Genomic DNA, 57,671 nt, shown 5'->3' on the forward strand with positions numbered 1-57,671 from the left:
ATTTGTTTGTTTTGTCTTGGTATAATTTATATAATAAATAATAGTTAATTTTTATATTTTAAAAATCCTCAAGGATAATCAATGATTCAACGAGTTATAGCATACGTTTATAAGAGAACCTTATTTAGAGTTTATCGATCTTATGTGAATGATAAACATAAGAAAAAACTAACGAATAAAAATTTTAGTATTATTTCCAATAACTGTATTGGTGGTATTACTTGCAGCGATTTAGATCAACCATTTAACTCACCTACAGTTGATTGTTTCTTTTATTCTAGTTGTTATGTTAAATTTTGTCAGGATCTAAAATACTATTTTTTACAAGAACTTGTTGAAGTTCCTGAATCAAAGTATGCCGGTAAATGTGACTATGTTGTTGCGCATCTAGATGATGTTGAAATTCACTTTATTCATGATCAAAATTTTTCATTAGCAAAAGAAAAGTGGGATCGCCGTAAGCAGCGTGTTAACTTTGATAACTTATTCTTTACTATGTCTGATCGTGATCTATGCGATGAGAGCGATGTTGATACTTTTTTGAATATAGATAAAGATCGTGCAATTTTCTTCTCGGCACAAAACCGTTCAAATGCGAATAACTTTATTTATTGCTATGATGAAAAAGGTGAAATTACAACACCTCTTTTTGCTATGTATCGTACTTTTGAAAAATATTTCAATATGGTTGAATGGCTTAATACGGGAAGTGTTAAAGCCAGTGAAAAATAAGATAATATATATAATAAGTACTAAATCTATTATTGGATTTAGTACTTAAATTTGAAAATACTATTTATTATTTCCATTTTATTAGTTGTTCATTATTCCAATTATCATCAATTGTTGCGTAATGTTGCTCTAGTACATGACGTTTAATTTTTAATGTTGGTGTTAATATATCATTTTCAATAGTCCACGGTTCTTTAACCATCAATACACCTTTGATTTTTTGATGGGACTCTAGTTCGTTATTTATTTTAACTAAAATGGCGAGTAGTTTTTTTTCATAGCGAGCCCGATTAAGATTTGGGTAATTATGAGCAACGGCTAACAATATTGGTGCTGACATCCCTGAACCGACTAAGCACACCATCTCAAAGTTACCGAGTTCCATGAAGCGTTTTTCAATCGGTACTGGAGATACAAATTTACCTTTGGCTGTTTTGAAAGTATCTTTTTTACGCCCTTGGATAGTTAAATAGCCGTCATCGTCTAAATCACCGATATCACCAGTATATAACCAGCCATCGTTATCAAAGCTTTCTTGCGTTGCTTGAGGATTATTGTAATAGCCACTAAATAGACCTTTACTACGAACAAGAATTTCTTTATCTGCTGCTATTTTTAATTCAATTCCAGGGCCTGCATTACCGACGGTACCTATTTTATCACTGCGATAGGGGTGGTTGAGGGTACTGTAAGCAAATGACTCCGTCATGCCCCATGCTTCGGTAATATTGAGGCCAATACTTTCATACCAATGTAATAAGCCTGCAGATACTGGTGCAGATCCACAGCCAAGTACACGCGCTTGGTCTAATCCTAATCCTTGAGCTAATTTACTTTTAATAAATGTTGATACTAAAGGAACCTTTAGCAGGATATTTAATTTAGCTTGGGGAAGTTTATCTTGTATCCGTTGTTGGAATAAGGTCCATAAACGTGGCACCGAAACAAAAACGGTTGGACGATGCATTTTCACATCATCAATAAAAGTATCGAGAGATTCAGGAAATGCGACTTGTAGTCCTGACATAATCGAAGCGCCAAAAATATAAACCCGTTCGGTAATATGTGCGAGCGGTAAATATGAAAATAAACGTTCGTTGTCTTCTAAACCAATATGTTCAATGATTTTTTGTGATGACCAGACAAATGCACCATAGGTTAGCATTGCGCCTTTTGGCATGCCAGATGTACCCGATGTATACACAATTGACATTAAATCGGTGTCATGGTGCGAGCGACGTTCTGACGTTGGTAAATACTGTTCAAGCAGATCGTTTAATTGGAACTGACATGCAGGTGTACCTGGATAAGAAAAAGCGATAGTAGGTAACTGTGAATGAGTGCTTACCACCTCATTGATAGCTGTTGGACTGTCGAGTTTTCCAATAATGATCAATTTTGCATCACTATGGTCAATACAATGAGCAATGGTGTCAGCACTGGCAGTCGGAAATATTGGCACACTCACATAGCCACCGAGCATCATGGCTAAATCACAAATAAACCATTCAGCACAATTTTTAGAGATTAATGCTATACGATCGCCTGGTTGAATTCCTAATTTTTGAAGTGCTGTTACTAGACGTTGGGCTTTATCCGCAACACTAGCGAAGGTGTAATTAACAAATTCACGATTGATAATTTGCTTTAAATAAATATCGTTAGGGCGTTCATTGGCCCATTTGATGATCATGTCAGCAGGTGTTTGTAGTTGAGCCATAAGTACTCCGTTTACAAATTGGCCGTGAATTATTTATGTTGCTAATATGTTAAATCTAAGTCGTTATATAAACGATAGTCAAGAATTATTATGCTAATTGTTTAGTAATGACCATAAGTGCCTGACGTGTGTTTCTTTTTATTGTATTGAATTTTATGGATTTTTATTTAAACGGATGTATGAAAGTCAGCTTATTAACTTACTCAATTTATGTTAAGTGTATAAATTGAGTAAGGGGGAAATGGTTAAATAATGATAATTAAGCCGCAATATAAGAGTGGGCTAGGGCATGTAATTGGTGATATAGCGTTGTGTGTTGATCTTCAATTTGGCAAACCGACAGCAAATCTTCGATAAAATATCCTACTGCTCGCCACTCAATAGCGGCTATTTTTTGTTGTTGTTCTGGTGACAGATCATCATAAATTGAAGCTGCGCCAAAATCGCCAACTAAAATGTTAGCATTGTCGTCGACTAATACGTTATGCGCATAAATATCACCATGGGCAACTCCTTGGGCTTGCATATGGTTAATGACAGCTTCCATTTGTTCAACAATTTTTGATATGGCTTCAATTGACAGTGTAAATTGGGCTGGAAATGTATCTCGAGTACAGGTCGTGAATGTTGGTGGTAAGCCGAGGTTATGATAATGCGGTGGAATTAAAGCCATTATCAAGGCGAGATAATTAGGTTCATTTACTTGTGCCAATGATGCGACTAAATTCGTATGAGACCCTGTTTTTAAGCAAGCATTTAATTCATCCTGTGGGTAACCATCTGAGGTTACTTGTCCTTTAAAAACTTTAACCGCGATATTTTTATCAAGTTGATGAGGGTTTGATAGCCACTGAGCTAATGAAATTACCCCAGAAGCGCCTTGACCCAATATTTTATCTAGTTGGTAATCTGTTGAAGCAACCGTCGGCAGTGGATTATCAACATGTTGATGGCGGTTGAAATCATTACCCGAAAAAGCCAACCAAGCTAGCTTAGGGAGGTTAAGTAATTGGTTTGGAAATGTAGTGAGTGCATTAGCTGACAATCGTATTAGCTGTAAGTTAACTAATTTATTCATAGTTAGCGGTAGTGCTGTCAGTGCATTACCTGCTAAGGCTAACTTTTGTAAACGGATGCAGTCGCCAATCGCTTCAGGAAGAGCGGTTATTTTATTGTCAGTTAAGATTAGCCAGCGTAATTTTTTAGGCAGTGCGTTTGCTGCAACGGTGGCGATTTGATTTGATTTGAAGCCTATCATTTCCAGATTGGGACACGCGCCTAAAATAGTGGGTAGTTCTGTAAAGTTGTTGTTTGAAATAAAAATAATACGCAATTTAGTCAATTGACTGAAACTATCAGGCAAATGCGTTAATTGGTTATTGGTCAGATCTAATATTTCTAAGCTGTTTGCAAGCGTTAGAATCTCTTCTGGAAATTGGGTCAGCTGTTCACTTAATGTTAAATGAGTAATGCCTTTAAGCTGGCCTAAGCGTAATTGTTCTAACGTATGCAAAATCGTCTCATTTTTGAATGATTATAATTGGTGGTAGCTATTGTAAAGATTTTAGACGGTTAGATCACTGCTGCTGTACAAGTTTACGATTTATCCACAATGTGAATATAAAGTGATGGTTATTTAATCAGGAGTTCAGGTAAACTAGCGCGATTCAGGTTGGTTATTACGTAAATTACCGTAATGTTATGCGTGTAGAAAATTATCATTGAGGGTAGTGTGCTAAAGAAAGTTATTTGTCCATTAATGCTAGTGCTATTACCAATAGAGTACGTACAGGCAGAGTCGTTATATATACCATCACCATCATCAACATATGCTCTATACCCACCCGCAGGTAGTCGTACTGTTACTGATGTTATGAATCGTTATACACCTTTTGTTGAACCAAGATTAAAACGCTATTTTGAAAATGTTGGATTAACCTACCCACCTCAAAATATCGCTCTATTTGCCATGAAACAAGAACGCAATGTTGAGTTGTGGGCGAAAGAAAATGGTAAGTGGTTATACGTTAAACGTTATGATATCAAAAAAATGAGTGGTCATACGGGGCCTAAAATGCGCGAAGGTGATAAGCAGGTGCCTGAAGGTGTTTATCAAGTATCGTTGCTAAATCCTAATAGCCGTTATCATTTATCAATGAAGCTTAATTACCCTAATGCATTTGATCGCAAGTACGCACAATTAGAGGGGCGTCATGCGCCGGGCAGTAATATTTTTATTCATGGTAAACAAGCCTCAGTCGGATGTTTAGCGATGGGGGATTATGCGATTGAAGAACTGTTTTTATTAGCCGAACGAACAGGCATTGATAATATCGAAGTATTAATTAGTCCACATGATCCTAGAAAAGGTAAATTGTTAGCCGCTAACTCCCAACCTTATTGGACTAAAATTTTATATCGTGATATTGAACAACATGCGAGAAAATTTAATCGTTAATTATGTGGTTAAACCCTAGTTAACCGAAAAGCATTTTGTAATACTACAGCGAACCAATATTCTTGACGTTATTATTAAGCGTCAAGGGTATTACCGTTGCATAAAATGATTAGAACAGAGTCAACGCATTATGCCAAAGCGTAGTAAAGAAGACACCGAAATCACCATTCAGACTATTATGGATGCAGTAATAGAGCAAATACTGACGTTAGGTTACGATAAAATGTCGTACACAACCTTGAGTAACCAAACTGGAATATCAAGAACAGGTATTAGCCACCACTTCCCTAAAAAGCAAGATTTTGCTCACGCACTTGATGAGCGTATCTACCATCTCTTTGTTGATAAATTGGATCTAACAGGCGATTTGCAGGCATTTGCAATAAGTTGGTCTGCTGCATTAGAAGATGAAAATTTTCGGGCTATTTTACGATTATTGTTTCACCATATTTCTTCAGCTGAAACATCTCATGAATTTGCTCATCGCGGTATCGAACGGTTGTTTACACTGTGTGAACAACGTTATGGCAAGCAAAGTATTGTCGAATTAGAGTGTCTATTAGGACGTTCATTAATTCGTCTAGCCCGTTAAGTATTATTGATTTGATGACGATTAGTTTTATGACTAAATATAAATAGCCCACATTGATTGTGGGCTATTTTATTTATAAGCCATTATGAAATTAGTATCTATGTCAGTTAGATAAGTAATTAAAATGGAGTAATATTATAAAGAAGCTGCTAAAATTTACTGTTTTAGAGTATATGCTCTATATTTGTGGTGGCGCATTGGCTAGGAAAGAACGTAAGGGTTAGTACATGAAAATAAGGCCATTGATGGTGAAGCAATTGACAATTGTACTGTTGGCAATCGTACCGACAGCGTATGCAGCGCCAGTGAGTTTTAATGATGCTTGGCATACTGTTGTAACAACAAATGATGGTTTAGCAGCAGATCGCGCCAGTGTTGAACAAGCGCAATACATGCAAGATGCTGCTAAAGATTTGTATTTACCCAAAGTAACTGTGGGAGCGAATTACACCCACTTAGATCATGATATTAAATTGTCGCCTTCAGATGTTTTTAGCAGTATGCCTGCCTCAAATACTGAGATCGGTAAAATTATTAATAATATTGTTTCTAATTCACAATTAAATTCTGCTTTTACGTCAACTATTTCTGATCGGGATGTATTTACTAGTTCGATTCGGGCGATATGGCCAATCTTTACCGGTGGGCGAATTAACGCCGCTCAAGATATTGCGCAAGGTAAAACCGACCAAGCTAAATATATGTTAGCGATGCAACAACAGGCAAAGTTTGAAGATTTATCACGTTTTTATTTTGGTGTGGTACTCGCTAAAAATGTATTACAAACACGTACTGAAGTTGAAAACGGTTTAAAACGTCATTATCAACATGCAGTAAAGCTTGAACAACAAGGTCAAATTGCCCGTGTTGAGCGCCTACAAGCACAAGTTGCTTATGATAAAGCCAAAGTTGAACGTCAGAGCTCACTTCGTGACTTAGAAATAGCGCAAGTGGCGTTAACTCAGCTCTTAAAGCAATCGACACCTGTGACGCCATCTACTGGATTATTTATTAATAATTCGTTGCCACCGATGTCTGCTTTTGTCGATAAAACCTTAGCCACCTATCCAGGTTTGCATATTTTAGATGCCAAACGTAAACAAGCTGGTGGGCTGATTGATGTCGAAAAAGGTAAGTATTACCCTGAAGTGTACTTATACGGTGATTATAACTTACATGATAGCGGTAGTTTAGCTGCCACGATGGCACCTGATTGGGCTGTGGGTGTGGGGGTGAGTGTGCCACTGATTGATAATTCTGGTCGTTCAGGAAAATTAAGTGCTGCCCATTCAATGGTAACGCAAGTGAATCATTTACAAGCACAAGCTCAGCAAGATTTAACGGTCTTGGTTGAAAAAACCTATCGTGAAGCTAAACAAGCCTTAGAAGAATATAACGGTTTAGCGTCTAGCTTGGCACTGGCGAATGAAAATAGTGCATTGCGTGAAAAAGCATTTGGGCAGGGGTTGTCAACGTCATTAGATGTGGTTGATGCTGAGTTATTTGTGGCCAGTATTAAAACCCAACGCTTAGCGGCAGCTTATCAATATGTAGCGTGTTTAACCCGTTTACTTGCCATTAGTGGTGAGATGAATACATTTAAAAATTATCAGCAATATCAAGGGATAGAGGTCAAATTATAATGAGTAAGTTAAAAGCAATTGCTGTCGCTATTCCTGTTATCGCTGTGGTTGGATGGATCGGCTATACCTTCTGGCATGCTTACCAACCTCAACCTGAACGTATGCAAGGTCAAATTGAAGCTCAACAATATAATATCGCCTCAAAAGTGCCAGGCCGTATTGATAAAGTATTAGTTCGCAAAGGTGATGAAGTACAACCTGGACAATTGATTTTTACACTTTTAAGCCCTGAAATTGATGCTAAATTAGAACAAGCCCAAGCTGGTGAGCAAGCCGCAGGTGCATTAGCACAAGAAGCGGAAAAAGGTGCGCGTATCCAACAAATCGCTGCCGCTAAAGATCAATGGGGAAAAGCGAAAGCTGCTGCTGCCTTAATGCAAAAAACGTATGTCAGAATCAATAATCTTTATAACGATGGTGTGTTAGCAGAACAAAAGCGTGATGAAGTATACACCCAGTGGCGAGCTGCTCAATTTACTGAAAGTGCGGCTTATCAAATGTATCAAATGGCCAAAGAAGGTGCACGGGTTGAGACTAAACGTGCTGCTCAAGAAAAAGTTAAAATGGCAGCAGGTGCAGTGGCAGAGGTTCAAGCTTATGTCGCGGATACTAAAGTCAGTAGTTGGCATAAAGGCGAAGTGTCACAAGTCTTATTACATGATGGAGAGTTAGCGCCACAAGGTTTCCCTGTGGTTAATATTATCGATATTAGCGATGCGTGGGCAGTATTTAATGTTCGAGAAGATAAACTTAAAGATTACCAAGAAGGTAAAACGTTTAAGGTTACTATTCCCGCTTTAGGTAATAAAAGTTATCAGCTGAAAGTCACGCATGTGGCGGTCATGGGGGATTTCGCAACTTGGCGTGCAACCGATACAGCCAAAGGTTTTGATATGCGAACGTTTGAAGTTGAAGCTCGCCCAACTCAGCCTATTGAGGGTTTACGAGTTGGTATGAGTGTGATTGTTGAGTAATGATATGGTTGTATATTCAGCAATAAAAACTGAGTGGCGCACTATCTGGCAAGATAAATGGTTGCGAGCATTGGTGGTATGGCTACCTGCAATACTGTTTCTTACTATGTGGGCGATTTTTGCCACGGGTATTGCGCGGAACTTACCTGTTGGGGTGGTTGATCTTGATCACAGCCAAATGTCACGTCAATTAACGCGTTATATTGACGCGAGTCCAAGCATGGCAGTAACAAGGCAGTTCACTGATGATCACACTGCTAGTGCTGCTATGCGCGCTAATGATATTTATGCAATGGTGGTGATCCCCGATAATTACGAGAAAGACGTTAAACTTGGCGAGACACCACAAATTACAACATTTTATAATGGTCAATTTATCTTAATTGGTAAATTAATTAATGCTGCAATGTTGCAAGTTGAAGGGACATATAACGCGGGTGTTGAAGCGATGAGGAATATGAGTTCCGGATCACCAGTACCGCTGCAAGCATTAGGACAGGCTGTGCCTATTCAAGCGCAGATAACGCCATTATTTAATAGCAATAGTCATTATGGCCAATTTTTGGTTTCGGCGATTATTCCCTCCATTTGGCAAATTTTAATTGTAGCAACCACAGTGTTGGCAATCGCGCATGAAGCCCGTGGGCAAGGATTATGGCGTTGGTTAGCGCAGACACCATGCCAAAAGTTATTGGGAAAATTACTCGCTTATTCGGGGTTGTTTTTAATTCAGGGCATTTTGTTTTTATGGTGGATGTATGTCGTGCTTGATTGGCCAATGCATGGCCATTGGGGATTATTAATTTTTGCTCAAGTGCTAATGGTTTTTGCTTGTCAAAGTATGGGGAGTTTGATTTATTTTGTCGCAATGGAAATTCCACGAGCGATGAGTTTTGTTGCTGCTTATACCGCACCAGCATTTGCTTTTATGGGGATTACCTTTCCTGCTGCTGATATGCCTATTATTGCTAAAGTATGGCGTGGATTATTACCTGTTAGCCATTATATTGACGTGCAATTACAGCAAGTTGATTATGGTACTGGCTGGTATCAAGCATCGCATCAACTATTGGTGTTAAGTAGTTTTATGTGTGCTTTATTACTTGCGATGGGAGTAATGTTAGTACATCGAAATAAAGCATTAGCGAAGATATCGACACAGCAGGGAGATCGCCATGAGCTGGGGTGATTTATTTAAGCATGAACTAAAAGCTATCTTCAGTAATTTCTCGCTGGTGTTTACTGTTTTTGGTGGAGTAGTGTTTTATTCATTTTTATATCCATTACCTTACCTTAATGAATTACCGCGAGAACAACGAGTCGCAGTGGTTAATCTTGACCATAGTCAAATGAGTCGTGAATTAATTCGTATGGCTGATGCGACCCCACAAGTTCAAATTACTGAGCATCTTGGTAGTCTGAATGCTGCTAAAATCGCGTTGGAAGATCGTCAAGTTGACGGTATTTTAGTGATTCCTGAGCATTTTTATCGTGATGTGATGATGGGGACCAGTCCAACTTTGGCTTATGCTGGCAATGCGGCACTATTTTTAGTTTATGGAACCGTAGTTGAAGGTTTAAATGGTGCAGGTAATGCGTTAGCGATTAAAGCGAAAGTAAATCGTATGATGTTGACTGGTGATGGTGCCGTCGAGGCAACACAGCATGCGACAGCAATGAAGCTTAATATGCGACCAGTATTTAATGTCACGATGGGCTATATCAATTATGTGGTACCCGCCGTGTTTGTGTTAATTCTTCATCAAACTTTATTGATAGGGGTTGGCATGATGGGGGCTGCTGAAACTGAAGCACGTGCCGCGGGGAAAACCGGCTATTGGGCGCAATATCCAGTTTGGATGGTAATGATAGTACGTGCACTATTGTTTACCTTAATCTATCTACCATTAGTGATGTATTACTTTGGCTTCAGCTATGTCTACTACGGTGTGAATCGGTTAGCGTCGATTAATGATCTGCTTATGATGACTATTCCGTTTTTATTAGCGGTGATCATGTTAGGTATGGTACTAGGACAATTATTACCTCGTTGTGAATTAGTGACACTCGTGGTGTTATTGAGCTCATTACCCTTAGTGTTTAGTGCTGGATTTATTTGGCCTCCCTCTGCCATACCGACTGAGATTAATGTGATAGCGCAACTTGCACCTTCTACTGCCGCAATTAATGGTTTTCTTGGCCTCAATCAGCTTGGAGCGACTTTTGCGCAAGAGATTGATCGCTGGGGACAGTTGTGGTTGCAGTTTATTAGTTTTACTGCAATCAGCTATTGGTTGATGCGTCGATCACGACAATAAAGTAATAATGTTAATAAAAAGAGCATATTGATGCTCTTTTTTTTGCAATTAAATGTACGCTGTTTTATATTGACAGCCATTAGGTAAATAAGATGTGGTAAATGTTAAATTAACAGCCACACTTAATAAGCAAAGTTACGTTTAACTAGTAGGAGGTTGTCTTGAGTCATAAATCAATGGCGAATAAAAAAGTAATGGTCGCTGTGGCGATGATGTTGTCATTAGGTGTCGTCGGCTGTGCTCAAAACCCTTATGGTGATGCTTACAATGTTGGTGAAGCTCGCACTATGCAAACGGTTTTGACTGGGACAATTACTAAACTTGATGCTGTAACAATGAGCTCTGATGGTGAAAGTACTATTGGTACACTTGCTGGTGCTGCTATTGGTGGCATTTTAGGGTCGAAAGTTGGTGGCGGTTCAGGCTCTGATATTGCTGCAATTGGTGGTGCCCTTGCGGGTGGTGCTTTAGGTAATAGTGCTGGTGGTGCGATCAGTAAACGTCAGGGCGTCAATATTGTTATTAAGTTAGATAGTGGTCGTACTGTTGCGGTTGTACAGCAGGTTGATCCTAATATGATCTTCCGTGTGGGTCAGCGAGTTGATATTTATCAACAAGGCCGTACCACGCGTGTTGTACCTGCAAATTAACTTGAAAGACTGATACATAAATAAGGCAGTGAATACTGCCTTATTTATTGTAAATCGTATTGAGCTGTAATAGTGCTCGAGCTTAGTAATTAATGGTGTCACAATCAGTACATGACGGCTCACTATCATAAGTTTCGAATTGGTATTTATGCATAGAGGAGTAAGCTTCTATAGTACGAGGTAATTAATGTAACTAATTTTGTTATAATTTTGTGGTAAACCATATTGTGGCCACTAATACCAATAATGATAGAATCACAAATAAGGTGATTATAGGTGTGCGTTTAAATATCCCAAACCCAGGCCACATTTTCTCATTACATACTTTGAATTTATAATAATCAAAGGCTCCCAAATAAGAATATATTCCTACCGCAAACGCTCCAAAGACATAAAAGCGAGCCATTGATTCAATATGCAAGGTGTAAGTTGTAATAATAAATAGGCTCTTGATGAGCATTACTAAGCCAGTTAAAACAAAGCCTTTCCCCCACATTTTCTTAGCAAAGTACCAGAACCCACCAAATATCAGTGGCCAGAGTAAACAGACTAATGACGATTGATCCCACCACGATAACGCTGAATATTTCTTATTATGAATGGTTAAGGTTATTATTGATTTAGCTTCTGAGCCACCGATACTATTAAATAATTGGAAACGTTTTTTCCATCCATTACTAACCTTTAATTCTTCAATTTTATTTACCATTATAATTGTCTCTTTTTTATTGTAGATTGAGTTAAAACGCACTCGATATTTATTCGTTATAGTCTCTAACATAAGGAGAAGAGTAAGTTTTGGAATGAAAAAGCCATGAAATGAATTTTTTCATATTAAATCCTGTATGTAGTTAAAACTTTTAATCAATAAAACTTAATTAAGGATCTAATAGGAGAGAGAATTCTAGTATTTATTTTAAATATGACTTTACTTATTGGAGATAAGTGTCAATTAATACTCTTATAAATAAATTATAAACTGATTATCTATATTAATAATATGGATTAATATTTAATTAAACTAATCGTAATAATCTATTATTTTCATTACTATAAGCTATCGGATTCTATTAATATGGCTAGTAATAAGCGAAATAAAATAAATTTTTATATTTAGAGCAGGCTGTCAGGAGTTAAACTTTGGCCATTTATAACTGGTATTCAGAGATGCTCTATCTGCATATGCTATAACATTAAGGGATGCTTACTACGTTGTACAGTTTAATTTAACATTAAATAAATTTTACTTTTTACAGACTATATTTTTATTCGTTGTTGTTTAAGAAAATAATATCACGTTTGTTTTTTATTGCTATTTTGATGCCAATGTTGATCTTTTTGATGTTTGTTGTGTGCTCGGTGGTTATATTTTTAACCTAGATAGAAGGCTTTTTTAGCAAACTATTATTCTGTCAGTGATCAATTGATGATCTTGAGATGCTGTTATTTTTAATTATTTAGGTTTTTATTCTGAATGATGGTTTTTTATAGGTTTTTTATCTGGTCTGATAAGTTTATGCATATTGCTTGTGAATGAATATTCCAAAGTATAGAAAATGAGCGAATAATTAATTTGTAACTAATTGTGTCAAAGAGTACGCTGTGCGCTTTCTAAAAAACCTCTTTGAACGACTCATATTTGATGAACAATTCTAAACTAGATGCGACTTATAAACGCCTTCGTTGGCAAATAATTATTACTACTTTCTTGACCTATACAGTGATGTATATCTCAAGAAAAGCGTTTGCTGCCGCTGCGCCATTATTAATGAAAGATCTAGGCATGACCATGGTTCAATTTGGTTTAGCCTCATCGATTTATTATATTTTATACGGCCTTTCAAAATTTAGTTCTGGTCTTTTAGCTGATAAAATTAACCCTCGTTTGTTTCTAGCGCCAGTGTTAGTCATTATTGCGATTATTAACGTTGGTATTGGTATGACTAATAGCGTTACGATGCTGTTAGTGCTGTATTGTTTGACCGCTGTTGTTCAAGGCTGTGGTTTTCCACCGATTGCTAAAGCGATCAGTCAGTGGTATTCAAAGTCTGAGCGTGGTGGTTGGTATTCATTATGGAATACATCCCACAATGTCGGTGGCGCATTGGCACCGTTAATTGCTTCTGCTGTTATTGCTTATACAGGTAACTGGCGTTATGCGTTTTATGTACCAGCAGCGATTACTGCAGTACAGGCCTTGATCGCGGCTATTTTGATGCGTGGTAAACCTGAAAATTACGGTCTACCTAATGTCGGTGAATGGCGTAATGATACCAAGCAATTAGAGATCAATAAGCGCTCTGAAGCTGGTCTATCAATGTGGGTTATGTTTCAACGCTACATTTTGACTAACCCGATTATTTGGTTAGCGATCGGTGGTGATTTATGTATTTATGTGATTCGTACTGTTTCAAGTGACTGGGTGAGTGTTTACTTCGTTGATGTCCTACATTGGGACTTAATTAGATCGAACTCATTAGTTGCTTGGTTTGAAGCTGGTGGTATTTTAGGCGGTCTGACATCAGGTATTATTTCTGATAAGTTCTTTGGCGCCGATCGTTGGAAAACAATTTTAATTTACTGCTTTGTATTAATTGCTGGTATGGTCGGTGTTGCTTTAACTATCCATATGAGCTACTTACTTGTTGCGCTGTGTTTCTTTGTTATTGGTGCCGGTATTTACGCGCCACAGATGTTGTTTGCATTAGGTATCATTGAAGCATCTCACGCTGATGGTGCGGGTGCTGCAACGGGTCTTAAAGGTGGTGTAACTTACATTGGTGCTGCACTTGCTGGTGCGCCAATAGCAATGATTGAAACAGCCTATTCTTGGAATGGTGTGTTTGTATTGCTAGCCGGTATTGCCGTTACGTTAGTTATTTTAACTTGTGTTATTATTCGCGTTGATAGTAAACGCTTACCTATGTAATTCGTTGATACTATTAATAATAAAAAAGCGACCGCTATGGTCGCTTTTTTAGTGTTAGTTACAATAGAAAATCGCTATTGATAACCAAATATTAACGAATTGAATTCAGCATAAAGTCCATTACTGGATCGATTTCTGCTTCAATCGAAAGTGCTTTTGGCATAAAACTTGGTGTTTTAAGAATTCCGCGTTCAATTAATTCATCGAGCAATGGTTTAAATTCAAACCCTGTTTTACCAATGAATAATGAGGTTAAGTCTTCCGTTTTATAAGCCTGGATTGCGTCTTTTAAGCCACGTAGATACAGGAAGTCTTTAGTAAAACCACCGCCACGATAAGCGCGTGCAGTAATGGTAAATGCTTCATCATCACACACATCATAATCATGACGTAGACTATTAAAGCAGTCATTAAAGCTATCGCCATTGACCATCATTTCTACTGCAACTACACGTAACGCCAATGTTTTTAGACGATGCAGTGGGAAGCTACCCGATAAATGCTCACATAAAATCGCTAAGCCTTCTTGGGTATGGGTGTTACCCGGTAAGCCTAATTGTAGAATTTTAAGTGGCTGTCTTTCAGCGTTGACTGATGTAACAAGGTGAACGCCTAACTCATGGTGGATTAAGGCATCTAAGTCACCTTGAGTAAAGCGACTATTTGGGTTGACCTTGATAACCTTGCCACTCACCATTGCACGAGCAATTAACTGCTTAGATGATACGACTTTACAAGGGATATCATATTCAGCAGCCGCTATTTTAAACGCTTCGATTGCTTCTTTAGCACTGATGTTTGCTGGTTGCTGTTCTTTATATTCGCAGGCATGCAAAATAAATTTAGCATTAGCAATATCACGCTCATCTGGCTGGCCGTAGTAACGCAGTGAGTTATATAAAAACTCATCAGTGCCAATACTGCATAGAAGATCAATACGAACAGCTAACTGATCGATGACTTTACGATACATTTTTTGTACGTCAGCATCACGGATTGTCTCAACCGGTAAACGGTAAAGCTGCTCACGGAATTTATACGGATCCAAATCCAATTGACGATAAGTAAATTGTGGTTGGTAGCTGTATGGTTTACTTAAAAAGCGTCTTTTTTCTTGTTTTAAGTTAGTTGGGTTAATATAGCTTAAGGTATTAATTCCTTTTGCTATTTTATACAACTGACGATCAAGATTAATCACTTCTTTAGATAGATTCGATGCAAGCACATCACTACCCGTTAGCCCTTTGGCTTTGGTACGTTTAGTGATAGTGAACGCTGCATGTTCAGTGATCACTGTCTTCATCGATTCTTTTAGCTTTTCAATAACGAGTGGGTAAGCTTCACCCCCTTCTTCGTTCATGAAAATCTTTTTCACTTCAATTGGCATAATTAAAGTGTTTTTGAAGTGTTGCTTAATAAAAGTCGCTTGGTAGCCTAGGCCTTTAAAAATATCATTTTCAAGCGCAATAACATCAATGTTAGGCAATTCAACAGTATTAAGCCCTTCAAGTAACACATCAATTTCTTTGCGCCATCGACGACGGTTAACCTGCATCGTACCAAGATTAAATGTTGGTGTTACAGTATCAATGCGTTGGTAGTTATACGAATGAATATCGTAAATTAGGCATAAACCAAATTGCAGCTCTAACGTCTCAACTAAGCATTGTAGAATGCGGTAGTAACTTTGGTGTTTGGCCAAAGTTATTTCACGTTCAGCATCGCTTAGAGGTGCTAACCAGACATTTTTTCCCCATGCGTCGTCGTAGATACAGTTTTCAGGTGCACGATTGAGATCATACTCATAACGTGAATCCTTACCTTGCAATACTATCGGCAATGAGGAAATGAAGTCACCAGTAAAGGGATCTTCTTCAAAATAACGTTCTTCTTCTGTCAACGCACACTGTGATTGCAGTGATTGACGCAGTTGGTGACCGTTATGGATCGCAGTTGCAATATAAGGTTGATATTCACTAATGCGAATCATCAAGCTACCATCGTCAAGATGCGCCTCAAATGGCGTAAGACTACGTATTTTTTCTAAAATCTCTAACTCAGTAAGCTGCATCTGCAATTACCTTCCGAAAATCATTTTTGCGAGTGATTCCAACTTCTTTTGCAATCACAACGCTTTCCACAAAATCAAGCACATTGCGTTGTAACTTCACGCGATTTAGGCGGTTAATACGAGTAATGCCGCCTGGGCTTAGTACATTAACTTCAACTAATTTACCGTTAATAACATCTAGACCGACGAAATAAAGGCCGTCGCGGACTAATTTAGGGCCAATATGTTTACATAGCGCTAATTCTTGCTTGGTTAAAACGTGTTTTACTTCGCGACCGCCAGCATGAATATTTGAGCGTACATCGCCTTCTGCTGGGATACGACGCATAGCACCAATAGGCTCACCATTTAATAACATGATGCGCACATCGCCTTGCTCAGCGCCTTCAATGTAGTCTTGTAGGATAACGTAGTTCTGATCATCCCCAATATAGAAATCTAATAATGATTTCACACTTGATTTAGCACTTTTCTCGATCAAGATCACGCCTTTACCACCGTAGCCATTTAATGGCTTCAGGATCATGCGATCTTGTGGTGATTCATCAAGTACACGCTCAAGGTAATCACGGTTTTTAGATACATGAGTAACAGGAATAAATTCCTTGTTTGGATCTGGCAATGAAGCGGTATAAAGTTTGTTATTCGCTACACGCAGGCCGTCAATATCATTAACGATAAAAGTGTGATCACGCACTGAATCAAGAAAATTCAGCGCCATGGTGTCTAATGGTGGGTTAGCACGCATAAAAATAACGTCAAAGCCTGCTAATGGTAGCTCGGCGTTATTAAATTCAGCTTTACGGTAGAAGCTTGGAATATTGTTTGAGACTTCACCTTTTTTTAATACGTTACAGAATGCAATTGCCATACTGTCGCGCATGGTTAAGTTACTCGGTGTTGTAATGGCAACCGTGTGACCGCGGCTTGCGGCTTCGTGAATCAAACGTAAAGTAGAGTCGTTTTCTGCTTCAACGCGTTCCCACGGATACATAACAAAACAAATTTTCATAGCTATACCAAAAAGTGGCCTGTTAAATTAAACACAGGCTAATATAAAGAAATAAGCCATCACACAGAGTGGGATGGCTTCATTTTGTTGGCGATTTTTTTGAAAATCCGTTTCTAAAAGTGTTGTCTAATAATCGAGATCGTTATCAGTACCACTGTCGCTGTCATCATCGTCACCGTATGAGCCTGTCGTATGAGCTCGTTGTGACACACATAATGTATAACTACGTGTTTTATGACTGGTGTGGTTTAGGTATTTAATCCAGCATTTGCCAAACTCAGACACGGCTTGTTGTTGACCATGTACTTCAGCTAAAAACTGAACCTCAGAGTCATCAATTGGTTGTGTCGTTCCGTCAAAGAGCGCACGCATAGAACGTCCATAGTTTTCTAACACGCTGGTTTCACTAATAGTAAAAACCCCTGAGCGATTAAAGCCGCGTGGGAAGTTTTTATCGTCGTAAAATTTACCTTCACTTCTCATTCATAAAGTCCTTGATGTGATTTGCGCTGATATTTATCCAGACTTGCGATGTTGTAAATCAATTATTTTTTATTGTTAAGATGAAAATATTTGATTAATATGCAGCGATAATAGGTTGTACTATCCCGCAAGATATTAATATTGAATCTATTCGCGATATAATAACTTATATATACCGTTGTTTTTCTATTTAACCTACTCTTATTATTGAGAATTTTGCCGTGGATACTGAATTACTTAAAACGTTCTTGGAAGTTACCAAAACACGTCACTTTGGTCGTGCTGCAGATAACTTATATTTGACCCAATCTGCAGTCAGCTTTCGTATCCGTCAGCTTGAGTCACAATTAGGTAATCCGCTATTTTCTCGTCAACGTGGAAATGTGCACCTTACTGCTGCTGGTGAACGTTTGCAGCCTTATGCTGAAGCTATTTTGCAAACTTGGGGGCGAGCTAAACAAGACGTTGCTTTAACTGATAGTTTAAATACCCAATTGACGATTGGTGCGTCACCTTTATTTTGGGAGTTTGATGGTATATCTGCTTGGATCAATCGTATCTATGCCACAGTGCCAGGTCTGGCGTTACGTTTAGAATCAGTGAAGCGAGAAGGAATGGCGAAACGGTTGTTTGATAAAAGTATTGATTTGTTTATTACTAGTGAACCGCCAAAAATTGAAAATTTGCATGTTCAAAAAGTACGTGATTATCAATTACAGTTAGTGACTAATGTGCCTAATTGTGATGTACATAGTGTACGTGATATGTCGCTTATTTATCTTGATTGGGGAACTCGATTCTCAGTTGAACACAGCCGCATACCTGAATTACAACGTACGCCTGTGTTACATACTCATTCATGTAAGATGGCGTTAGATTATATTTTAGCAAATGGTGGTGTTGGTTACTTCCCATCCCCCGTTGTTGCTAATAGCGCAGCTTTAGGTGAATTGTATGTTGTTGAAGATGCGCCAATTATGGAACAAAGCTTATATTTAGTTTGGCGTGAAGCTAATGATAAAGAAGCATTAATTAATGCAATTGTAGATGTGCCATTCAAGAATGTGATCGAAAGCATTTGATTTAAATTGTTTGTTATTACCAGTAAAATAACTTGTTGTACGGGAGTGAATTCCTGAATTAGTCTAAGAAAAACGTTGCTAAGGTAAGAAACAATGAAACATGGACCGGATTGTCTATCATGTTTTTTACGTTAACTTAGTACTGTTTTTTCACAATAGAACATTACAATTGCCTGTGTTCTATTCTAATAATTATCTACTCTGGATGTAGTTCAGGAAACGCAAATGGCTAAGTTAAACCAAAAATTTCACAAAGGCAGCAAATCAAAATTCAATTCTGAGTTTGCAGATGATTTTCAGGATTTAGATCTGCAATCTCGTGGTAAGAAGAAACGTCGTGTGACACGTTCGCGTTTCGATAGTCCGGAGTACAGTGATTTCGATTATTAATAGTGATGTGTAATTCACAATAAAAGATCGACAATTAATTATTAAAAAAGGCGTACCTAGAAGGGTACGCCTTTTTGTTATTAAAACTGTTATTTGTATAGCTAATAGTTACTATGAACTTTTTTGTTCACTTAATGAGGCATAGCGGTGCAGTAATTCAGTTAAGACACTCACCCAGCCAAAGGCATTATCTGGTGCGTTGGTTAAAATCTGCTCTACTTCAGCACAATGTTGTTCTAATGTTACTGCTTCTTCAAGCTGAAAAGATATTGCATAAAAATGCCATAGTAGTAAGCGGATCATACGCTCACTGTTTTGTTGGGCATTGTCAGAATCAGAAAATGCAATATTAACTTCCCCTAATGCAATTGCAGTCATTCGTAGCATCGCATCAAACTGGGTTGATTTTAGACGTTCGTCGCTGTCAATTTCTTCTTGATCGAAGGTAAATATTTCCTGCATCACATCTTCTGGTACCATACGACCTATTACGCGAAGGCTAAATTCTTCTAATTCATGTCGAGGCATGGTTAAAAGGCAGTTTAAGGTGTAATCACGTTGCATATAATTTCTCGCAGATACCACGACGCCGATCAGGATTGATCATATGGCGAATTATCAAAGGTACGTATTTTGGAGCATTTGTGCCCAAAAGGCTAATAAAACCCAAACTGATAGATTGATGTAAGAATATCTGACAACGTGATGACAACCTGATTAGCATATTTGGTTATGTTAATCATATTAAAGTCAGTGCGTAGGCACTGATCTCATTTAGCGAAGGCTTCACCAATATACGTTGATCACTTAATTATCGAATTTATGGTGACGACGAATTTATTACATTGAACAGGCTTATGACGTCAAATAATCAACAATCTACCCCTCAAGCACCTCAAATGAAGAAAAAACGTAGTGTGATTGTACGTGCCTTAATTGGTGCAACATTAATTGGTACTGCGGGTATGGCTTATTTAGGTTATGACTTGAACCAACAAATTAGTGCTAAGTTTGCTGGTCAATTATGGCAATTACCTTCAGTTGTCTATGCACGTGAGATGGCATTACAGCCCGGGGCGCCAATAACCTATAATACTTTAGTTAATGAGCTTAAAGTATTAGGATATCAAAAAGTTGCAAAGCCTGATCAAAGCGGTGAATATGCAGCAAATGGTTGGAAAGTTGATTTTGTACGTCGGCCATTTAACTTTAAAGAAGGGCCTGAAGGGGCGCGTCATGTTTCAGTGTCATTTAATAATGACAGTATAACTCGCATCATGGATTTAGATTCTAATAAAGAATTAGGATTTTTGCATATCGATCCAAAGATGTTAGGAATGTTAGAAGCACATTCAGACGAACAGCGTATTTATTTGCCTGAAGATAAAATGCCCAAACTACTTGTCGCAGGTTTAATCGATACTGAAGATCGCCATTTTTATGAGCATGATGGTATTTCCTTGGTAGGTATTGCGCGGGCGTTTATTGCCAATATTAAAGCAGGTCATACGGTACAAGGTGGCAGTACGCTGACGCAGCAGTTAGCTAAAAATATGTTTTTAAGCAGCCAGCGTACATTTTGGCGTAAATTTAAAGAAGCTTATATGGCGATCATCATTGATACTCGCTACGGTAAACAAGAAGTACTTGATGCTTACATGAACCAAGTGTACCTAGCTCAGTTTGGTGGGCATGGTATTCATGGTTTTGCTTTAGCGTCACGTTATTATTTTGATCGGCCGTTATCAGAGTTACGAGTTGATCAATTAGCACTGTTAATTGGTATGGTGAAAGGGCCAACATATTATAATCCTTGGCGTCATCCTGAACGTGCTAAAGAACGCCGTAATATCGTTTTAGACTTAATGAACAAAGACGGTGAAATCAGTGATACAGCTTATCAAGCGGCGATCAAACTACCACTTGATATTCAGGCAAAAGGTCAATTAGCTAAACGTCAACCTGCATATTTTGATCAAATTAAAGCTGAGCTAGAGCAAAAAGCTGGTGCAGCGTTTGAGGCTGGTAAAGGATTACGTATTTTTACCTCGCTAGATCCTCAATCACAAAAGCTGGCAGAAGCTGCGGTTGCTAAAGTGATGCCTGAAGTACAAAAACGAGCAGGCAAAGATTTACAAACAGCAGTGGTTATTGTTGATCGCACTACAGGTGAAATCCGCGCTATGATTGGCGGTGATCAACCTGGGTTTGCGGGTTATAACCGCGCTATTTATGCACAACGCCAAGTTGGCTCAGTGATTAAGCCGGCGTTATATCTTACTGCGCTAGAAAATCCAGCGAGATTTAGCCTGGCAAGCTCATTAAAAGATCAACCGTTATCAATTAAGATGCATGACGGTGCAACATGGAGCCCACGTAATTACGATCGTAAATACCGTGGTGAAGTGCCATTATTTGTTGCACTTGCCAAATCTTATAATGTTCCAACTGTTAATCTAGGTATGGCTGTTGGCGTTGATAAGATGTCTGAGACATTGACGAAATTAGGTATTGCTGAGCAAGATATTCCTCAAGTACCATCTTTGTTTCTGGGTTCAATTACCTTGTCGCCATTACAGGTTGCTCAAATGTATCAAGCGATTGGTAATGAAGGGTATTTAGCACCATTAACAGCCTTAAATGCCGTGGTTGATGAAAATGGCAAAGTGTTATATCAAAACTGGCCAAAAGCCGCTGAAGTGGTACCGCCACAAGCTGCATGGCTAACGATGTTTGCATTGCAAGATACGGTGAAATTTGGTACTGCTCATTCGCTGAATAAATTATTTCCTAATACCCATTTAGCGGGTAAAACAGGTACGACTAATAATGGCCGTGATAGTTGGTATGTTGGTATTGATGGTCGTGAGGTCGTGACTGTTTGGATGGGGCGTGATGATAATAAGAGCACCCATTTAACAGGAGCAAGTGGCGCATTGCGTCTTTACACTGATTATATTCAACATCGTAAACCTGAGCCATTATTGTTACGACAGCCTGCAAATATTGAAGCTGAAAATTATCAGATTGCAGCTGATGGTGAATATATTCCAAGCTGTAGCGGTCAAACGCGAATGCCTATTTGGGATCCGCATGGCGATCTTAAGCAGCATTGCCAAGCTGAGAAAGTGAAGCATAAAGTGGAAGGATTCTTCAATAAATTATTTAATTGGTAATTAGTACTTACTATCTTTAAGCCTCCTGCTATGGAGGCTTTTTTATGGGTGTTATTCGTGTTTTAAGAACTAATTCGGTAGAATATTGGCTTGCAATGTAGAATGAGTAAATATTGATGCGTTTTTTAAAATCGTCAGTTCACGCTGATTTAGTCAATTTAGATCTTCAATCACCAACATTGACGATATATCACCGCCAAGCAACACGTGCGATTGTCCTTAATGGCGACAATATTTTGATGTTATACACTGCTCGTTATCATGATTATACCTTACCTGGTGGCGGCATTGATGTTGGAGAAGATCAGATTCAAGGCTTAATTCGAGAGTTAGAAGAAGAAACTGGCGCTACCAATATCCATGATATTGAACCGTTTGGAATGTATGAAGAGTTTCGACCTTGGTATAAACCAGAACATGATATTGTACATATGGAATCATTTTGTTATGTATGTAAAATCGATGCGCAATTAGGGGAAACACGGCTCGAGGATTATGAGAAGAAAAATGGCATGAAGCCAGTATGGATCAATATTTTTGATGCGATTACACACAATGAACATACGATGAGACATTCCGATAAGAAAGGGATGTCTATTGAGCGAGAAACGTTTTTATTAAAGCGCATTGTCGCTGAATTATTAGTAGCACCAATTACGCAATAAATTGTATAAAAATAAAATCCACAATAATTAAGCATTATTGTGGATATTAATCTCTAGTTATTTCTTTTCAACGCGCTTAAATGTTACGGTATGGTTATCTGAACTTAAGATCAATGTATTACTATTGACTAAAAATTTAGAGGGCCCTGTTAACATCTGCTTTACAAACCCGTCGACAGTAGCTTGCTCATTTTGAGGGCACATTTTTTGGGTTGAGATTAAATTTTTAGTCGTAAGATCTTGAGTTGTGATGCGCATTTTACCTGTTAACGTATTACAGCCTGAATAGCTAACGTTAAGGTTTTTATTAATCTGTAGTTGTGGCTTGATGGTCAAAGCATCTACAGGTTGGGTATAGCCATCGATTGAGCTTACTGTCCATGTATTAGCAAGGCCAACCGCATTTTGGGGTGAGCTTGCGCAACCAGTTAATATTGTTGCAATGAATAGCGTTGTTAATAGCGTTTTTCTCATGGATATTCTCTTAATCTTATGTGTAAGGTGTTGAGATGTAAATTATCTTTGATACTGGCAATTACTAAATAAGGGGCACAAAAAGTGTTGATTGATTACCGATCATATCCGTTTACTATCAATGAAAAAAACGGACGCTAAGTGTGACAAAGATCGCTAAAAATGTAAATGTTCAGTTGTTAAATAATAGGATATTAATCGAGTAAATTCCTGCATGGTATATATTGTTTTTAATATGGTAAGTTATGCCATGAAGGGATCTGTTCTGGGCGTGTCATTTATCGTCACGGCTGCCATAATAAGTTATTAATTTCGTTGGTGTGTATCTATGTTTCAAAAACAACATCTTATTCAATTAGCTAATATGAAAATGCCATTTGGTAAATATGCAGGTCGAGTACTGATCGATTTACCTGAAGAATATTTATTGTGGTTTCAAAAGCAAGGTTTTCCTGAAGGACAATTAGGAACACTGATGGCGTTAGCGCTTGAGTTTAAAATAGAAGGGCTAGAATCTGTAATTCGTCCCTTGAGACAAGATTAATAAAGGTATTAATAGTGAATAATAGCCGTATATGGTCGAGTATCATTGCCATTATCATCGGGTCTATAGTGACTGGGTGTGCGCAGCAGGTGCAACCATCGTTAACATCATTAACGTTTATTGATCCCAATTTTAAACGTTGCGTATTTGCACAAGGTGAAAAAAATATAAAGCAGATCACAACCTTAAAGTGTAGTCATTTTAATATACGAGATGCACGAGAAGTTCGCTATTTAAGCCACCTAAAAACATTGGATCTCTCATCAAACCAATTAACATATCTTGATGTAAGCCATAATCCACAGCTACAAGTTCTTAGTGTTGAACACAATAAATTAGCTAATTTAAATTTGACTCATAATCCACAATTGCAGATTGTTAATGTAAGTTTTAATCGTTTAAAAGCATTAAATGTCAGTCATAATCCGTTACTGACGTACTTAAATTATGATGATACGTCGATTGATCATGTTGATATTAGTCGTAATCCTCGTTTACTTACCCCTTTTCACACAATAGATGTGCCAAACGGCCCAACGATAATGGCGGAATAATAATGTTAAAAGCAATTCATCATGTAGCGATTATTTGTAGTGATTATTCTCGTTCAAAAGCGTTTTACACACAGTTATTACAACTAGAAATTATATCTGAAACTTACCGTGAAGATCGCGACTCATATAAATTAGATTTAAAACTACCAGATAATAGTCAAATAGAGTTGTTTTCATTTAATGGTGCTCCAAAACGTCAGAGTTACCCTGAAGCTCAGGGGTTACGTCATTTAGCTTTTGCTGTCGATGATGTAGCTGTTACAGTCGGCTATTTAGAAAAGAATGGAGTTGAGGTTGAGCCTATTCGTATTGATGAGTTAACGAATAAGGCATTTACTTTTTTTAGTGATCCTGATGGATTACCCCTAGAACTTTATCAGATTTAACAAACTGTAACTAATTATTGCGTATATAATATTAATTCAAATGATATGTTTAACTAACAACTATATGCATGAGTGTGTATAGTTGTTAATAGTTATCGATGATCAGGGATGAAGTTAATGCGTAGGATTATTTTTAATCAAAAAGGTGGTGTGGGAAAATCAAGTATAACTGTCAATTTAGCCGCAATCAGCGCAGCTAAAGGCTATAAAACATTAGTGATAGATCTTGATATACAAGGTAACAGTAGTGCTTATTTAGGGATTGATATTAATCAACCGAATGATAAAACAATTGCAGAGCTTCTAAATCAAACTGCATCTTGGTTTGCGGTGTCGACGCCGATCAGTGCTTATCCTCAAGCAACAGCATATGATAATTTATTTATTATTCCTTCCAGCCCAAAACTTGATAAGTTAGAAGTTGAACTTGAACGACGTTATAAAATTTATAAGCTTCGTGAAGTGCTCGATGTATTAGCGGCTGATTTTGACCGTATCTATATTGATACGCCACCGAATTTAAATTTTTATACTAAGTCGGGTTTAATCGCAGCGCATAAGTTATTAATTCCTTTTGACTGCGATAGTTTCTCTCAGCAAGCTTTAATTAAAGTGATGGATAATCTCGCAGAGTTACGTGATGATCATAACCGTGATTTAGAGTTAGAAGGCATCGTGGTGAATATGTTTAATACTCAAGCAAAGTTTCCTCGTCAAATTATTGAGGAGATCAAAACATTGGGTTTTCCTATTTTAGAGCCGTATTTACCCCAATCGATAAAAATGAAAGAATCGCATTACCAGCAGTGCCCAATGCTATATTTTGATCCTAAGCATAAGTTAACTCAGCAATTTATCGGATTGTATGATGGTATTGAAACTGCAGTAACACTGGAGAATAAAGCATAGATGGAATTTGAATTAATGGTAATTCATGGTTGAATTACCATTAACTGATTATGCGGTAGTCGCTGGAAAAGCGCGTTCATATTCTTCCATGAAATCACGACGAATCTCTTGTTCAAGGTGTGTTGCTCGTTCTGTTGGACAAAAGAGCATAAAATGAACGATTTGTTCACCAGTCGTTGAACTACTGATATGTATATGAGGTTCAGAACCAGGTAGATCGAGCCCTGCATGTTTTTCTATTATGCTGTTATAGCGGCGGGCAACCTCAATAAAGTCTTCACTGTGGTGATCAATTTTAGTGATGATTGTAGGTAGTAAAGGGTAAAGATTAACAAAATCTCTGACTACGATGGAAAAGTTATGATAAACATAGCGTTTCATGAAATTGAGATTTTTTACCGGATAAGTGAAAAACATGCTGTTTGGTAACGTTGCCGTTTTTCCGGTGTAATGATACTGGCCATGGTGAAGATCTATTTCTTGAATGACTGTCGCCATCATATTGTGCTCAATAACCTCACCACAAATTTTTCCAACTTCTATCCAGTCACCTATTCGAAATGATCGTGAACTTGCGCGTTGTATAGAGCCCGTAAAGCAAAGAATGATTTCTTTTGAAGCAACAACAATAGCGACAGCAATGGCTGTTACTGATAAAGCGAATTCATTTATTTCTGAACGCCATAATATAAATAGTATAACGAGCGTAAAAATAAACGTACCGTTCTTAGTACGAGACATCCATTTTCGCTGGGTTTCAGTCACAAAAAATTCGTCACCCCGTACTTGTGACAGTACAATACGTCGAGCGATTGTGATAATCACAATAATTAGTGCGGTAAAAAGAAGTTTATTGGTTAATAAATAGGTGAATGTTTCAGTTATTATACCCATGAATTCCTTTATCTTGACGGTATTAGAGGATTAATATAACAAAAATCCCATATTTTTACGCTTAAATCTAGTAATAAATTTTACATTCTATTTCTTGGTAATTATCTATTGTAGTCATGACAAGTAGTTATATAAATACAATAGATTTATAAAATTATGTGGTTGTTTTTTGTAGAATTTAGTTTTCACCTCAAATAATTAATATTACTGTTTAAGTTATTCATGTTATCAATATAATGCGCCCTAAATATACTATCAAGTTATTGATATTACTTATTATAGAGCACACAATGAGTTCAACTTTACTTTCATTTCTAATTGTTTCATCTGTATTAAACCCTACCGCTAATAACAATAATACGCATAGTTTTACTGGTGAAAATAACTTATCTGTAGTTATTCCAAAGCAAAGTAACAAGGTATTAACTAATCCAGGTATTGGTTTTACAGAGTTACAACGCGTTGTTAGTAATGATCCTGAGAATCCTTTTTATGAAGGTAAACCAGTCATCTCTTATCCTGATACTAGTACGATATATTACCGTTGGTACTGGGATCAATTAACAACAGCAACAGATCCTAATCTTAATGAAAGGATGCTTGAGAAAAAAATTGATAACGTATTAGAAGAGGCCGCTGCTGTAAATAAAAAGGTTGTGATTCGTTTCATGGCATTACGGGGTAAAAATGATCCTATATATGATGCTGATGTAAATAAAGATAGTAGTGGTATTCCATGCTGGTTAGTACAAGAGTTATATGGTCATGGTCTTAATGGTAGTAGTTGTCACCTATCAGATAAGGAAGCGGTGAGTATGTTTAAAAATCCTTTGTTTATTCATCGCATGCAGCAATTTCTTGATGCACTCGGTAAGCGTTATGATAACAATAAGACGTTATTACGTATTGATATGGGTATGGTGGGGACTTGGGGTGAATGGAATCTTTCTGGGTATGCGGCAAAGACGAGCAATAGCGTAGGATTAGTTGATAATGGCTATACTTTACATAATCTAGAGCCGTATATTGCAGCACTGGTTCATGCTTTTCCACATACTCCTAAAACGATGCTAGGAACGGATAAAGGAGACTTTCTTAGTTATGCTACGAATCGTGGTTTTGGGTGGCGAGTTGATTGTCTTGGTGATTGGAGTAAAGGCTGGAGTGAAATGGAAGATGGTTATCCTGGATTAATCGCCCATGCTTCAGATATACAGACAAATACAGCTCCTGATGTTTTGTTTGATCAGCGTTGGAAGAAATCCGCCGTTGATTTTGAAATTTGCCAAGACTCACTTCAGGATTGGAGTAATATTAAAAATCCATTACATCTTACCTATGATCAAGTTCAGCAAACATTTGATTTTGCATTAAAAGAGCATGCCTCATTGATTGATGCAAAATCACATCAAATTCCTAATATATATCAACCTTTGCTTACTGCATTTTTAAATAAATTAGGATATAGATATCAACTTAATGAGGTTGATTATAGTCGTAATATTCCAAAAAATGGAACATTGATAATTAATAGTCAGTGGCAAAATTTAGGCGTAGCGCCTAGTTATATTAATTATCCTGTGACATGGCGATTACGTACCGCTAATGGCAGTATAATCGCTTATCATACCTCCAACGCAAAAATAGAAAATTGGTTTCCTGCGGCAGATTATGAGGATCAATCGCCAATATATAAAGTGTCAGATCATTTCCAGCTTGGTAATCAAATATCAAAAGGGCAATATTTTCTTGATGTAGGATTGGTTGAAAAAGGTACATATAATGCCAAGGTTTTATTAGCAAATGATACTAAAATGACAACGGATACAGGTCAATCTTATACCATAAATAATAATGTAATTAAAAACAATAATAGTATTGTTAGTTATGTTGATAATAATCATTATTTATATAATGGTAATGTTAAATATCCATCATCATTTTTTTTTGATAAGCATAGTGAACAATATATTAAGCAACAAAATAATATTGGACGTTGGAATGAAATAGCAACAATTAATGTTATTTAATTTATTATGAAAATAATAGCCTTGATATGGTTATATTTAACAATATTGTTTTATTTAAATAGACTAAGCGTTAAAATTAGTAGAATGTAGTTATTATAAAATATAATAGGGATGTAATAATGCACATATTTACCGATCGTAAACATATTATTATTGATACTCGTTCAGAGAAAGAGTTTATTGATCATCATGTTGAAAATAGTGTTTTTGTAGGTTTCCATGGTGTAGGGTTTAAATATTGGTTGGAATTATTATTACCTGATAAGAGTATTGATATTGAAGTGATTACAGATCGTAGTTGTCAGCAAGTGATTGATACTATAAAAAGTTTGGGTTATGAGCATGTTAGTGTGTTTACTGATATAACAGAGAGTACTTCATTAGCAACAATTCAGTCGTTGCCGGATTCTGACGTTAAAGTATTAGATGTATGTCAAAGTGATTTATCTCAAACTGATGCTGAATACTTACCTGTCTCTGAAATTATTCAAGGAAAGTTTCAACATAGTGAATCTCCATATATTGTACATTGTGATAAAAGTTATCGTTCATTAATTGCAGTTTCATTATTGAAATTATTGGGGCTTTGTAAACTGATATATGTAGATAAAGATGAATTGGATAAACAACAAAAACTTAAATAAATATGGTTTAGTTTGATGAAGTAAAGCAGAAGTCTGTAGAAAGACTTCTGCTTTTTTATTATTTAGTACGTTAATTAACGACCAAGAAATGCATAACCTGTTGTAAATGCGGCTTCTTGGAATTGGCGTAAACCCGTTGCACGGAAATCAATCGCCATAGGATTGCGTTTTAATTTCTCTTTAATGTCTGCATTTGACATAAAGTTAACATCAAGACCATCAATTAATTGAATAGCGGATTCAAGTTTAAAGCCTACAGAACTTCCTGCAAATTTTCCGCGTGTTTCACGTGTACGGATAACTACTTTTTCTATTTTGTAGTCATCAAGTAGTTTTTTAAATGCAAATTGGAAATCTCTCATTTTTTGGTTATCAAGAGAATTATCCATAATGAACTTCTGAGTGCGACACTCTGGAATACCGATCATTCCACCTTCTAATGTTAGTAGGCAAATAATAGCTTCGTTACTACGTAGTTCAACTGAACAAATTTTCATGTTTATACCTGAATCATAATATTTTGGTCGTTATTGTAGGCTAAAAAGCGATTAGCTGTTAGTGATGGAGTGGTTTTTTATCAATATTGTTGTTGAAACTGACATCCTTGCCTTCATCAGAAAATATTTGCAGAAAGGGACGTTAATTAGTGGCTGAAATTTCCTCAATTACCACATTAGCTTACATAATCGTACAATGAAAAAGCCAAAACAGGAAAAGAGATAAAAAAGATGTTCTGTTTTTAGCTTGGGCTAGCTGGGTCACAATGATGGGGTACTTAAAGGAGAGAATACTATGAATAATGAATTATTTAGCAGTGAAAATACAACAATGTTAACTTTTTTTAAACATCAGTTATCAGTGGCTCAAACAAACGATGAATACGCTGCTATCATAGCAATGATTAGATTATGTAACTGGGATCCTAAGCATTTCCAACAAGATGACGTTCACGTAAGCCACTATTAATTGGTCATATAAGTTATGTATATAGATTACAATGCCAACGACGAACCGTCGTTGGCAGTAATTATTGCCGTTTAGTTGCGCTTAGCTGGAGTGTATGAGCGACCTGCAGCTTGGTATGTTTCTTTATCGTTAATTTCAAATGTCGTGTAGAAGAACCAAGCAATAAAACGCATTAATTCATCATTAGCATTCATTACCCACTCGGCAAACTCTTCTTCTTCACCTTGGTCGTTTTCTTGAGTGAAAACGTGGTAAATACGCTGTTGCCCGTCGATTTCAGCAAGACTAAAGTGACCAATCATTGCTGCTGCTGTTTCTGCAATTTCAGGCTCTTCATTATCTTTTAATGCATTTAAGATCGCTGAAACGCTATCGAGCTCTGCCAATTCTTTTACTAAAATCTCAAATTCTTCTTGTTGCATGATGTTGTCTCTTCATTTTACATATAATGGCTATGATAACCTCATTTGTAAATAGAACCAAAATGTTCGACTTGTGTTAGATACATGCGCATATCAAATTCAAGTTGATGGTATTGGGGCTCCATGTGGCAGCAAAGTTGATAGAATGCTTTATTGTGATCTTTTTCTCTTAAGTGAGCTAATTCATGCACTACAATCATACGTAAAAAAGGTAAAGGGGCTTGCTTAAATATTGTCGCAATTCTAATTTCATGCTTTGCTTTAAGCTTATTACCATGGACACGAGAAATAAACGTATGTAGCCCTAGTGCATGATTGATAACATTAATTTTGTTGTCGTAGCCAACTTTACTAATTGGGGCTGACTTTTTTAAATATTGATTTTTTAGTTCAATCACATAATCGTATAAAGCTTTTTCAGTTTTAATCGTATGTGGTGTTGGATAACGGTTAAGTAATAAGGTTTTTAGTTGATCTTTTTCAATTAATTGCTGAACTTGATCAACGAGGTGAGGGGGGTAACCTTGAATATATTTGAGTTGTTGCATGACCGCTATTACTCTTAACCAAAAGCTTTATGCTATAAGGTGGCAACTGTCGAGGCAACCTTATTATTGGGTAAAATGAAATTAATATATATTATATTCGATGAATAATATGATTATCAGTTGTAAGGATGAGTAACTGTGTCTTTGAAAATACCCCCTCCAATATTAACCGTTGTGGCATTACTTACCATGTATGGCTGTACGATTTTTATTCCATTATGGCAATTTAAGACGCTTTGGCTTGTGGCTATTCCATTAATCATTGTTGCGGTAATCATTGGCTTGTTGTCGGTATTAGCGTTAGCAAAAGCGGATACAACGGTTAGCCCTTTTACACCAGAAAAAACAGCTCGGTTGGTTACGCGAGGTATATATCAATATAGTCGTAACCCAATGTATTTAAGTTTGTTATTTTTACTTATTGCAGCAGTGTTTATTAGTGGTGAGTTATCTACAAGCTTGGTAGTAATCGTCTTTGTGTTAGTCATTAATCGCTATCAGATTGGGCCAGAAGAAAAGATACTTATGCATTTGTTTGGGGATGAGTATCGTCACTATTGTCAACGCGTCAGGCGCTGGTGCTAGATACTTATATTATTTATGCTTTACCAGCTTACTGATTTGCATACACTATAGAGCAATTGATAATGATAGGGATGTTACTATTAACTGTAATATTGAGTTTAAATGAATGAGGCAGTATATGAGTAAAGCAAAAATAGGTATCGTAACCGTTAGTGATCGAGCCAGTGCTGGTGTTTATGAAGACATCTCAGGGCAAGCAATCATTGATACACTGAATGACTACCTTACTTCAGCGTGGGAGCCTGTTTATCAAGTGATTCCTGATGAGCAGGATGTGATTGAGAGCACTTTGATTGATCTCGCTGATAATCATAATTGTAGTTTAATTGTCACTACTGGTGGTACTGGGCCGGCTAAACGTGATGTTACTCCAGAAGCAACGGAAGCGGTATGTGATCGTATGATGCCTGGTTTTGGTGAGTTAATGCGTGCAGAATCGCTAAAATTTGTACCAACGGCTATTTTGTCACGTCAAACGGCAGGCCTTCGAGGCGATAGTTTGATCATTAATTTACCAGGAAAGCCTAAATCTATCCGCGAATGTTTAGATGCTGTATTTCCTGCGGTGCCTTACTGTATTGATCTGATGGATGGCCCATTTCTTGTGTGTGATGAAAGTGTGATTAAACCTTTTCGTCCAAAACAGAAATAAGCGAATAGTACATAGCGGCACAAGGTGTCGCTTTGTTATCTAAATATAAATAGAACCAAGATCACAAAATTAAAATATAAATATCACTGATATATTAATAATACACGGTTCAATATTTTATTTTCTAATGTGATTTTATATTTTGTTATTTTTCAATTGGTTAATGAGAACTTTCTGATATTTTAAATCATTTAAGATTATTTTTCTTACTTATTATATCCATATTGTGAATTGTTTTTATTCGTTATTTATAATATTCTCATGCAAAGTTTTACTGTTAGCTGCAGATAAGTGCTATTGCGTGGGTTTGAATATGGATGTTAAGCAAAGTTGGGGTTTTATTTCTATCTCTCTAGGGGTTGTGTCTCTTTTATGGGGCGTTATTTCATTGAGTGGAATGGTTGGTCAAGAGCATGTATTTACTGAAATGGGATCATTTCTAACCATGACAGGATCTGATTTGTATAATAGCACTTATGCTGAAAATATCTTGGCAGCTGAACGTCATAAAAATTTTGTTGTGTTATTAGCTGGTATTGTAATGGCAACTATTGGTTCGTTATTAATGAAAATGCGCTTGTTCAAGTTGTAAGAAGTATTTCAGCCATGTTTATTAATTAATAAGTATGGCTGATACTCTTAAATAGTTAATGTCACTTCATTCTTTGAATGTGTTCACAGTATAAATACTTTTCGTGTTTGTTATCGTGCAGTAATAGGCTGCCTATGTAATATTGATTAAGTTTGGCCACTCTGGATAAATGACAATGTTATTTTTTAGAGTACTATTATTACTGTTCTCTCGTCATTTCTTTCTTTCTTCATAAAAAAATCTAAATTTTATAATGATATTTTTGTTTTAATTTTATTTAATCACTATTGCAATTGTATAGTATTTTATATTTGATTTTAAAACTAAACTCTTAACCTATTGTTTTTAATGTCTTTTTTGTTTTTCTTATTCATAGTGTCAAATTTTCAGCGATTAAATATTTCTGATAGGTATTATTTCATAATAAAAGCGACAAATAGTTGACGGTCTGCTGATTTTTTACAGTATAATTATAGAGTGAGTATATGTTTTTATAAGTAGTTATTACTATGGACTATGTCGATCTATAACGTGGAATTATTAGAAAGCAGTGAAAATGACATTGCTCATTATATATTAGTAGTGCTAGGGGCTAGTTTAAGCGATGAAGATACAAGCTATAAAAATAGCAGATGATGGTTATGCTGTATTAATCAAAGCCAGTGATTTTTTGCTGATCAATTTGACATTAACCTTTCTTATTTCTTTACGTGGTGTAAGTGAAACAGCTGTTGGTTTAGCAGCTAGTTTTCTCTTTGCTGTTATTTTCTTACTTATTGGAGAATATTGTGGATTGTATAAGCAATATGTCCGTAAAGATTATTATCACACAATAATAAAAACATTATTAACTTTCTTTTTATCATTTATAGTGTGGAATATTTTATGTCAGCAATTGAACTCATTTGAAGGTGTTAATGATACTCATTTAAATCATGTTGTTGTTTGGCAATGGATTCTATTTTCCATTAGTTGCGTGGTTATTGTTAAATTTTTAGTTATTTTTGCTATTCGCGAGTTTTTGAAGCGAAATTCTAATATTAGACGAATAGCTATATTAGGAATGACTAAAGGTGGTATTGCAATTGAACATGCATTAAGAAAAGATATTCGTTATCAGAAATTTGAAATATCTTATTTTGATGATCGTGATGAAAGTCGATTTGGCTATTTATCAAAATCACAGCTTCATGGGAATATCGCTCAATTAGTGCAGTTAGCTAAAAATGGTGAAATTGATGAAGTTTATATCGCTTTGCCTATGGCCGCTAAAGATCGTATTCAGAAATTTTTGAGATTGTTATCAGATACGATTGTTGAAACTTACATTGTTCCTGATTTATATACTTATGATCTAAATGTAAGCCAGATTCGTACTATTGGTAATGTTCAAACATTTAGTGTTTTTGGCTCTCCGTTTGAAGGAATGGGCGCGGTATTAAAGCGCATCGAAGACATTATTATTAGTAGCGTTATTATTCTATTGATTTCACCTGTATTGGTTGCTGTTGCTATTGGTGTTAAACGCAGCTCTCCTGGTCCGGTACTATTTAAACAAGATCGCTATGGTTTAGGCGGTAAAAAAATTCGAGTATGGAAATTTCGCTCTATGGGCGTGATGGAAAACGATTCTGTGGTTACTCAGGCAACCAAGAATGATCCGCGAGTAACTAAATTTGGTGGATTTATTCGCCGTACATCATTAGATGAATTACCACAGTTTTTTAATGTGCTACAGGGGAGTATGTCAATTGTTGGCCCTCGGCCACATGCTGTCGCTCATAATGAAGAATATCGAGTTCTCGTTAATAAATACATGTTACGCCATAAGGTTAAGCCTGGTATTACCGGTTTGGCACAGATTAAGGGTTTCCGTGGTGAGACTGACACACTAGATAAAATGGAAATGCGTATAAAGTACGACCTACAATATATTCAGAACTGGAGTCTTTCAAAAGACTTGAAGATTATTTTTCTTACTATATTTAAAGGTTTTGTCAGCGAGACAGCGTACTAGATTATGTATTTATTTAAGGCGAAGAAAGTTCAGTTATTGCTAGTAGGTTGTATCTGTGCAGCCTCCAGTTTTGCAGTAAATGCTGATAGTACTTTTCAAGACTCTAAACATATAGATCCTTTTTTAGGTTTAGAATTTTCTTCATCCGTCAGTAGCGGTTATGGTTTTGATGATAATGTCCTTCATCAGCGTAATAGTCATATTATTAGTTCTGATTATTATACGTTAAAACCAACTTTTAGTGTTTTTGGTCAGCGTAATACTAAAAACTTTGGGCTTTATTATTTAGGTAATTATCGACATTATAATAATAATGTTGTTAAAAGTGATAGTTATGATGACCATCAGCTCAATGGCGTTTTCAACTGGGAATTAGGTATTCGTCATCATTTAGAATTGACGGGTAGCTATAGTAAAAATCATGAAGCGTTAGGTACGGGTGTTACTCAAGGCTTTTTCTTTGATAGTGATACCTCGCTGAAGAATATCGCTACTTTTAATGCATTTAATATTAGCCATGACATTGGTCGAACAGATAAAAAAGTTGATGCTAAATATACCTATGGTGCGAAAGGAGCCAAAGGTAATATTATTGTTGATTTATCACAAGCGCATACTAATTATGACATTCTTAATAGTTATCAATCGGCATTTAAAAATTATTTAGAAAATGAGAATGTTACAGAGAATGATGCAAGGATAGTTTTTAGACACCAATATACAGACAGAACACGTTTTGATTATACTTTGATGTATAAAGACTTTAATTATATTAATAGTGAACGTGATAATAACGAGCTGATTGGTGCTTTTTCTGTATTCAGCCAAGTCACGGGGAAGTCTAAACTAGAAGCTACCGTGTCTAAAGTACAAAAGAAAATGCAAAGCACACATTTTTCGGGTGTGAATTGGGATGTTTCTTATAAATGGCAACCTGTTGATTACTCGACAATAATATTAAAAACTTCAAGTGAAGCAAAAGAGTCAGATAATACGGGCGATTTTGTCCAATCTTTTCAAAATGGCATTACTTGGAAGCATCAATTTTTAGGGCATATAACGAGTTTGTTGTCTTATAAGCATACCTCGAATAAGTATCATATTCGAAAGCGGACTGATCGGTATGATGACTTAGCATTAAGTTTACACTACTTATTCAGACCTAAAATAGAGTTTGTATTTGATTATCAATATATATTATTTCATACAGATAATAGTACGGATCCGGTATTTATTGATGGTAATTCTTATGGGAGACAATTAGGTTATGAGCAAAATCAATTTGGTTTATCAGTCAAAGTGGCGATTTAAAATGAAAAAAATAGTAGCTTTTATTTGGATCTTAACCGTGAGTTTATTTATGAGTACTACTGCGTCAGCAGCATCAAAAATAACGAGCGAAAATTATTTACTAGGTGCTGGCGATCAAATTCAGATTTTAGTTTATAACGAAGCTGATTTATCTATGAAATTAAAAATAGATGAAAGTGGTAATATTATTTACCCCTTAATTGGTAAATTACAACTCGCGGGGAAAACACCGGATCAAGTCGCTATTGATATTCGTGAACGATTGAAAAATGGTTATATCAATAATCCTATGGTCACTGTTTCTATGCTTGAATTCCGTCCGATGTATGTTTCTGGTGAAGTTAAAACACCGGGTAGTTATGAATATCAGCCAGGACTAACGTTAGAGAAAGCCATTGCAGTTGCTGGTGGTTTTACTGATCGCGCAGATCGTAGCGACATTGATATTCGCCGTGCAAATGGTCAACTATTGAAAGATGTTACGGCAACTCAAGCTGTCTATCCTGGTGATACAGTTATTATAGATCAAAGCTTTTTCTAGATTAGGGTAGTTATAAATGAGTTCATTATTCGTTGAAGAGGGGAGCAAGTTGGAAAGTACCATTGACTTTTCACGCTTACTAAAATCAACAAAAAAAAATTGGTGGAAAATCTTAGCTTTTGCTGTTGTGGTAACAGGAACAGCGGTTCCATTTATTTTAAAATTGACACCAAAATATGAAGCTTATGCAACGGTATTGCTTAAAGCTGAATTAACTAATCCAACGACATTTGAGAAAGTTGTTGATTTTGATTCCACACGTAAAGAATATTATGAGACTCAGTATCAACTACTGAAATCTCGTCGTGTAATTTCACAGGTGGTTGATGATTTAAAGCTTTATCAAGATCAAGAGTTTATTGGTAAAAAACCAGTAAAAGATGACACCTTAGTAAAACAAAAAGAACGCAGTATTCAATATGTACTTAAACATATGACAATATCTCCAGTTCGAAAAACACAATTGGTTGAAGTGGGGTTCGAATCAACAACAGCAAAAGATGCAGCAGCTGTTGCTAATGATATTGTGAAAGTGTTTGTTAACTATTCCGTTGAAGATAATCGTGATGCGAGCTTAAATGTTTCTTCGTTACTTGAAACTGAAGTCGATGATTTGAATCATCAATTGAAAGCGAAAGAAGCAAATCTTAATGCCTTTTTGAAAAAAGAGGGCTTGATTACTTTTCGTGGTGTTGATGGTTTTCAGACTGAGCAGCTTTCATTATTAACTGATAATTTAGCAACGGCTACTGCTCAACGTGTTAATTTAGAAGCACTTTATAAAACAGTTGCGGCTTATAAAAAACAAGGATTTAATGCATTAGCTGCTATTCCTGATGTTTCTCGCCATCCGCAGATGGAAAATCTACGGCAGATGATTATTGAGCAGAAAACACAACTTGCTGATCTTGAAAATCGTTATGGTCCTAAATATGAGAAAGTGATTCAAGCTCGTTCACAACTTGTTGTTCTTCAACACCAAGCAAATAATTTGATTAATCAAATAGCTGAAGGTATCAAAGAGCAATATCAAGCATCAGTTGTTAAGCAAAATCAATTACAAGCTGCAGTTGATAAACGCACTGGCGCATTCCAGCTATTGGGCGAGAAAAAGACAAAATATAACAATATGATGGATGATATTAGTCAGACACGTACGTTATATAATCAATTGCTACAACGTCAGAATGAAACGCAATTGAGTGGTCAGTTCTCTGAACCAACAGCGAAAGCGATTGATAGCGCTATCGTGCCATTAAAGCCGACAAAACCTAATAAAAAATTGTTGATTGTTGTTGTTGCTATTATGTCATTACTCATTGCTATTCTGTTCGTGATAGTGATGGCAGCATTAAATAATAAAGTCATGTCTATTAATGAAATCAAACGACGTTTAGGACTTGATACTATTGGGGAAATTAAGTCGTATTCTCAAGATATTACACCTAACTTGGTGCTTGATAGCAGTGCACAATTTGCAACATTAGACGAAGCATCACTTGGTATTCGTAGTCAGTTATTATTACTTAATACTGAAGCGAAAATGTTAACAGTAACATCAGCAACAGCACAAGAAGGTAAGTCATTAGTCTCAACATTAGTTGCGAAAGCGATGGCTATTGATACAAAAGTATTATTGGTCGATATGGATTTACGCCATTCAAGTATTACTCAATCTTTGGGTTGTACTAATGAGAAAGGGTTAACAGACATTCTCTACAACAATGTGGCACTGAATGACGCTATTGTTAATCATCATGGAGTGGATGTTTTACCTATTGGTAGTGATACAACACGCTCGCCATTGATCGTGTTAACTCATCAGAAGTTAGCTGAATTGTGTGCTGAATTACGACAGAATTATGACTATATTATTATTGATACGCCTGCGGTTACTGATGCTAAGGATGCGATTTTAATCAGTCAACTTACAGATGCTGTATTATTTGTGGCGGCTTCTAATAATAACAGTTCGAATGTTTCTCTATCGGCCTTGAATCAACTGAAACAATATCAAGCAAATGTGCTTGGTTGTGTGTTGAATAAAGTTAATAGTAAGTTGTTAGAGTCAAATGAGAACCTAACACCACCATCAAAGGGTGTTATTTTATGAGTTTAATTAAAGGTGCCTCTACAATAGGAGGCGCTTCAGTTATCTCGCAACTAATTGGTGCATTTACTATTTTATTTATGTCATACCGTTTTGGTATGTCAGATGTAGGTAATTATGCACTTACATTTAGTATAATAATGATTGGTGCTCAAATTGCACTTTATGGTTCGCATTTTTTGCTGCCAAAAGTTAATCAACAAGATATAGGCAAAGCGGTGGTTTTCTGTATGCTGCAATCTTGGGGAATAAGTGCAATTTATATTTATATTGTAAGTCATTTTTTCGAATTACCATTTGTTGCGATTTATGTGTTAACTGCTAGTTATTCAATGATGATTATTTCTGAGTATGTTTTCTTACGAAATAAGATATTCAGTAAGCTGGCTATTCAGCGAATTTCGGTAACCTCAATTGTCTTTTTGGCATTATTAGTGTCATGGAAAATTGAGTATTTTTACTATATATGGGCTGGTGCACATTTATGTTTGATTGGCTATTGGTTATATAAATGTTTAGATTTTAGTATTTTTTCTAAATCTGACTTTTTACCAACAACCCAAGTTCGGTTTTGCATTAAACATTGGAATCATTTATCACGAGTCGGTACTGCAGAAGTTGTCGCTAATGCGAGTTTACAGTTACCCACGGTACTCATTAACTATTGGTTCAGCCCATTAGTTGCGGGTTATTTTGCTGTTGTTAACCGTTTTTGTTTATCGCCAGTACTCATTCTTGGTCAGTCTGTGCGTAATTATACGTTCTCAAAATGGTCCGAAGATTTTCGTAACAAAGTGTTTAATTACTCTGAATTTAAACAAGTTCGGTTATTTTTAGTGGTAATTGCATCGGTAACAGTTGCTGGTATTTATTTTGTTTATCCATGGTTAACGCAACATGTATTAGGTGAGCAATGGGTACAGTCGGTTGAAACTTCACGTTTAATGTTACCTTATGTATTTGCGATGCTTGCGTTTGTTCCAATGACAGTGATCGAATTAATTTTTGGTGCGCCTAATTATTTCTTACGTATTCAATGTGAGCAATTAGCGATAGTGATATTGGCACTTGTAATTATTCCATTTATTTATAAGAGTTATGTTGTTTCATTATTGGCCTTTACAGTGCTAACAGCTGGGCGGTATTTAATGATTTATATTAAAATCAATAAACATGCGATTGTTTTGCGTGATAAAGGCGTAGTGTAAATGAATACCGGCGTTTTTTTTCAAGCTTATGTATTTATCACACTAATTTTTAGTGGAACGGCACAATATTTTACTGATATTGATGCCTTTCTATGGTTGCCCTTTATTATGACAATGGTGATGGTTGCCTTAGTGCCATTACAGACTCGTTATAATTATAAGCAACTAGATCAGCTTGAAACGACAGTTTTAGTACTTTTTGCTGGTTTTTTTGTGTTAGCAATAACCAGTACTCTGATGCAAGAAGGGCTAAAGACCACGATTGCAGGTATTAAAAATGGCTTAGGTATATCATTACTATTACCTTGTTTAATATTAGGTTTTTGTCGTGAATCACAGTTATACCGTATTTGCCAAAAATTATATTGGGTATTTTATGCTCAAATTCCCTTTGTTGTTTATCAAGCTTTAATTGTTGTTCCAGCAAGGGTTGCTTTTGAGGGCAAGATGGACTCATGGGACTCGGTTGTTGGTACTTTTGGCGGTAGTATGATCGCCGGTGGTAATGGTGCATCGATGGGTCTATTTACCTTGCTTATTATGATGATGAAATTGTCTGAATATAAGCATGGGGTGGCAAAATTGTGGTCGTTAGCACTACATTTGGCAATTGGCTTTATTATTTGTGTTGTTGCAGAAGTTAAGTTTGTAACATTATTAGCGCCATTTTTCTTACTTTATGTATATATAAAGCCAAGCTATGTCAAAGAAGTCAGAGTTATCGACTTTAAAACGATTTTATTATCGATTGTCGGTATTTTTATATTATTGTCGATAATAATTACAATTTTATCATTAGGGTATACCAGTAAATACCAATCACATTCGATGAGTATTTTTGATATTTTCCTACAAAATATTGGTTATATTTTTGATCCGACAATTATCGTAGCTGGTCTTGATGGCAACTTAGATGAATTAGGACGTGTAACGGCATTAGCGTTTTGGTCACACCACTCTGATATTCACGGCCTTGTGAATCAGTTATTTGGATATGGTCTGAATAGTTCAAATGCCGGTGGTGCCGATCCTGGTTATATTGCAATGCTGTTTGAATTAAGTTTAGGTTCAACAGCGTTAGCGATTTTTTTATGGGAGATTGGTCTTGTAGGAACGGGTTTACTATTAGCGATTGTGTTCATTATTTTGAAAGGTTCAAAGCCAAAGCCATTATTTTCAACCAAGGACTTATCAAGAGCTGATATTAACTTGTTATCTTATCAGCCTGCTTTTATTGGATTTATTATCGCAGGTTTGATTACGTTACCTTATTCACCGTTACTTGCCTTGATACCGGTATTTCAGTTCCAGTTCTATTTTGTGCTAGGTGCAATGATTATTATTCGTAAAGCAACCTCAATAAAAGCAAGAGAGATGGTATGTTTGAATTAATTAAAAAAGAGTTAGCATTAAACCCTGGATTAACATCTAAGTTTTTTATTGTTAATTTTCGGTTAGCTTCTTTATTTTATACTTCTGGTCTAATAAAAAAAATATTTATTATTAACGTTATTATTCTTAAATTACTTAAATTTATTTGTGGGCTTGATATATCACCAAAAACAAAGATTGGTTCTGGTTTTATTTTGTTTCATCCACAGAATATTGTTATTAATGCCGATAGTGTATTAGGTGACAATGTGATGCTTAAACATAATGTGACTATTGGTAATAAAGTTGATGCCGCTACTGGCCGTCATGTATCACCTATTATTGGTAATAATGTTGAATTAAGTCCCGGTGTGGTTGTGTTGGGTAACGTTAGTATTGGTGATAATTCAATTATTGGTGCTGGAGCAATTGTTGTGAAAAGTATACCTAAAAATTCAATTGCAGTGGGTAACCCAGCAATCGTCATTAAAGAAATAAGTGAGAATTAGTGAATGAACACGAAAATTAATGTCATTAATTTTGTACCTGAAGAGTTACCATCTTATCGTCCCGATGTTGATGTTTTATACTCTAAAGAGTTACCAAAAGAAGGTGTAAATACCACTATTGTTGGTATGCCTAAGACTGGAACTGTGCATATTGAAACGGATGGCAGTACCTTAAAAACCAGTAAGAAAACAACTAATCGTCATTTAGATTCAATCGTTTATTTTTTTAATGCAGCGAAGTTAGCCTTGAGTGCAAAAAAAGACGGTTTTCAATTAATTCAAGTTCGTGACATGGTGTGGGTGGGGTTGATCTGTCTAGCGATAGCTAAATTGATCAAGCTACCTTATAGCTACTGGGTATCATTTTTGTATGCTGAAAGTCGAACAATACGAGCAAAAGATCAAACTGAAAATATTTCTAGTTGGAAGCGTCCAATTATTTTAGCGCGTGGTTTGCTTGAGGAGTTTATCCTTTATCGCATTATTTTACCTCATTCAGATCGCGTGTATGTGCAAAGTGATTTCATGCTTAATTACATTAAAGGTAAAGGCATTGAACAACATAACATGATGGTTGTGCCAATGGGGGTAGATTTTGAGAAGATCGATAACTTTGCCAATACTGATGCAATAAAAATTGAAAAATGGGGTGATGCGCCCGTTATTGGTTATTTAGGTAGTCTTGATAGATTACGTAAACTTGACATTATTATTGAAGCATTTAAAGAAGCTAAAGTTTCTGTACCAACCTTAAAACTGCTCTTTGTTGGTGATTCCGAGGTGATGAAAGATCGCGAGTTTTTGCAACAAACAGCTGATGATATGGGCTTGAGTGATGATTTTTATATCACTGGCTGGGTACAAACAGAGCAAGCTTGGGCGTATCTCAAAGGCGTAGATATGGTCATAGGATTTATGAACCGTGGTTTGTTGTTAGACGTTTCAACACCAACTAAAGCAATGGAATATATGGCACTTAAAAAAGCCATGGTTTGTAATGATTCACCTGATCAGCAATTTGTGATTGAACAATCTGGTTGTGGGCGAGTTACTGATGGAACGAGCCAATCATATGCTGCGGCGATGGTTGAATTGGCACAACAGCCAATGACACAAACAGAGTTAGATGCTGGATACAATTATATTAAAAATAACCGTTCTTATGCGTTTATTGGTGAGCAAGTTGCTGCTGATATTAAGAATGTTGTTAATCAAAAAAATTCATAATGGCTGGTGATTCAATGAAAGTTCTATTTGTTAATAAATTCTTTTTCCCACATGGCGGTGCTGAAACTGTTTTCTTTCAAGAGCGCGATATGGTTCAAGAAGCAGGGTATCAAGTTATTGATTTTTCAATGAAGCATGAAAAGAACATCCCGTCAGATTATGCTGATTTTTTTGTTGATAATGTTGATTACCATGGTAAACATTCTATTTTTGATAATATTAAAGTTGCAGTTAATTTTGTACATAATCAATATGCATGTGATCAATTTGAAAAGCTAATTAAAGCAGAGCGACCTGATATTGTTCATTTTCATAATATTTATCACCAAATAACACCATCAGTGATAAAGATTGCACAAAAGTTAGGTTGTAAAACGGTACTAACAGCACATGATTATAAATCGGTTTGTCCTAATTACAGTATGCTTGCTGCAGGTGAGAATATTGAATTAGACTGGATCACAGGCAGTAATATTAATTTATTTAAATACCAGTGGCAGGATGGCTCATGGCCACGCAGTGTATTATTGTCACTAGAGGCATTATATCATCGTACGATGAAGAGCTATGAAGCATTAGATGCTTTTATTGCTCCTTGTGAATTTATGAAATCAATGATCTTACGTCAAATTCCATCTGCAAATGTTGATGTAATCGTTAATGGTATTGACGCATCAACAACAGATATTGGTAACGATGGTGGTTACTTTTTATTTTGTGGTCGATTAACTAAAGAGAAAGGCATTGTTACGTTAGCACAAGCGCATAGTCAACTAATGGGGAATACACCTCTTAAAGTGTTAGGTACCGGACCTATGCTAGATCATATTAAACAACATTTTGATAATGTTGAATTATTAGGTTTTCAAACAGGTGATGCACTAACAGAAATTATTAAAAATGCTAAAGCAGTTATTGTGCCATCGGAGTGGAATGAAAACTGCTCTATGTCAGTTTTAGAAGCGATGAGCTACGGTAAGCCAGTTATCGGAGCTAATATTGGCGGTATTCCAGAGCAAGTGTTAGATGGTGAAACTGGGTATTTATTTAACTCTGGCGATGCTGATGATCTGGCAGCTAAAATGCAGTTATTAGCTGATGATGAAGCATTAGTGGCAGCAATGGGACAAAAAGGTCGCGCGCGATTATTAGAGAAATATTCATTAGATGCACATAAAAGAGATTTGATTAAATTGTATCAATCACTTTTAGCTAACTAATTTCCCTAAAAATAAAATGCCAGTTAGCAGCTGGCATTTTACATTTGAAGAGACGGTATTGTGAATAAATCTATTTTAGTTTTGGGTACGCGTGGCATTCCTAATGTTGCTGGCGGTGTTGAATCACATTGCCAAGCTTTATATCCATTGTTAGTTGAAAAATATAACTTGGATATTACTGTCACAGCCCGTAAACCTTATGTTCCTTATACAAAGACTGTATATGAAGGGGTTAAGCTAGTTGCCTTACCCGCGGTGAAAAATAAAGCGTTAGAGGCGCCATTACACTCATTGCTTGCTGCTTTTTATGCGATAAAAACCGGAGCAGATATTGTCCATATCCATGCGATAGGACCTGGGTTAGTTACGCCACTATTACGCTTATTTGGTAAGAAAGTGGTTTTTACTCATCACAGCCAAAATTATGATCATCAAAAGTGGGGTAAATTAGCTAAGTTTATTCTGCGCTTGGGTGAGAAATGTGCGATGAAATATGCCTCTGAGGTCATTGTTATTTCAGACTTTATGCAAAAGTTGATGAGTGAGAAGTATGGGCGCGATGATACTCATCTTATTTTTAATGGTGTCAATAAGCCACAATTGCCTGATCAACAAATTATTAAACAATACTTGGATCGCTATGATTTAGCCCCTCGCGATTATGTCGTCGCTGTTGGTCGCTTTTCACAAGAGAAAGGCTTAGATGTATTATTAGAAGCCTATAAGCGTAGTGGTATTAAGAAGAAATTAGTCCTTGTTGGCGATAGTGATCAGCCAACAGCCTATAGCGATAAGTTAAAGGCAACTGCACTTGCTACATCAGGTGTTGTATTAACGGGTTTCTTATCTGGCGAAGCACTTAATAGTATTTTTTCACAGGCAGATACTTTTGTTTTACCATCATTTAGTGAAGGTTTACCAATCGCTTTATTAGAGGCAATGTCGTTTTCTTTGCCTGTTGTTGTGAGTGATATTCCAGCGAATAAAGCTGTCCATTTAGCGGATAAATGTTATTTTGCATGCGGAGATAGTCAAGCATTGGCCACATTATTAACAACAGCTGTGAATCAACCGTTAGTTTGTTATGCTGAATATTTGAAAAAATATGATTGGAATTTAATTGCTCAGCAAACTTATGATGTGTTCTTAGCTGCTGAAAATAATAATGGGTGAGTTGCGTGTCTTCAAATAGTAAATATACTCAAGCTCAACAAGTCGTGATTGAGCGAGTTATAAATTCGATACCAGCTGAGATAGTTGATTCATTTAATAGTGAGCAGCGTATAGCGATAGAAAAATCGATTGTTATTAATAGTTATAATAATAATCATTGTGTTGATTTTAGACCAACTATTGGCATTGGGCGTTGGCGTTATTATGTTGTGTTTTTGCTAGGGAAAGATCGCCGGAAAGCTTCACGTCACCAATCAAGTATTACCACAATTATAAAAGTGTTATTAGTCACATTTGGTTTATGTTTTATGTTTATATCAGCAGTCTTGACTTTATATCTGATAAAGTCAGCATTGGGTATTGATATTTTTAAACACTTTTCATTTGGTATTTGGGACTATTTTAAAGCGCATTTTCTAAATTAGTCGAAAACGAGGCATATTGTTAATATGCCTCGTTGCTAATTATTGCTTTTTTAGAATGGTAATCCCAGCAATACCGTACCAGTTATCTTTGAGTTTGCCTTCAATCCCTAACTTTACGACAGCATTGTTGGTATTTGTGTTTATTATTTTATAGTGAAGCGTATTAACGAGTACCATTTGTTATAATTTTTATTGTTGATAGCAATAGAAATTACAGCATTATGTGTGTGAGGTGTTACTAATCCAACTTCAAGGTTATATTCTCCAGGTTTTATTTCTTTTGGTAATATAAAACTATTCTTTTGAGTGTAAATAGGTGCTTTGTCATTTGAGTTTTGTGCGGGTAGCCAATGAGTAATATTATTTTTCGTATTAAAGTATGCAACGACGTTATTTTTATTATTCACAATCCGCCATACAATTGGATAGTTGTTATAACTTGGCGCTACTCCATTATTTATCCAGGTTGATGTTATCGTAATTAAACTATTTGGACGAAATTTACTATTAAGTTTCACTTTATTCAGAATAAAACGGTAACCAATTTTTTTTAAAAAATTATTTAATAATGGTTGGTATTTTTCTGGAATAGGGCTTGATTTTAAATTTAATAATGAAGCATGCAACTTAAGTGCTGTAGCGAAGGTTTGTTCAACTTTTTGTTGCGTATAAATAGTAGGCTGCTGAGCCCACTGATCCATTGTATTGCAAATTTCAAAATCAACTGGAGCCTTTTCCCAACGAGATAAGAATAATGGATCTGTAAATTTATCTGCGATGTTATTCTTGGCACCAGTTACTTTTTTTCCTTCGATATGACGTAGTGTTTGAGGGTATCCTTGTTGCATATGATTCCAACCTTTGGCCCAGTCGCCAAGGCAATCTGCTCGCCAACCTAATCCATGTTTGGTAGCATAGCTGGCAAAATTATCATCGGGTGAACCAAGATCTATAGAAAGCATTTTATTAGGAAAAGCTTTACGCATCATATTGATATACGGTATTAGTTCGGCTGTTGTATAACCAATATGACCTAATGTAGGTCTAGTGCCATTATAATGGGTTGCTAAATGCCATTCTCCCCATGTACCGACAAGGCCAACATCAAGCCGTAAGATGTCAGGGTTATGATTATAGCGTTTACCCATGGCAGCAATAAATTGCTGTAAATTTTCCTTAAATTTTGGATTGTTATAATTAACGACAAAACTGTTATCATTCGTGCATATGTCGTGTGTATGAGGGTCTAATTGTTTTTTTAACCAGCAAGGAATGCCAAGTATTTTTTTGGCTTTTTGCGGGTTAGGTGAGTAGTAAGTCTCATTTAAGCCAGCTAATGTCATAAACCTAATTACGATTTTTTTGTTGGCTCTTTTAGCTGCTAAAATTGTATCATCGATGAGTTTATAGTTATAAACACCTTTTTTAGGTTCTAATTGTTCCCAATACCAACGGAAGTAAACCACCGACGTTTTTGGGTAGCTTGGTATATTCCAATTTGGATTATTATGAATATCAATAGTTTGGTGATCGGTAATACCAATATCAGGGTTAATTAATATTTTTTGACTCACTGTTGGCTGATATTCAATTGTCATTGCTTGTACTAATGTAGATAAAAATAAGCTGAAAAAGCACAAAATAGTACAAGTTTTATTTAAAATAACCATTGTTAGTAACCTTAGTTAAGTTGTTTTTGCGTTTTATAAATTAAACTTTATAAGTATTGTTTTTTTAGATGGTTAGTCAAATAAATAAATGTCGATTTTTATTTATTTGTGACATTTTTATGAGTATATATTTTATTTATCTTTATTGTGTTATATTTATTACAGGATTTATGCATAAATAATGTATATTGATAGATATTCGTTAATATAAAAATAAACATTTTTCTATATTTATCACTATTATAATTCACATTGTGTGGAAGCATTGAAGGTATTAAATCGAATGAAGTTATTGAATAAATTTACTGATCAAGATTTTTGGCGTATTGGTCTAATCAGAGAGCATCCATTAGACGTGATTATTAATGGCTTAAATGCTTATGATATTCATTGGTTTAATTTTACGGATAAAGACTTTGAAGCGGATCCTTTTGTGTTTACATTAAACAATAAAGATTACATAGCTTACGAAATCTTTGACTACTCTCATGGTAATGGAAAAATTGAATGTGTTGATTTCGATGGTAAGCGTTATAGTTTCTTTGACGATGTAAATAAAATTGTAGGGCATAAATCATTTCCTTTTACGTTTGAAGAAGAAAATGAGTTATATTCTATTGTTGAAACCTCTGATTTGAATGAATTGGCGCTGTATAAGTTTACAGGTGTTAAATTTGAAAAGGTGAAGACACTACTTAGTGGCGAGAAATATATTGATACCTGTATTAAGAAGGTTGATGGAATATTTTACTTATTCACCTCCACATCTGATCAACCCTTTAAACAACAGCTATTTTTTGCCAATTCATTGCTAGGTGATTATCAAACTCATCCTTGTTCTCCTATTGCAAATGATAAGGCTTTTGGACGTAATGGTGGACCAATTGTTGATCGTGATAATAATTATTATCGTGTTTGTCAAAATTGTGCCATAACTTACGGTGGCAGCTTAAAAGTTATGCATATTACTGAGCTTTCTAAAACAGTTTATAAGGAAGTATTTTTCAAAGATGTAATGCCTGTCGTTCCTTTTTCTGACGGTATTCATACGTTGTCATACTGGGACAATATGACCGTTATTGATTCAAAAAATATTTTATCTAAATATGGGAATATATACAGAAAAATTAATTATTTAGCAATGGTTAAGCTAGGTAAAGAAATTCCTTATTTTGGTAAATAAATCATATAGAGAGCTTAAAAAGCGCCATGTTCGGAGCGAATTGGCGCTTTGTTGTAGTTAGTGGTTTATATTTATAGTATCAATATAATGCCAATTATCATGAGTTCTTCCATCTATGCCCAGTTTAATTTTTGCGGTAGTTGTCGATGGTTCGACAAGAGCTACTTCAAGTTTATAATTACCCGGCTTAATATCGTATGGTAAATTAAAGGTGTTTATTTGCTTGTATTTTGGCGCATTACTGTCACGATCATTTGCTGGTAACCATGTGCGAATATCATTATTGGTTGCGAAGTAGGTAACGATATGATTATCGCTATTACGTAAACGCCACACGACAGGATAGTTATTATAACTAGGTGCAACACCTGTATTTTTCCATGTTGAAGCGATTGTTATCGCTGATGATGGTTTAAATCGACTACTGATTTCAACTGACGATATTTCAAAGCGGTAGCCCAGTTTCTTAATTAAATCATTTACAAGATCTTTGTAGATGAGAGGCACGTTTCCTGATTTCATATTGAATAAAGATGCATGTGAATCTAATGCAAAATCAAAAGTTTGTTTAACTTTCTCAATGGTGTAATCATTGTCATTTTGAGACCAATAATCGAGATCTTGACACACTTCAAAATCAACAGGAGCTTGTTTCCAGCGATTAAGGAAGGAGGTGTCAGCATAGTTATTTTGATTATATCCATTACCTAATATATGGTTAATAGTATCAGGATAGCCATTCTCCATATGGTTCCAGCCCGCTTGCCAATCACCAATGCAATCCGCACGCCAACCTAATCCACGAGCGGTAGCATAACTTGTAATTTCATCATCAGGCGAAGTTAAATCAATCGACAGCTGCTTGTCAGGAAACGCATTACGCATTAATTGTATATAAGGAGCTAAGTCTTTTACGTTATAGCCATGGTGACCCAGTGATGGTTGTTGGTAACCCATTTGTGAAGCAAGATTCCATTCTCCCCAAGTACCAATTAAACCAACATCTAAGCGTAAGAGATTCGTGTTGTTGTTATACCGTTTCCCCATGGCTTTGATAAAGCGACTCAGCTTCTTTTTTAAGATGGGATTTTTATAATCTACAACAAAGTGATTATCATCGGCACAGGTTTCACCGATAGTATTGTCATCAATTTGTTTTTTGATCCAACAAGGTACACCCAGTATTTTCTTGCCTGCATTTGGTGATGGATTGTAATAGACCTCATCTTTCCCAGCCATTGTCATAAATCGAATTACAGTTTTTTTACCTAATGCAGCAGCTTGATTGATGGTATCGTCAATCAGTTGAAAATTGTAGTGCCCTGGTTGGGGTTCGAGTTCTTCCCAATACCATCGAAAATAAACAACGGATGTTTCAGGATGACTCGGCTTATTCCACCATGGATCACTATGAATATTGAATGATTGGTGATCAGTAATACCTATATCAGGGTTAATTAATACATCATCAATAATTGTGGGTGTTGTTATTTGAGTGATTGGTTGCGCAACAGCAATATTAGTCAGAGGTAAAGCAGTAAAACTAAATAGGCAAGTTTTTGCAAGCAATGTAATTGGGAAAGAGGGTATATGTGAGGTAATCGCTTTTTTAGTGCTTTTTAGCATAGCTATTCATCCATGGAATATTAAAATCTTAACTATAATTAGTGTGTATTTATGGATGCACTATGACAAAAAAAAACTATAACGCCTATATGTATTTGTTGGATTAGGCTCACATAATAAGGTCGTATTTTTGTTATAAATTGAGTGGTGATGTTGTTTATGTTAATTGGGGTTGTAAATAATAATTATTAGCTCTATTGATGTTGTTTATTTGCGCTTGTTTTATGAAACATGTTTATTTATATTTAAGCGAAAGGACATTTGTGATTTTTAGAAATTTAATTTTCATATAGGAATATATATTAATAAATTTATTTCTTCTACTAAAGCCTACGGTATTTCTTTCATGAATGCATCAGATTATGCATTAGTTTTGGTGACGTTTTTAATCGGTTAGTTATTATTGATTATTAGTATTTAAAATAAAGCGAGTAGAAAATTGCTGTATTTAGTAGGTTTAAGCCTCTTTGCTTTAATGACAGTAAAGAGGCTTTTTATTATTGATTATTGAGTTTCAATATGAGCAGGTGCAACATATGCTTTCGTTCCCCATAAAGGAACGGTCGATAAACTGTGTTTATAACTGCCAGTTGTCGTTTTCGTTGAATAAGAGAGGTACATTAATGTTTCTGATTTTGGATCATAAATTCGGCGTATTTTCATTGTCTTAAAGAATATACTTTTAGATTTCTTAAATACTACTTCGCCTGATTTTGATTTATCAATTTGAGCAATCATTTCTGGGGTTATTTCACCAGTTTGACGACATGATATTGAGGAGTCAGAAGGATCCGCCAGACTTAAGTCAGCTTCAATGCTTGCTATATGACAAGTAACGCCTGGTACTAAAGGATCGACTAATGTATTTAGTTTAATATCTTTAGTTGTAAACATACCTAAAGAAACATCTCCAACTTCATTATCTGAACAGCCACTCAGTGTTAATGCAATAGCGATGGAACTGGCAATTAATAAATTTTTCTTCATATAAACTCCCTGTTAAATGACAATATCACTTAAAATTAAAAATTATTGTTTGTTATTATTACGCTAAGTTATACGCGAAACTGGGATAATTTTCATCATACTCTTTCAAGTATGATGTTTATCAGTAAAGATTGATGGTCAAGAGCCGTTTTTTAAAAATAAATATCACATAATTTTAAAAGAATAAATTTAATTGTAACTTATTGAAAATAAAGTATTTATATGTTTTTAATTTCATTTTTCTAGACGTCAAATATCTATGAAAAAATAATTTTTATTAAAAATGTGCTTTTCAAGAGCCAGAATAACACATAGGATAAATGTAACAGCAATGTTATTATAATAATTATCAACGGATGATTATTACTGATTATGAGGAGGATATGATGTCAAATATTCTTGCGTTTCCAGTAAAAGAACAGCTTCGAGAGCGTACGCCGTTAGAATTAATTGTTGAACAAGAATTGTTGGATTTAGGTGCTGATAGCTACATGATTGATGTTGTTATTGAACGAATGGAAAAGTTTTTAGCGTTGGCTTCGTTTGAGTTTGATTTGAAAATGAAAGTGTCTAAAAACTGTTTAGATGAAATGAATCAAAGTGTATTTCCTGTTATTTCTGATATGCAAGCGTCAATGCGCGAGACAATGAATGAAATGCTAACTGAGCGTGTGTTGCATGAAATTCGATTATATAATTTAGAAAGGCATGCTGTTAAATAATATATGTTTTTATTTTATGGTCTTATAGTAACCTGTGTAAGTTATGAAAATGCCGCTGTTTAATGTTTATTATTACAGCGGCTTTTTATTAGTTCTTATTTCCTAATTGCCAAATTTTTTCTGCGCGACTGCCTATTCCCCAAAAGCTTAAGGCCAATATTGCGAAAAAGAGTGCTTTATGGAGTGTTCCCCAAAAAAATTCAAAATAACGGCTATATAAACATAATAATAAAAAGATGATTCCAAACGCTCTTATTAGAGGATTACTATTTTTAATACCATAGAAAATAGCGCTTAAAGTGACTAACATCATTGCAACACTCCAGCCCCATAACTCAATTTGTTTGATGTGTGACCATGCACTTAAACTGTCATAATTACCAAAAATAGTCAGCATCCATAATGCGTTAAAGAAATACATTAATCCGATAAAGAGCGTTGCTTCGTGAAGAAATAATAGCCGTGAATTGTATTTTAAGCTGGCACTGAGGCCAATAATAAGGGCGCCAACAATTGCAAATCGTAATGGAATATTCATACCCCAGAAAAGATAGTGATCCTGAGCAAGGTAAGAAGTTTCAGTTAACACCCACAAGCCCACACCGAGCAAAGCAAATAGCCACACTAAGACAGAACGTAATTGAATACCTATAACGAGATAAATAGCGGTAGGAATAAGTATAAAAACGCTTTCACGCCAATGAAGTGCTAGTGTGGTATAGCGGTAGGAATAAGTATAAAAACGCTTTCACGCCAATGAAGTGCTAGTGTGGTATGGCTTAAAAAACCACTAGCAACTGCCGTTATCAGTACCCCGAAAAAGAACATTGCCTCATTACTAACCGTTTTTTCTGGGTAATGTTGTCGACGTTTGACGCCTAAGACAAATAATAGTCCGGCAATTATTGTGCTAGTGATTGTTAGCACACTCGCTGGCGTATTAATAAGGCGTGAGATCAGTGCGATTAAATAATCATCAGCGACTAATAAGATCACCGACAGAATAAAACAAGCAATGGCGATCCAGAATGAATAGACTGCGAGTAGTTTCCAGTCAAAACTGATGATCTGGTAGCTTTGACGTAATTGCTGTGCTTGTTGATTATCAATCAGCTGCTGTTGTTGCCATTGAGCAATAGTATCGTTAAGAAGCTGCCCCTGACGTTTATTAACTTTTATATCCATGTGTGTTCCAGATAACATCGAGCGCATACGTGCTTTGTATTATCTTATTGTAGGGTCAAATAGTCGAAGTGGTAATTGTAACTGATTGGTATGATATTGGTAGCGTAAAAGTTATTTGTGGAATAATGCTAAAGATAAAACATTATATTGTCGGCATTGATGATAAACATTGTCGACACAGACAGGCACTCGATGATCCTGCTAATGTTTGGCGTGGCTCAATATCAAAACACCAGCATGTAGATTTTCCCTCGCTAATATCACATTGTGCAGGCTGCTGGCATTGCGGACATTGGTGGGTTGCATTAATCGCTTTAATGTCAGCCATTATCGCCAGTTGTTGTTGTTCTGGATAGGCTATCCAGTGGCTGATTTCTGTCATTGTACGCCAGCAGCCACTGCAAATTCCTGCGTTATTTTTACATTTAGCGACACACGGTGATTTCACATTAATACCTATTAGCAAGTTTAGTAAAGTAGCAAACATGCTAACGATTAATAGTGATAAATGCTACTTTTGCTATTGCTGTTATGCATAAGATTACGCTTGATTATTATACCGCAGCTAAAGCTTATGAAGCTGCTTTGTTGAGTAATTCATAAATCACAATATTGTCTTGTGATAAGTAATGGCTTGGAACTGCTAAAGTCGTGACATTCTTCATGCCAATTTTAAGCATGACATTTTCAGGGCCGGATACTGTTTTTAAATGTCGACCGTAAAGATGCTGTAAATGGAGCTTATTAAAGCCGAATTCTTTAATGCGTTCGACTGCTTCAGTACAATAACCGTTACCCCAAAATGGTACGCCAATCCAGTACCCCAGTTGAGCACTATTTTGATTAATGTTTTCTAATCCAGCACAACCGACAAGTTGATGGTTACTTTTTAGAGTAATTGCGAAGATAGCAGATTGATGGCTGTACCAACCAGCTAAGTGCTTACCTATCCATTTTCCAGCCATCCCATCAGAATATGGATGTGGAACACTTATAGTGCCGTTCGCAATATCAGCATTACCTGCCAATTGTTGTATTTTAGTCGCATCAGATAATTCTAAAGGACGGAGAATTAAGCGCTCTGTTGTTAACAGAGGTTGAATTGTATTCATTTAATGTACTCACAACATAGCTAGATGTGACTATTAATCAATAAATTCGTGTTAATTTATAGTGCTACGATCAATTATTGGATAAGTAATACTATTAAATAGTGAAATTTGTGGAGTAGCGCTTAATTATCAGTACTGTATGGATCATTGTCTTAACCTAAGGATCTTGAGGCGCTACTTGATTGAGGTAGTGGGGATTTGTCTCGCTAAAATGAATTAATTTAATCAATGCAAGCTTAATAAAGCGATAGATATGTTGTTTGATCAACCACCCTGTACCAATAAATTTGGGCGAGAAGGTCATGTGGTAGAGGATTTTCGTTTGATCAGCATTAATGCTAATAAATTTTATCCAACTACCGTGTTCTTCTACTGGAGCACCCGTAATTATTTTATAATGAAGATGTTCATTTTCCTTGAAATCAATAATTTGCTCCTGATAAACAAAAAAACCATTATTTACTTCACGTATCGCGCCTATACCATTGCTATGTGGTTTACCTGTACGTAACAAGATATAGCGAGCATTAAAGAATCGATGTAGTTGTTCATGATCTGAAAGTAATGCAAACAATACCTTTTTGGGTGCATTAGCTGTAAGTTCGATGGTGATACTGTGTATCGTCATAGTTTTGTCCTAAATCTAAAACTTTTCGCACTGTTAAGCATAGATGCTAAAGAGATATTTGCATGATTATAATGACTATAAAACAATACTAAAAAAGGTGTAGTAGGGTTATTTTTAGTAAAGACGTTAAAATTAGCTGTATTTTAGAAAGAAAAATCAGAGAATAATAAAATAAAAACAAATCCTTTTTTTCTTATTTAGCAATGCGTTAGCTATTGTATTGCTAACTAATTACTAAAATAAAGATATATTTCACAAAAAAAACACTAAGAGTAGTTGTCAAAAAGCAAAAACATATTTATATTGATTGTGTTGATATAGATCGTTAGGTGAAAAGTATTAAAAAAATTAGAAAGTATTAGCTTATATTCTTTCCTAAATTACCCCGCCACGAAACCTTATCAAAGTTATATTTATCTACAACGGAACTAGTTTACAGAAGCCGTTGTCTTAAATAGATATATAAAAAGATGTTGTTCATAATAATTCAATTAAGATGTCATCTTAATGTCATATATTATTGGTTAAGTAGAACACGAATAGTCGAGTAAGAACGGTATTAATATATAGTGATATCAACCTTGCTCATTGGGAAATAAATGAGAGGTTTATAATGAAAACACGTAGTCGCAGACAGTGGTTTTACCATAAAAATCAAACAACTAAAGTAGTTAAAGCTTAAGTTGTTTTAGAAAAACATTTCTTTGTAGGTGATAAAGAAATGAATACACTTAATTATCCTCTAATTAGGTGTTTGTTGAAGATTGTTTTATAGCAAAAATCAACCGCCAAAGTGGCCAGAAATATATTCCTATTATTGTAAAATTTCTGGCTAACTTATAACTCCTTTTCGCTTTATTTCTTATTTTTAATTCTCTTGGTTAAAAAAGCAATCGTTTACCTTAGTATTGAGTTTCTTGTTATTAATAATGATTATTCACTATTTTTCATTATCTATATAAAGATCCACCAATAGTAATGTCGTTAGGAATTGTAGTAAGAGCCATATTGCCAATATAAATATTCCCATCAACAACAAGTTTATTGGGTAGGGTACGAATCTGACTATTTTGGAGTAATAAATCTCCTTTTACATATAAGTTATCGGGTAGTTTTTTGAGTTTAGTATGAGCAACACTGAGATCGCCATGTACTTGTAAACCAAAATTAAGTTGTTTGATTTTAGAGTAAGCCAGATTGATATAACCATCAACCTTTAGCGCTAATGGTAAATATTCAATGTCACTATAGGCTAAATTAAGATTGCCTTTAACCGTTAGACTTAGCGGCAACATATTGATACGGCTATTTTCAAGATTAAGATTGCCATCAACCACAAGGGGATCGGGTAAGCGAATATTGCCACTATATTTCAATGAAATGTTGCCATAACTATCTTGATAATTAAGTAAATGGGTAGGAGTCAACGCTAAAGCGGGTTGGGTCATAATTAATAAGTAGATTAAACATAATCTTTGTTTAAGAATGTTCATATTGATAGATATAGCCACTTTAATAATGAATTAAGCTCTATATCGGATGATATGGAAATTCCTTTAGTTTTCGATTGACGGTTGTTGTGTAATTGTTTGTTGTTTTTTTTATGTTTCTATTCAATGTATAATCAGCGCCCATTTGGCTATAGGTTGATCGTTAATGAACAAACAAGTATTACTTGAGCGTATTCAGGCACAGTTAGAGCAGACATTACAAATAGCAACTGAAGCTGCAATGCGAGCTTATAATACCGCTACTGATGATGAGAACGTGGCTGAAAATAAGTATGATACCTTTGCTTTAGAAGCGTCTTATCTTGCCCATGGTCAAGCTCAGCGAGTTGCAGAATGTAAAGCTGATATTAGTGCTTATCAACATTTATTAGCAGCCATGCCCATTCAGAAAGATACCGTTGTTGTTGGTCATTTAGTGTCTTTAGAAGATCATAATGGCAACTTGAAGCTGGTCTTTTTAGGTCCGGCTGCTGGCGGATTAAAGTTTACTGTTGATGGACTCGATGTCATTATTGTTACGCCGACCTCGCCATTTGGTGAAGCATTGCTAGGGCGTGAAATTGATGAAGAAGTCGATGTTCATATTGGTGATAATGTCGTATGGTTTGATGTGGTCAGTATTGAATAGTGAAATAAGAGCTTACTTAAATTGATCTTGGTGGCGCTGATAATAATAATACAAGTGCTCAATAAATAACTTCACTTTGGTGGGTTGTTGTTTGGTATAAGGATATACCGCATAAATACCTAATGATTTAGCGACATAAGTGGGTAGTACTTCGATTAACGCACCTTGAGCTAAATCTTGGGAAACTAATATTTTAGGGACGTAAACTAAGC

Annotated in this window: 59 protein-coding genes (1 of these 59 running past the window's edge); 37 read left to right on the top strand and 22 right to left on the bottom strand. The window is 35.8% G+C overall.

The annotated features are described in order from the left end of the window. Positions 1-81 precede the first annotated feature (81 nt). Positions 82-732: a DUF1919 domain-containing protein gene (locus C0W29_RS18435; protein WP_052671706.1), complete on the top strand. Its 651-nt coding sequence runs from the start codon at positions 82-84 to the stop codon at positions 730-732. A 67-nt stretch (positions 733-799) separates the two neighbouring features. Here C0W29_RS18435 and C0W29_RS18440 read toward each other — a convergent pair whose 3' ends face one another. Together C0W29_RS18440 and C0W29_RS18445 are read right to left on the bottom strand one after the other, a co-directional pair. Beyond that, the gene (locus C0W29_RS18440) at positions 800-2,425 is read right to left on the bottom strand and encodes an AMP-binding protein (RefSeq protein ID WP_173425434.1); all 1,626 of its coding nucleotides are present in this window, start codon (positions 2,423-2,425) and stop codon (positions 800-802) included. A gap of 286 nt (positions 2,426-2,711) precedes the next feature. Then, positions 2,712-3,965 (bottom strand): leucine-rich repeat-containing protein kinase family protein, encoded by a 1,254-nt coding sequence (locus C0W29_RS18445; protein ID WP_045045587.1) that lies wholly within the window; start codon positions 3,963-3,965, stop codon positions 2,712-2,714. 219 nt (positions 3,966-4,184) lie between these two features. On the opposite strand from C0W29_RS18445, the gene C0W29_RS18450 reads away from it, so the two are divergent. The 7 genes from C0W29_RS18450 to C0W29_RS18480 all read left to right on the top strand — a co-directional run bounded on the left by C0W29_RS18450 (position 4,185) and on the right by C0W29_RS18480 (position 11,087). Continuing rightward, positions 4,185-4,910 carry a L,D-transpeptidase family protein gene (locus C0W29_RS18450; RefSeq protein ID WP_045045588.1) on the top strand — a complete coding sequence of 242 codons (726 nt, stop codon included), beginning with the start codon at positions 4,185-4,187 and terminating at the stop codon, positions 4,908-4,910. 130 nt (positions 4,911-5,040) lie between these two features. Next, positions 5,041-5,502 (top strand): TetR family transcriptional regulator, encoded by a 462-nt coding sequence (locus C0W29_RS18455; protein WP_036791457.1) that lies wholly within the window; start codon positions 5,041-5,043, stop codon positions 5,500-5,502. A gap of 227 nt (positions 5,503-5,729) precedes the next feature. Beyond that, entirely contained in the window at positions 5,730-7,145 is a 1,416-nt protein-coding gene (locus tag C0W29_RS18460; RefSeq protein WP_045045589.1) for a TolC family protein, read from the top strand. Next, on the top strand, positions 7,145-8,119 hold the full coding sequence (locus C0W29_RS18465) for an HlyD family secretion protein (RefSeq protein ID WP_036791451.1): 975 nt from the start codon (positions 7,145-7,147) through the stop codon (positions 8,117-8,119). Before C0W29_RS18460 ends, C0W29_RS18465 begins: the two co-directional genes overlap by 1 nt. Positions 8,120-8,123: 4 nt before the next feature. Beyond that, a complete protein-coding gene (locus C0W29_RS18470; RefSeq protein WP_045045601.1) occupies positions 8,124-9,308 on the top strand; it encodes an ABC transporter permease in 1,185 nt (394 codons plus the stop codon). Further along, positions 9,295-10,437 (top strand): ABC transporter permease, encoded by a 1,143-nt coding sequence (locus C0W29_RS18475; protein ID WP_045042937.1) that lies wholly within the window; start codon positions 9,295-9,297, stop codon positions 10,435-10,437. The genes C0W29_RS18470 and C0W29_RS18475 overlap by 14 nt, the downstream gene beginning before the upstream one ends. A 176-nt stretch (positions 10,438-10,613) precedes the next feature. Next, entirely contained in the window at positions 10,614-11,087 is a 474-nt protein-coding gene (locus C0W29_RS18480) for an outer membrane lipoprotein (RefSeq protein WP_036791446.1), read from the top strand. A 202-nt stretch (positions 11,088-11,289) separates the two neighbouring features. On the opposite strand, the gene C0W29_RS18485 is transcribed toward C0W29_RS18480, so the two are convergent. After that, positions 11,290-11,796 (bottom strand): hypothetical protein, encoded by a 507-nt coding sequence (locus C0W29_RS18485; protein ID WP_045042938.1) that lies wholly within the window; start codon positions 11,794-11,796, stop codon positions 11,290-11,292. A 933-nt stretch (positions 11,797-12,729) separates the two neighbouring features. Here C0W29_RS18485 and C0W29_RS18490 point away from each other — a divergent pair. Beyond that, a complete protein-coding gene (locus C0W29_RS18490; protein WP_036791441.1) occupies positions 12,730-14,016 on the top strand; it encodes an MFS transporter in 1,287 nt (428 codons plus the stop codon). Positions 14,017-14,107: 91 nt separating this feature from the next. On the opposite strand, the gene C0W29_RS18495 is transcribed toward C0W29_RS18490, so the two are convergent. From C0W29_RS18495 to C0W29_RS18505, 3 genes are all read right to left on the bottom strand, one after another. Beyond that, entirely contained in the window at positions 14,108-16,087 is a 1,980-nt protein-coding gene (locus C0W29_RS18495; RefSeq protein WP_045042939.1) for a flavohemoglobin expression-modulating QEGLA motif protein, read from the bottom strand. After that, entirely contained in the window at positions 16,074-17,099 is a 1,026-nt protein-coding gene (gshB, locus tag C0W29_RS18500) for a glutathione synthase (protein ID WP_036791437.1), read from the bottom strand. The genes C0W29_RS18495 and gshB overlap by 14 nt, the downstream gene beginning before the upstream one ends. Positions 17,100-17,225: 126 nt before the next feature. Further along, on the bottom strand, positions 17,226-17,582 hold the full coding sequence (locus C0W29_RS18505) for a MaoP family protein (RefSeq protein ID WP_036791434.1): 357 nt from the start codon (positions 17,580-17,582) through the stop codon (positions 17,226-17,228). Positions 17,583-17,803: 221 nt separating this feature from the next. Between C0W29_RS18505 and hdfR the strand changes: the two genes are divergently transcribed. Further along, entirely contained in the window at positions 17,804-18,664 is an 861-nt protein-coding gene (hdfR, locus tag C0W29_RS18510; RefSeq protein ID WP_045042940.1) for an HTH-type transcriptional regulator HdfR, read from the top strand. A gap of 225 nt (positions 18,665-18,889) precedes the next feature. After that, positions 18,890-19,054, top strand: a complete 165-nt coding sequence (locus tag C0W29_RS21770; protein WP_162836320.1) for a hypothetical protein — start codon at positions 18,890-18,892, stop codon at positions 19,052-19,054. A gap of 111 nt (positions 19,055-19,165) precedes the next feature. Here the strand turns inward: C0W29_RS21770 and C0W29_RS18515 are convergent, their stop codons facing one another. Then, positions 19,166-19,618 carry a hypothetical protein gene (locus tag C0W29_RS18515; protein ID WP_036791429.1) on the bottom strand — a complete coding sequence of 151 codons (453 nt, stop codon included), beginning with the start codon at positions 19,616-19,618 and terminating at the stop codon, positions 19,166-19,168. A 293-nt stretch (positions 19,619-19,911) separates the two neighbouring features. Between C0W29_RS18515 and mrcB the strand changes: the two genes are divergently transcribed. Together mrcB and C0W29_RS18525 are read left to right on the top strand one after the other, a co-directional pair. Continuing rightward, on the top strand, positions 19,912-22,230 hold the full coding sequence (gene mrcB / locus C0W29_RS18520; protein ID WP_052671707.1) for a penicillin-binding protein 1B: 2,319 nt from the start codon (positions 19,912-19,914) through the stop codon (positions 22,228-22,230). A 116-nt stretch (positions 22,231-22,346) separates the two neighbouring features. After that, positions 22,347-22,895 (top strand): NUDIX hydrolase, encoded by a 549-nt coding sequence (locus tag C0W29_RS18525; RefSeq protein WP_036791424.1) that lies wholly within the window; start codon positions 22,347-22,349, stop codon positions 22,893-22,895. A 57-nt stretch (positions 22,896-22,952) separates the two neighbouring features. Here the strand turns inward: C0W29_RS18525 and C0W29_RS18530 are convergent, their stop codons facing one another. Continuing rightward, a complete protein-coding gene (locus C0W29_RS18530; protein WP_036791421.1) occupies positions 22,953-23,369 on the bottom strand; it encodes an META domain-containing protein in 417 nt (138 codons plus the stop codon). Between the two features lie 328 nt (positions 23,370-23,697). Here C0W29_RS18530 and C0W29_RS18535 point away from each other — a divergent pair, with 328 nt between their 5' ends. From C0W29_RS18535 to C0W29_RS18550, 4 genes are all read left to right on the top strand, one after another. Then, the gene (locus C0W29_RS18535; RefSeq protein ID WP_036791418.1) at positions 23,698-23,913 is read left to right on the top strand and encodes a DUF3820 family protein; all 216 of its coding nucleotides are present in this window, start codon (positions 23,698-23,700) and stop codon (positions 23,911-23,913) included. 14 nt (positions 23,914-23,927) lie between these two features. Next, complete coding sequence (locus C0W29_RS18540) at positions 23,928-24,467, top strand: leucine-rich repeat domain-containing protein (RefSeq protein WP_045042942.1); 540 nt, start codon at positions 23,928-23,930, stop codon at positions 24,465-24,467. A gap of 2 nt (positions 24,468-24,469) precedes the next feature. Continuing rightward, positions 24,470-24,853 carry an SMU1112c/YaeR family gloxylase I-like metalloprotein gene (gloA2, locus tag C0W29_RS18545; protein WP_045042943.1) on the top strand — a complete coding sequence of 128 codons (384 nt, stop codon included), beginning with the start codon at positions 24,470-24,472 and terminating at the stop codon, positions 24,851-24,853. A gap of 117 nt (positions 24,854-24,970) precedes the next feature. Continuing rightward, on the top strand, positions 24,971-25,762 hold the full coding sequence (locus tag C0W29_RS18550) for a ParA family protein (RefSeq protein WP_045042944.1): 792 nt from the start codon (positions 24,971-24,973) through the stop codon (positions 25,760-25,762). 48 nt (positions 25,763-25,810) lie between these two features. On the opposite strand, the gene C0W29_RS18555 is transcribed toward C0W29_RS18550, so the two are convergent. After that, positions 25,811-26,656: a mechanosensitive ion channel family protein gene (locus C0W29_RS18555; protein ID WP_045042945.1), complete on the bottom strand. Its 846-nt coding sequence runs from the start codon at positions 26,654-26,656 to the stop codon at positions 25,811-25,813. 290 nt (positions 26,657-26,946) lie between these two features. Here C0W29_RS18555 and C0W29_RS18560 point away from each other — a divergent pair, with 290 nt between their 5' ends. Then, entirely contained in the window at positions 26,947-28,686 is a 1,740-nt protein-coding gene (locus tag C0W29_RS18560; protein WP_158260034.1) for a DUF4832 domain-containing protein, read from the top strand. Positions 28,687-28,805: 119 nt separating this feature from the next. Next, positions 28,806-29,330 (top strand): rhodanese-like domain-containing protein, encoded by a 525-nt coding sequence (locus tag C0W29_RS18565; protein ID WP_045045591.1) that lies wholly within the window; start codon positions 28,806-28,808, stop codon positions 29,328-29,330. 74 nt (positions 29,331-29,404) lie between these two features. Here the strand turns inward: C0W29_RS18565 and C0W29_RS18570 are convergent, their stop codons facing one another. Next, positions 29,405-29,827, bottom strand: a complete 423-nt coding sequence (locus C0W29_RS18570) for a DUF3010 family protein (protein ID WP_045042949.1) — start codon at positions 29,825-29,827, stop codon at positions 29,405-29,407. A 295-nt stretch (positions 29,828-30,122) separates the two neighbouring features. Here C0W29_RS18570 and C0W29_RS21675 point away from each other — a divergent pair, with 295 nt between their 5' ends. After that, the gene (locus tag C0W29_RS21675; protein ID WP_155395134.1) at positions 30,123-30,296 is read left to right on the top strand and encodes a hypothetical protein; all 174 of its coding nucleotides are present in this window, start codon (positions 30,123-30,125) and stop codon (positions 30,294-30,296) included. A gap of 71 nt (positions 30,297-30,367) precedes the next feature. Here C0W29_RS21675 and C0W29_RS18575 read toward each other — a convergent pair whose 3' ends face one another. Next, positions 30,368-30,718, bottom strand: a complete 351-nt coding sequence (locus tag C0W29_RS18575) for a hypothetical protein (RefSeq protein WP_036791402.1) — start codon at positions 30,716-30,718, stop codon at positions 30,368-30,370. A 41-nt stretch (positions 30,719-30,759) separates the two neighbouring features. After that, positions 30,760-31,266, bottom strand: a complete 507-nt coding sequence (locus C0W29_RS18580; RefSeq protein ID WP_036791400.1) for a M48 metallopeptidase family protein — start codon at positions 31,264-31,266, stop codon at positions 30,760-30,762. 138 nt (positions 31,267-31,404) lie between these two features. Here C0W29_RS18580 and C0W29_RS18585 point away from each other — a divergent pair, with 138 nt between their 5' ends. The 14 genes from C0W29_RS18585 (at position 31,405) to C0W29_RS18650 (ending at position 46,207) form a co-directional block, all read left to right on the top strand. Continuing rightward, positions 31,405-31,851: a methyltransferase family protein gene (locus C0W29_RS18585; RefSeq protein WP_036791399.1), complete on the top strand. Its 447-nt coding sequence runs from the start codon at positions 31,405-31,407 to the stop codon at positions 31,849-31,851. A 118-nt stretch (positions 31,852-31,969) separates the two neighbouring features. Then, complete coding sequence (gene mog, locus C0W29_RS18590; RefSeq protein WP_036791397.1) at positions 31,970-32,503, top strand: molybdopterin adenylyltransferase; 534 nt, start codon at positions 31,970-31,972, stop codon at positions 32,501-32,503. Positions 32,504-32,816: 313 nt separating this feature from the next. Continuing rightward, complete coding sequence (locus tag C0W29_RS18595; protein WP_036791394.1) at positions 32,817-33,095, top strand: hypothetical protein; 279 nt, start codon at positions 32,817-32,819, stop codon at positions 33,093-33,095. A 604-nt stretch (positions 33,096-33,699) separates the two neighbouring features. Beyond that, a complete protein-coding gene (locus tag C0W29_RS18600; protein WP_036791392.1) occupies positions 33,700-35,112 on the top strand; it encodes an undecaprenyl-phosphate glucose phosphotransferase in 1,413 nt (470 codons plus the stop codon). 3 nt (positions 35,113-35,115) lie between these two features. After that, a complete protein-coding gene (locus C0W29_RS18605) occupies positions 35,116-36,423 on the top strand; it encodes a hypothetical protein (protein ID WP_045045592.1) in 1,308 nt (435 codons plus the stop codon). Between the two features lies 1 nt (position 36,424). Then, positions 36,425-36,964: a polysaccharide biosynthesis/export family protein gene (locus tag C0W29_RS18610; protein ID WP_065191341.1), complete on the top strand. Its 540-nt coding sequence runs from the start codon at positions 36,425-36,427 to the stop codon at positions 36,962-36,964. 16 nt (positions 36,965-36,980) lie between these two features. Continuing rightward, positions 36,981-39,077: a GumC family protein gene (locus C0W29_RS18615; RefSeq protein ID WP_107174202.1), complete on the top strand. Its 2,097-nt coding sequence runs from the start codon at positions 36,981-36,983 to the stop codon at positions 39,075-39,077. Continuing rightward, positions 39,074-40,282 carry a lipopolysaccharide biosynthesis protein gene (locus C0W29_RS18620; protein WP_036791380.1) on the top strand — a complete coding sequence of 403 codons (1,209 nt, stop codon included), beginning with the start codon at positions 39,074-39,076 and terminating at the stop codon, positions 40,280-40,282. Before C0W29_RS18615 ends, C0W29_RS18620 begins: the two co-directional genes overlap by 4 nt. After that, complete coding sequence (locus C0W29_RS18625; protein ID WP_045042954.1) at positions 40,283-41,674, top strand: hypothetical protein; 1,392 nt, start codon at positions 40,283-40,285, stop codon at positions 41,672-41,674. After that, a complete protein-coding gene (locus tag C0W29_RS18630; protein ID WP_052671708.1) occupies positions 41,662-42,162 on the top strand; it encodes a serine O-acetyltransferase in 501 nt (166 codons plus the stop codon). Before C0W29_RS18625 ends, C0W29_RS18630 begins: the two co-directional genes overlap by 13 nt. 3 nt (positions 42,163-42,165) lie before the next feature. Continuing rightward, complete coding sequence (locus C0W29_RS18635; protein ID WP_045042955.1) at positions 42,166-43,389, top strand: glycosyltransferase; 1,224 nt, start codon at positions 42,166-42,168, stop codon at positions 43,387-43,389. Between the two features lie 14 nt (positions 43,390-43,403). Beyond that, complete coding sequence (locus C0W29_RS18640; RefSeq protein WP_045043002.1) at positions 43,404-44,609, top strand: glycosyltransferase family 4 protein; 1,206 nt, start codon at positions 43,404-43,406, stop codon at positions 44,607-44,609. 60 nt (positions 44,610-44,669) lie between these two features. Further along, positions 44,670-45,782 carry a glycosyltransferase family 4 protein gene (locus C0W29_RS18645; protein WP_045042956.1) on the top strand — a complete coding sequence of 371 codons (1,113 nt, stop codon included), beginning with the start codon at positions 44,670-44,672 and terminating at the stop codon, positions 45,780-45,782. Positions 45,783-45,787: 5 nt separating this feature from the next. Next, on the top strand, positions 45,788-46,207 hold the full coding sequence (locus tag C0W29_RS18650) for a hypothetical protein (RefSeq protein WP_052671709.1): 420 nt from the start codon (positions 45,788-45,790) through the stop codon (positions 46,205-46,207). Between the two features lie 143 nt (positions 46,208-46,350). On the opposite strand, the gene C0W29_RS18655 is transcribed toward C0W29_RS18650, so the two are convergent. Next, positions 46,351-47,877 carry a DUF4832 domain-containing protein gene (locus C0W29_RS18655; protein ID WP_045045595.1) on the bottom strand — a complete coding sequence of 509 codons (1,527 nt, stop codon included), beginning with the start codon at positions 47,875-47,877 and terminating at the stop codon, positions 46,351-46,353. Between the two features lie 283 nt (positions 47,878-48,160). Here C0W29_RS18655 and C0W29_RS18660 point away from each other — a divergent pair, with 283 nt between their 5' ends. Then, positions 48,161-49,060, top strand: coding sequence for a glucosamine inositolphosphorylceramide transferase family protein (locus C0W29_RS18660; protein WP_045045596.1), 900 nt, complete (start codon positions 48,161-48,163; stop codon positions 49,058-49,060). Between the two features lie 57 nt (positions 49,061-49,117). Here the strand turns inward: C0W29_RS18660 and C0W29_RS18665 are convergent, their stop codons facing one another. Then, entirely contained in the window at positions 49,118-50,686 is a 1,569-nt protein-coding gene (locus tag C0W29_RS18665; protein WP_045045597.1) for a DUF4832 domain-containing protein, read from the bottom strand. A 504-nt stretch (positions 50,687-51,190) separates the two neighbouring features. Beyond that, complete coding sequence (locus C0W29_RS18670) at positions 51,191-51,673, bottom strand: CreA family protein (protein ID WP_045042961.1); 483 nt, start codon at positions 51,671-51,673, stop codon at positions 51,191-51,193. 386 nt (positions 51,674-52,059) lie between these two features. Here C0W29_RS18670 and C0W29_RS18675 point away from each other — a divergent pair, with 386 nt between their 5' ends. Then, the gene (locus C0W29_RS18675) at positions 52,060-52,395 is read left to right on the top strand and encodes a hypothetical protein (protein ID WP_036791360.1); all 336 of its coding nucleotides are present in this window, start codon (positions 52,060-52,062) and stop codon (positions 52,393-52,395) included. Between the two features lie 88 nt (positions 52,396-52,483). On the opposite strand, the gene C0W29_RS21875 is transcribed toward C0W29_RS18675, so the two are convergent. From C0W29_RS21875 to C0W29_RS18700, 6 genes are all read right to left on the bottom strand, one after another. Continuing rightward, a complete protein-coding gene (locus tag C0W29_RS21875; protein ID WP_235869050.1) occupies positions 52,484-52,984 on the bottom strand; it encodes a hypothetical protein in 501 nt (166 codons plus the stop codon). Positions 52,985-53,103: 119 nt separating this feature from the next. After that, the gene (locus C0W29_RS21880; protein WP_235869051.1) at positions 53,104-53,580 is read right to left on the bottom strand and encodes a hypothetical protein; all 477 of its coding nucleotides are present in this window, start codon (positions 53,578-53,580) and stop codon (positions 53,104-53,106) included. A gap of 142 nt (positions 53,581-53,722) precedes the next feature. After that, complete coding sequence (locus C0W29_RS18685; protein ID WP_045043003.1) at positions 53,723-54,028, bottom strand: DUF1289 domain-containing protein; 306 nt, start codon at positions 54,026-54,028, stop codon at positions 53,723-53,725. A gap of 124 nt (positions 54,029-54,152) precedes the next feature. Beyond that, the gene (locus C0W29_RS18690; protein WP_036791352.1) at positions 54,153-54,692 is read right to left on the bottom strand and encodes a GNAT family N-acetyltransferase; all 540 of its coding nucleotides are present in this window, start codon (positions 54,690-54,692) and stop codon (positions 54,153-54,155) included. A 157-nt stretch (positions 54,693-54,849) separates the two neighbouring features. Further along, positions 54,850-55,320: an SRPBCC family protein gene (locus tag C0W29_RS18695; RefSeq protein ID WP_045042962.1), complete on the bottom strand. Its 471-nt coding sequence runs from the start codon at positions 55,318-55,320 to the stop codon at positions 54,850-54,852. 950 nt (positions 55,321-56,270) lie between these two features. Beyond that, entirely contained in the window at positions 56,271-56,768 is a 498-nt protein-coding gene (locus C0W29_RS18700) for a hypothetical protein (RefSeq protein ID WP_107174203.1), read from the bottom strand. Between the two features lie 208 nt (positions 56,769-56,976). Between C0W29_RS18700 and C0W29_RS18705 the strand changes: the two genes are divergently transcribed. Then, positions 56,977-57,459 (top strand): GreA/GreB family elongation factor, encoded by a 483-nt coding sequence (locus C0W29_RS18705; protein WP_045042964.1) that lies wholly within the window; start codon positions 56,977-56,979, stop codon positions 57,457-57,459. A 12-nt stretch (positions 57,460-57,471) separates the two neighbouring features. Here the strand turns inward: C0W29_RS18705 and C0W29_RS18710 are convergent, their stop codons facing one another. Next, a protein-coding gene (locus tag C0W29_RS18710; protein WP_045042965.1) for a LysR family transcriptional regulator crosses the window boundary here: on the bottom strand, positions 57,472-57,671 show its final stretch. It continues 706 nt past the right edge of the window; only the last 200 of its 906 coding nucleotides appear in the window; the start codon falls outside the window, past its right edge; it ends in the stop codon at positions 57,472-57,474.

Origin of the sequence: Photobacterium kishitanii (genome assembly GCF_003026355.1) — a bacterium.
Taxonomy (GTDB): Bacteria; Pseudomonadota; Gammaproteobacteria; order Enterobacterales; family Vibrionaceae; genus Photobacterium; species Photobacterium kishitanii.

Excerpts from the sequence above, each read along its gene's own strand:
- C0W29_RS18435 (WP_052671706.1), top strand. The coding sequence starts at position 82 with ATGATTCAACGAGTTATAGCATACGTTTATAAGAGAACCTTATTTAGA.
- C0W29_RS18440 (WP_173425434.1), bottom strand. The coding sequence starts at position 2,425 with ATGATCATCAAATGGGCCAATGAACGCCCTAACGATATTTATTTAAAG.
- C0W29_RS18455 (WP_036791457.1), top strand. The coding sequence starts at position 5,041 with ATGCCAAAGCGTAGTAAAGAAGACACCGAAATCACCATTCAGACTATT.
- C0W29_RS18460 (WP_045045589.1), top strand. The coding sequence starts at position 5,730 with ATGAAAATAAGGCCATTGATGGTGAAGCAATTGACAATTGTACTGTTG.
- C0W29_RS18465 (WP_036791451.1), top strand. The coding sequence starts at position 7,145 with ATGAGTAAGTTAAAAGCAATTGCTGTCGCTATTCCTGTTATCGCTGTG.
- C0W29_RS18470 (WP_045045601.1), top strand. The coding sequence starts at position 8,124 with ATGGTTGTATATTCAGCAATAAAAACTGAGTGGCGCACTATCTGGCAA.
- C0W29_RS18475 (WP_045042937.1), top strand. The coding sequence starts at position 9,295 with ATGAGCTGGGGTGATTTATTTAAGCATGAACTAAAAGCTATCTTCAGT.
- C0W29_RS18480 (WP_036791446.1), top strand. The coding sequence starts at position 10,614 with ATGGCGAATAAAAAAGTAATGGTCGCTGTGGCGATGATGTTGTCATTA.
- C0W29_RS18485 (WP_045042938.1), bottom strand. The coding sequence starts at position 11,796 with ATGGTAAATAAAATTGAAGAATTAAAGGTTAGTAATGGATGGAAAAAA.
- C0W29_RS18490 (WP_036791441.1), top strand. The coding sequence starts at position 12,730 with ATGAACAATTCTAAACTAGATGCGACTTATAAACGCCTTCGTTGGCAA.
- C0W29_RS18495 (WP_045042939.1), bottom strand. The coding sequence starts at position 16,087 with ATGCAGCTTACTGAGTTAGAGATTTTAGAAAAAATACGTAGTCTTACG.
- gshB (WP_036791437.1), bottom strand. The coding sequence starts at position 17,099 with ATGAAAATTTGTTTTGTTATGTATCCGTGGGAACGCGTTGAAGCAGAA.
- C0W29_RS18505 (WP_036791434.1), bottom strand. The coding sequence starts at position 17,582 with ATGAGAAGTGAAGGTAAATTTTACGACGATAAAAACTTCCCACGCGGC.
- C0W29_RS21770 (WP_162836320.1), top strand. The coding sequence starts at position 18,890 with ATGGCTAAGTTAAACCAAAAATTTCACAAAGGCAGCAAATCAAAATTC.
- C0W29_RS18515 (WP_036791429.1), bottom strand. The coding sequence starts at position 19,618 with ATGCAACGTGATTACACCTTAAACTGCCTTTTAACCATGCCTCGACAT.
- mrcB (WP_052671707.1), top strand. The coding sequence starts at position 19,912 with ATGACGTCAAATAATCAACAATCTACCCCTCAAGCACCTCAAATGAAG.
- C0W29_RS18525 (WP_036791424.1), top strand. The coding sequence starts at position 22,347 with ATGCGTTTTTTAAAATCGTCAGTTCACGCTGATTTAGTCAATTTAGAT.
- C0W29_RS18530 (WP_036791421.1), bottom strand. The coding sequence starts at position 23,369 with ATGAGAAAAACGCTATTAACAACGCTATTCATTGCAACAATATTAACT.
- C0W29_RS18535 (WP_036791418.1), top strand. The coding sequence starts at position 23,698 with ATGTTTCAAAAACAACATCTTATTCAATTAGCTAATATGAAAATGCCA.
- gloA2 (WP_045042943.1), top strand. The coding sequence starts at position 24,470 with ATGTTAAAAGCAATTCATCATGTAGCGATTATTTGTAGTGATTATTCT.
- C0W29_RS18550 (WP_045042944.1), top strand. The coding sequence starts at position 24,971 with ATGCGTAGGATTATTTTTAATCAAAAAGGTGGTGTGGGAAAATCAAGT.
- C0W29_RS18555 (WP_045042945.1), bottom strand. The coding sequence starts at position 26,656 with ATGGGTATAATAACTGAAACATTCACCTATTTATTAACCAATAAACTT.
- C0W29_RS18560 (WP_158260034.1), top strand. The coding sequence starts at position 26,947 with ATGAGTTCAACTTTACTTTCATTTCTAATTGTTTCATCTGTATTAAAC.
- C0W29_RS18565 (WP_045045591.1), top strand. The coding sequence starts at position 28,806 with ATGCACATATTTACCGATCGTAAACATATTATTATTGATACTCGTTCA.
- C0W29_RS18570 (WP_045042949.1), bottom strand. The coding sequence starts at position 29,827 with ATGAAAATTTGTTCAGTTGAACTACGTAGTAACGAAGCTATTATTTGC.
- C0W29_RS21675 (WP_155395134.1), top strand. The coding sequence starts at position 30,123 with ATGAATAATGAATTATTTAGCAGTGAAAATACAACAATGTTAACTTTT.
- C0W29_RS18575 (WP_036791402.1), bottom strand. The coding sequence starts at position 30,718 with ATGCAACAAGAAGAATTTGAGATTTTAGTAAAAGAATTGGCAGAGCTC.
- C0W29_RS18580 (WP_036791400.1), bottom strand. The coding sequence starts at position 31,266 with ATGCAACAACTCAAATATATTCAAGGTTACCCCCCTCACCTCGTTGAT.
- mog (WP_036791397.1), top strand. The coding sequence starts at position 31,970 with ATGAGTAAAGCAAAAATAGGTATCGTAACCGTTAGTGATCGAGCCAGT.
- C0W29_RS18595 (WP_036791394.1), top strand. The coding sequence starts at position 32,817 with ATGGATGTTAAGCAAAGTTGGGGTTTTATTTCTATCTCTCTAGGGGTT.
- C0W29_RS18600 (WP_036791392.1), top strand. The coding sequence starts at position 33,700 with ATGAAGATACAAGCTATAAAAATAGCAGATGATGGTTATGCTGTATTA.
- C0W29_RS18605 (WP_045045592.1), top strand. The coding sequence starts at position 35,116 with ATGTATTTATTTAAGGCGAAGAAAGTTCAGTTATTGCTAGTAGGTTGT.
- C0W29_RS18610 (WP_065191341.1), top strand. The coding sequence starts at position 36,425 with ATGAAAAAAATAGTAGCTTTTATTTGGATCTTAACCGTGAGTTTATTT.
- C0W29_RS18615 (WP_107174202.1), top strand. The coding sequence starts at position 36,981 with ATGAGTTCATTATTCGTTGAAGAGGGGAGCAAGTTGGAAAGTACCATT.
- C0W29_RS18620 (WP_036791380.1), top strand. The coding sequence starts at position 39,074 with ATGAGTTTAATTAAAGGTGCCTCTACAATAGGAGGCGCTTCAGTTATC.
- C0W29_RS18625 (WP_045042954.1), top strand. The coding sequence starts at position 40,283 with ATGAATACCGGCGTTTTTTTTCAAGCTTATGTATTTATCACACTAATT.
- C0W29_RS18630 (WP_052671708.1), top strand. The coding sequence starts at position 41,662 with ATGTTTGAATTAATTAAAAAAGAGTTAGCATTAAACCCTGGATTAACA.
- C0W29_RS18635 (WP_045042955.1), top strand. The coding sequence starts at position 42,166 with ATGAACACGAAAATTAATGTCATTAATTTTGTACCTGAAGAGTTACCA.
- C0W29_RS18640 (WP_045043002.1), top strand. The coding sequence starts at position 43,404 with ATGAAAGTTCTATTTGTTAATAAATTCTTTTTCCCACATGGCGGTGCT.
- C0W29_RS18655 (WP_045045595.1), bottom strand. The coding sequence starts at position 47,877 with ATGGTTATTTTAAATAAAACTTGTACTATTTTGTGCTTTTTCAGCTTA.
- C0W29_RS18660 (WP_045045596.1), top strand. The coding sequence starts at position 48,161 with ATGAAGTTATTGAATAAATTTACTGATCAAGATTTTTGGCGTATTGGT.
- C0W29_RS18665 (WP_045045597.1), bottom strand. The coding sequence starts at position 50,686 with ATGCTAAAAAGCACTAAAAAAGCGATTACCTCACATATACCCTCTTTC.
- C0W29_RS18670 (WP_045042961.1), bottom strand. The coding sequence starts at position 51,673 with ATGAAGAAAAATTTATTAATTGCCAGTTCCATCGCTATTGCATTAACA.
- C0W29_RS18675 (WP_036791360.1), top strand. The coding sequence starts at position 52,060 with ATGTCAAATATTCTTGCGTTTCCAGTAAAAGAACAGCTTCGAGAGCGT.
- C0W29_RS21880 (WP_235869051.1), bottom strand. The coding sequence starts at position 53,580 with ATGGATATAAAAGTTAATAAACGTCAGGGGCAGCTTCTTAACGATACT.
- C0W29_RS18690 (WP_036791352.1), bottom strand. The coding sequence starts at position 54,692 with ATGAATACAATTCAACCTCTGTTAACAACAGAGCGCTTAATTCTCCGT.
- C0W29_RS18695 (WP_045042962.1), bottom strand. The coding sequence starts at position 55,320 with ATGACGATACACAGTATCACCATCGAACTTACAGCTAATGCACCCAAA.
- C0W29_RS18700 (WP_107174203.1), bottom strand. The coding sequence starts at position 56,768 with ATGACCCAACCCGCTTTAGCGTTGACTCCTACCCATTTACTTAATTAT.
- C0W29_RS18705 (WP_045042964.1), top strand. The coding sequence starts at position 56,977 with ATGAACAAACAAGTATTACTTGAGCGTATTCAGGCACAGTTAGAGCAG.